The 46,299-nt window shown below is 71.8% G+C and carries 36 protein-coding genes (1 of these 36 only partly in view); 20 read left to right on the top strand and 16 right to left on the bottom strand.

Annotated features, from left to right (window positions below):
* From ACYVD5_RS22745 to ACYVD5_RS22705, 9 genes are all read left to right on the top strand, one after another.
* Nucleotides 1–6,380 (top strand): SDR family NAD(P)-dependent oxidoreductase (locus tag ACYVD5_RS22745; protein WP_461003156.1); only part of this gene is annotated, 6,380 nt, incomplete at its 5' end.
* Between the two features lie 38 nt (nucleotides 6,381–6,418).
* On the top strand, nucleotides 6,419–8,488 hold the full coding sequence (locus ACYVD5_RS22740) for a beta-ketoacyl synthase N-terminal-like domain-containing protein (protein ID WP_461003155.1): 2,070 nt from the start codon (nucleotides 6,419–6,421) through the stop codon (nucleotides 8,486–8,488).
* 215 nt (nucleotides 8,489–8,703) lie between these two features.
* Nucleotides 8,704–11,634: a GH92 family glycosyl hydrolase gene (locus ACYVD5_RS22735; protein ID WP_461003154.1), complete on the top strand. Its 2,931-nt coding sequence runs from the start codon at nucleotides 8,704–8,706 to the stop codon at nucleotides 11,632–11,634.
* Between the two features lie 144 nt (nucleotides 11,635–11,778).
* Nucleotides 11,779–12,498 carry a FadR/GntR family transcriptional regulator gene (locus ACYVD5_RS22730; protein WP_461003153.1) on the top strand — a complete coding sequence of 240 codons (720 nt, stop codon included), beginning with the start codon at nucleotides 11,779–11,781 and terminating at the stop codon, nucleotides 12,496–12,498.
* Nucleotides 12,495–13,268 carry a creatininase family protein gene (locus ACYVD5_RS22725; RefSeq protein WP_461003152.1) on the top strand — a complete coding sequence of 258 codons (774 nt, stop codon included), beginning with the start codon at nucleotides 12,495–12,497 and terminating at the stop codon, nucleotides 13,266–13,268. Before ACYVD5_RS22730 ends, ACYVD5_RS22725 begins: the two co-directional genes overlap by 4 nt.
* A gap of 227 nt (nucleotides 13,269–13,495) precedes the next feature.
* Complete coding sequence (locus ACYVD5_RS22720; protein WP_461003151.1) at nucleotides 13,496–14,509, top strand: CE1 family esterase; 1,014 nt, start codon at nucleotides 13,496–13,498, stop codon at nucleotides 14,507–14,509.
* Between the two features lie 215 nt (nucleotides 14,510–14,724).
* Nucleotides 14,725–16,209 carry an AbgT family transporter gene (locus ACYVD5_RS22715; RefSeq protein ID WP_461003159.1) on the top strand — a complete coding sequence of 495 codons (1,485 nt, stop codon included), beginning with the start codon at nucleotides 14,725–14,727 and terminating at the stop codon, nucleotides 16,207–16,209.
* A 208-nt stretch (nucleotides 16,210–16,417) separates the two neighbouring features.
* A complete protein-coding gene (locus ACYVD5_RS22710; protein ID WP_461003150.1) occupies nucleotides 16,418–17,593 on the top strand; it encodes an FAD-dependent oxidoreductase in 1,176 nt (391 codons plus the stop codon).
* Between the two features lie 91 nt (nucleotides 17,594–17,684).
* Nucleotides 17,685–18,533 (top strand): MerR family transcriptional regulator, encoded by an 849-nt coding sequence (locus tag ACYVD5_RS22705; protein WP_461003149.1) that lies wholly within the window; start codon nucleotides 17,685–17,687, stop codon nucleotides 18,531–18,533.
* Nucleotides 18,534–18,617: 84 nt separating this feature from the next.
* Here the strand turns inward: ACYVD5_RS22705 and ACYVD5_RS22700 are convergent, their stop codons facing one another.
* From ACYVD5_RS22700 to ACYVD5_RS22650, 11 genes are all read right to left on the bottom strand, one after another.
* Nucleotides 18,618–19,634 carry a methyltransferase gene (locus ACYVD5_RS22700; RefSeq protein WP_461003148.1) on the bottom strand — a complete coding sequence of 339 codons (1,017 nt, stop codon included), beginning with the start codon at nucleotides 19,632–19,634 and terminating at the stop codon, nucleotides 18,618–18,620.
* Complete coding sequence (locus ACYVD5_RS22695) at nucleotides 19,618–21,369, bottom strand: ABC transporter ATP-binding protein (protein ID WP_461003158.1); 1,752 nt, start codon at nucleotides 21,367–21,369, stop codon at nucleotides 19,618–19,620. The genes ACYVD5_RS22700 and ACYVD5_RS22695 overlap by 17 nt, the downstream gene beginning before the upstream one ends.
* A gap of 28 nt (nucleotides 21,370–21,397) precedes the next feature.
* On the bottom strand, nucleotides 21,398–21,865 hold the full coding sequence (locus ACYVD5_RS22690) for a lasso peptide biosynthesis B2 protein (RefSeq protein WP_461003147.1): 468 nt from the start codon (nucleotides 21,863–21,865) through the stop codon (nucleotides 21,398–21,400).
* The gene (locus ACYVD5_RS22685) at nucleotides 21,862–22,131 is read right to left on the bottom strand and encodes a lasso peptide biosynthesis PqqD family chaperone (protein ID WP_461003146.1); all 270 of its coding nucleotides are present in this window, start codon (nucleotides 22,129–22,131) and stop codon (nucleotides 21,862–21,864) included. Before ACYVD5_RS22685 ends, ACYVD5_RS22690 begins: the two co-directional genes overlap by 4 nt.
* Nucleotides 22,132–22,156: 25 nt before the next feature.
* Nucleotides 22,157–23,746: an asparagine synthase-related protein gene (locus ACYVD5_RS22680; protein ID WP_461003145.1), complete on the bottom strand. Its 1,590-nt coding sequence runs from the start codon at nucleotides 23,744–23,746 to the stop codon at nucleotides 22,157–22,159.
* 242 nt (nucleotides 23,747–23,988) lie between these two features.
* Nucleotides 23,989–24,105, bottom strand: a complete 117-nt coding sequence (locus tag ACYVD5_RS22675) for a keywimysin-related RiPP (RefSeq protein WP_461003144.1) — start codon at nucleotides 24,103–24,105, stop codon at nucleotides 23,989–23,991.
* A gap of 281 nt (nucleotides 24,106–24,386) precedes the next feature.
* Entirely contained in the window at nucleotides 24,387–24,659 is a 273-nt protein-coding gene (locus tag ACYVD5_RS22670) for a response regulator transcription factor (RefSeq protein ID WP_461003143.1), read from the bottom strand.
* Between the two features lie 608 nt (nucleotides 24,660–25,267).
* Complete coding sequence (locus tag ACYVD5_RS22665; RefSeq protein ID WP_461003142.1) at nucleotides 25,268–25,456, bottom strand: DUF397 domain-containing protein; 189 nt, start codon at nucleotides 25,454–25,456, stop codon at nucleotides 25,268–25,270.
* Nucleotides 25,457–25,491: 35 nt separating this feature from the next.
* Nucleotides 25,492–25,677: a DUF397 domain-containing protein gene (locus ACYVD5_RS22660; RefSeq protein WP_461003141.1), complete on the bottom strand. Its 186-nt coding sequence runs from the start codon at nucleotides 25,675–25,677 to the stop codon at nucleotides 25,492–25,494.
* Between the two features lie 152 nt (nucleotides 25,678–25,829).
* The gene (locus ACYVD5_RS22655) at nucleotides 25,830–26,018 is read right to left on the bottom strand and encodes a DUF397 domain-containing protein (RefSeq protein ID WP_461003140.1); all 189 of its coding nucleotides are present in this window, start codon (nucleotides 26,016–26,018) and stop codon (nucleotides 25,830–25,832) included.
* Nucleotides 26,011–26,826: a helix-turn-helix domain-containing protein gene (locus ACYVD5_RS22650; protein ID WP_461003139.1), complete on the bottom strand. Its 816-nt coding sequence runs from the start codon at nucleotides 26,824–26,826 to the stop codon at nucleotides 26,011–26,013. The genes ACYVD5_RS22655 and ACYVD5_RS22650 overlap by 8 nt, the downstream gene beginning before the upstream one ends.
* Nucleotides 26,827–27,212: 386 nt before the next feature.
* Between ACYVD5_RS22650 and ACYVD5_RS22645 the strand changes: the two genes are divergently transcribed.
* The 3 genes from ACYVD5_RS22645 to ACYVD5_RS22635 are packed head-to-tail and all read left to right on the top strand — an operon-like array spanning nucleotide 27,213 to nucleotide 27,975.
* Entirely contained in the window at nucleotides 27,213–27,392 is a 180-nt protein-coding gene (locus ACYVD5_RS22645; protein WP_461003138.1) for a hypothetical protein, read from the top strand.
* Entirely contained in the window at nucleotides 27,389–27,649 is a 261-nt protein-coding gene (locus ACYVD5_RS22640; RefSeq protein ID WP_461003137.1) for a hypothetical protein, read from the top strand. The genes ACYVD5_RS22645 and ACYVD5_RS22640 overlap by 4 nt, the downstream gene beginning before the upstream one ends.
* On the top strand, nucleotides 27,646–27,975 hold the full coding sequence (locus ACYVD5_RS22635; RefSeq protein WP_461003136.1) for a hypothetical protein: 330 nt from the start codon (nucleotides 27,646–27,648) through the stop codon (nucleotides 27,973–27,975). The genes ACYVD5_RS22640 and ACYVD5_RS22635 overlap by 4 nt, the downstream gene beginning before the upstream one ends.
* Before the next feature lie 164 nt (nucleotides 27,976–28,139).
* Here ACYVD5_RS22635 and ACYVD5_RS22630 read toward each other — a convergent pair whose 3' ends face one another.
* Both ACYVD5_RS22630 and ACYVD5_RS22625 read right to left on the bottom strand, forming a co-directional pair.
* Complete coding sequence (locus ACYVD5_RS22630; RefSeq protein WP_461003135.1) at nucleotides 28,140–29,879, bottom strand: sulfatase; 1,740 nt, start codon at nucleotides 29,877–29,879, stop codon at nucleotides 28,140–28,142.
* Entirely contained in the window at nucleotides 29,876–30,499 is a 624-nt protein-coding gene (locus tag ACYVD5_RS22625) for a PadR family transcriptional regulator (RefSeq protein WP_461003134.1), read from the bottom strand. The genes ACYVD5_RS22630 and ACYVD5_RS22625 overlap by 4 nt, the downstream gene beginning before the upstream one ends.
* Nucleotides 30,500–30,789: 290 nt before the next feature.
* Between ACYVD5_RS22625 and ACYVD5_RS22620 the strand changes: the two genes are divergently transcribed.
* The 7 genes from ACYVD5_RS22620 to ACYVD5_RS22590 all read left to right on the top strand — a co-directional run bounded on the left by ACYVD5_RS22620 (nucleotide 30,790) and on the right by ACYVD5_RS22590 (nucleotide 41,044).
* Nucleotides 30,790–32,190 (top strand): MFS transporter, encoded by a 1,401-nt coding sequence (locus ACYVD5_RS22620; protein ID WP_461003133.1) that lies wholly within the window; start codon nucleotides 30,790–30,792, stop codon nucleotides 32,188–32,190.
* A gap of 176 nt (nucleotides 32,191–32,366) precedes the next feature.
* On the top strand, nucleotides 32,367–32,888 hold the full coding sequence (locus tag ACYVD5_RS22615) for a DinB family protein (protein ID WP_461003132.1): 522 nt from the start codon (nucleotides 32,367–32,369) through the stop codon (nucleotides 32,886–32,888).
* A gap of 665 nt (nucleotides 32,889–33,553) precedes the next feature.
* Nucleotides 33,554–34,090 (top strand): hypothetical protein, encoded by a 537-nt coding sequence (locus ACYVD5_RS22610; protein WP_461003131.1) that lies wholly within the window; start codon nucleotides 33,554–33,556, stop codon nucleotides 34,088–34,090.
* A complete protein-coding gene (locus tag ACYVD5_RS22605; RefSeq protein ID WP_461003130.1) occupies nucleotides 34,090–35,499 on the top strand; it encodes a hypothetical protein in 1,410 nt (469 codons plus the stop codon). Before ACYVD5_RS22610 ends, ACYVD5_RS22605 begins: the two co-directional genes overlap by 1 nt.
* Nucleotides 35,496–36,971, top strand: coding sequence for a VWA domain-containing protein (locus ACYVD5_RS22600; RefSeq protein ID WP_461003129.1), 1,476 nt, complete (start codon nucleotides 35,496–35,498; stop codon nucleotides 36,969–36,971). The genes ACYVD5_RS22605 and ACYVD5_RS22600 overlap by 4 nt, the downstream gene beginning before the upstream one ends.
* A 15-nt stretch (nucleotides 36,972–36,986) precedes the next feature.
* The gene (locus ACYVD5_RS22595; protein ID WP_461003128.1) at nucleotides 36,987–38,099 is read left to right on the top strand and encodes an ATP-binding protein; all 1,113 of its coding nucleotides are present in this window, start codon (nucleotides 36,987–36,989) and stop codon (nucleotides 38,097–38,099) included.
* The gene (locus ACYVD5_RS22590) at nucleotides 38,096–41,044 is read left to right on the top strand and encodes a DUF5682 family protein (protein ID WP_461003127.1); all 2,949 of its coding nucleotides are present in this window, start codon (nucleotides 38,096–38,098) and stop codon (nucleotides 41,042–41,044) included. The genes ACYVD5_RS22595 and ACYVD5_RS22590 overlap by 4 nt, the downstream gene beginning before the upstream one ends.
* A gap of 139 nt (nucleotides 41,045–41,183) precedes the next feature.
* Here the strand turns inward: ACYVD5_RS22590 and ACYVD5_RS22585 are convergent, their stop codons facing one another.
* Together ACYVD5_RS22585 and ACYVD5_RS22580 are read right to left on the bottom strand one after the other, a co-directional pair.
* Nucleotides 41,184–42,305, bottom strand: coding sequence for a WD40 repeat domain-containing protein (locus tag ACYVD5_RS22585; protein WP_461003126.1), 1,122 nt, complete (start codon nucleotides 42,303–42,305; stop codon nucleotides 41,184–41,186).
* Entirely contained in the window at nucleotides 42,302–43,450 is a 1,149-nt protein-coding gene (locus tag ACYVD5_RS22580; protein ID WP_461003125.1) for an ArsO family NAD(P)H-dependent flavin-containing monooxygenase, read from the bottom strand. Before ACYVD5_RS22580 ends, ACYVD5_RS22585 begins: the two co-directional genes overlap by 4 nt.
* A 197-nt stretch (nucleotides 43,451–43,647) precedes the next feature.
* Here ACYVD5_RS22580 and ACYVD5_RS22575 point away from each other — a divergent pair, with 197 nt between their 5' ends.
* Nucleotides 43,648–44,607: an NAD(P)-dependent alcohol dehydrogenase gene (locus ACYVD5_RS22575; RefSeq protein ID WP_461003124.1), complete on the top strand. Its 960-nt coding sequence runs from the start codon at nucleotides 43,648–43,650 to the stop codon at nucleotides 44,605–44,607.
* 90 nt (nucleotides 44,608–44,697) lie between these two features.
* Here ACYVD5_RS22575 and ACYVD5_RS22570 read toward each other — a convergent pair whose 3' ends face one another.
* Nucleotides 44,698–46,299, bottom strand: the 3' portion of a protein-coding gene (locus ACYVD5_RS22570; protein ID WP_461003123.1) for a serine/threonine-protein kinase. 129 nt of this gene lie beyond the right edge of the window; only the last 1,602 of its 1,731 coding nucleotides appear in the window; its start codon lies beyond the right edge, outside the window — the gene reads right to left on this strand; the stop codon is at nucleotides 44,698–44,700.

The following is a 46,299-nucleotide window of genomic DNA, read 5'->3' as shown; positions in this document are numbered from 1 at the left end:
GTGCGCATGTGGCGCGGTGGGCGGCGCGCGAGGGCGCCGGCCACCTCCTGCTCATCAGCCGCGACCAGCCGTCCGTCGAGGACCGCGCCGCACTCGAATCCGACCTGCGCGACCTCGGCGCCGAGGTCACCATCGCCGCCTGCGACGCCACCGACCGCGACGCCCTTGCCGCGGCGATCGGCTCCCACGACGGCCCGCCGGTCCGGGCCGTCGTGCACGCCGACGCCCAGCGCAGGCTCGGCCCCCTGGCCGAGACCACGCCCGAGACGCTGCGGGCGGTCGCCGCCGCCAAGTCCCGGATCGCCGAACACCTCGACACCCTGTTCGCCGACGCGGACCTGGACGCGTTCGTGCTGTTCTCCTCGGTCGCCGGCGTGTGGGGCAGCGGCGACCACGCCGCCTACGCCGCCGCCAGCGCCGAAGTCGACGCGCTGGCCGAACGGCGCCGGGCGCGCGGCGCCAAGGCGACCTCGATCGCCTGGGGACTGCTGGCCGTCGACGGCGAAGGCGGACGGGACGGCAAACGCACGCACGGGATCGGCCACCTGCCGGTGGGCCCGGCCCTCGATGCGATGCAGCGGGCCGTCGAGCGCGACGACACCGCAGCCGTTGTGGCCGACGTGGACTGGGCGCGGTTCGTGCCCGCGTTCACCATGTCCCGGCCGAGCCCGCTGCTGGAGGGCATCCCCGCCGCCGCACCGGGCGGCCCGGCGTCCGCGGGGGACTCCGCCGGCACCGACACGGCCGGTTCCCCGGACGCCGCCGACTCCGAACTGCGGCGGCGCCTTTCGGCCCTGCCCGAAACCGAGCAGCACGCCGAACTGCTGGAGATCGTGCGCCAGGCGGCGGCGTTCGTGCTCGGCCACGGCACCATCGCCGATGTCCCGGCGAACCGCCCCTTCAGCGACCTCGGCTTCGACTCGCTCACCGCGATCGAATTGCGGGACCGGCTGGAGGACGAAACCGCGTTTCGGCTCCCGGCGACCGCGGTTTTCGACTACCCCACCCCGACCGCGCTCGCCGAGCACCTGCACGCCGAACTGCTCGGCGCCGCCGACGAGGCCGTTGCCGGCCCCCGGGACGGCACCGACGAACCGATCGCGATCGTGGCGATGAGCTGCCGGCTTCCCGGCGGGGTCCGCACCCCCGAGGACCTGTGGCGGCTCGTCGCCGACGGCACCGACGCGATCGCCGGGTTCCCCACCGACCGCGGTTGGGACGTCGACGACCTCTACGACCCCGAACCCGGCACGGTGGGCAAGTCCTACGTGCACGACGGCGGCTTCCTCGACGATGTCGCCGAGTTCGACCCGGCGTTCTTCGGCATCAACCCGCGCGAGGCGCTGGCCATGGACCCGCAGCAGCGGCTGCTGCTGGAGACCTCCTGGGAGGCCCTGGAACGCGCCGGCATCGACCCCGCCACACTGCGCGGCAGCGACACCGGGGTCTATGTCGGCACCAGCATCCAGGACTACGGCGAGCGCGTCATGCGCAGCACCGACGAGGCCCTCGCGGGCTACGCCGGGACCGGAAACTCCGCCGCGGTCATGTCCGGGCGGGTGTCCTACACCTTCGGGTTCGAAGGCCCCTCGCTCACCGTCGACACCGCCTGCTCCTCGTCGCTGGTGGCGATGCATTCGGCGGTGCGGGCGCTGCGCAGCGGCGAGACCGCGCTGGCCATCGCCGGAGGGGTGACCGTGATGGCGAGCCCGATCATGTTCGTCGAGTTCAGCCGGCAGCGCGCGCTCGCCGCCGACGGCCGCTCCAAGTCGTTCTCCGCGGGCGCCGACGGCACCGGGCTGTCCGAAGGTGTCGGCATGGTGGTGCTGGAGCGCCTCTCCGACGCCCGCCGCAACGGCCACCCGGTGCTCGCCGTGCTGTCCGGTACCGCGGTCAACTCCGACGGCGCCAGCAACGGGCTGACCGCCCCCAACGGACCCTCCCAGCAACGGGTCATCCGCAACGCCCTGGCCGACGCAGGTCTGGCAACCGGCGACGTGGACATCGTGGAGGCGCACGGCACCGGTACCGCGCTGGGCGACCCGATCGAGGCCGGCGCCCTGCTCGCCACCTACGGCCGGAACCGGACGGAGCACCCGCTGCGGCTGGGCTCGCTGAAGTCCAACATCGGGCACACCCAGGCCGCCGCAGGTGTCGCCGGGGTGATCAAGATGGTGCTCGCCATCCGCAACGGGGTGCTGCCGCAGTCGCTGCACTCGGCCGAACCCACCGGCCACGTCGACTGGTCCGCCGGAACGGTCGAGCTGCTGAGTGAATCGGTGCCCTGGCCCGAAACCGGCCGGCCGCGCCGGGCCGGCGTGTCGTCCTTCGGGATCAGCGGCACCAACGCCCACGTCATCCTGGAGCAGGAACCGGAGGCGACCGCTGCCGGCGGGTCCGGCAGCGGTCCGGAACCCGCCGCAGGCGCCGAGTCCCCGGAAACCGCCGGGCCCGCGGCCGTGCCGTGGCTGCTGTCGGCCAGGAGCGAGGCCGCGCTGCGCCGCCAGGCCGAACGGCTCCGCGCCTTCGCCGGCGCCGGTGCCGCCGAAGCCGGCGCGGACGCATCCGCAGCCGACATCGGCTACACGCTGGCCACCGCCCGTTCGCTGTTCGAGCACCGCGCCGTGGTGGTCGGGCACGACCGCAAGGAACTCACCGCCGGCCTGGACGCGCTGGCCGCAGGGGAGCCCGCCGAGCGCGTCGTGGCGGGAACCGCCGCCGCAGACGCCAAGGCCGTGTTCGTCTTCCCCGGGCAGGGGTCGCAGTGGGTGGCAATGGGCCGGGAACTGCTGGAGACCTCGCCGGTCTTCAGCCAACAGGCGCGGGCCTGCGCCGAGGTGTTCGGCCCCATGCTCGGCTGGTCGCTGCTGGATGTGCTCCGCGGCGCCGAGGACGCCGCCCCGCTGGACCGCATCGACGTGGTGCAGCCCGCACTGTTCACCATGATGGTGTCGCTGGCGCGGCTGTGGCGCTCCTACGGTGTCGAACCCGCCGCGGTGACCGGAACCAGCCAAGGCGAGATCGCCGCCGCCTACGTCGCAGGCGCCCTGTCACTGGAGGATGCCGCGCGCATCGTCGGCCTGCGCAGCAAGCTGCTGGCCGAGCGGCTGGTGGGCCGCGGCGCACTCGTCTCGGCCGGGCTGTCCGCCGAGGAGGCCCGCGAGCGGATCGCCCGCTGGGACGGCCGCCTCGAAGTCGGCGGTGTCAACGCCGCCCGCCTCGTCACGATCGCCGGCGAGCCCGGCGCGCTGTCCGAGCTGCAGGCGGAGCTGGAGGCCGACGGCGTGCGCGTACGGCAGGTGGCGGCCTCGGTCGCCACCCACTGCGCCCAGGTCGACGGCATCCGCGACGAGCTCATGGAGATCCTCGAACCGGTCACCCCGCGCCCCGCCGAGGTCCCGTTCCACTCCACGGTCACCGGCGGGCTGCTGGACCCCGCCGACCCGGTCGGCATGGACGCCGAGTACTGGTTCGCCAACACCCGCGAACCCGTCCTGTTCGAACAGGCCACCCGTTCGCTGCTCGAGACCGGGCACACGGTGTTCATCGAGGTCGGCCCGCACCCGGTCGTCGGCTTCGCGGTGCAGGAGACCATCGACGACCGCGGTGCCGCCGCCGCGGTCACCGGCTCCCTGCGCAGGGGCGACGGCGGAACCGACCGGTTCCTGGCCTCGCTGGCCGAGGCGCACGTGCGCGGCGTCGGCGTGCAGTGGGACGCGGCGTTCACCGGATCCGCCGCCCGCCCGGCCGAGGTGCCCACCTACGCGTTCCAGCGGCAGCGGTACTGGCTGAACGACGCCACCGCGGCGCCGGCCGACGCCGGCGCGGCCGGCCAGCGCCCGCTCGACCACCCGCTGCTGCCCGCCGGGCTGCCGCTGCCCGGCGACGCCTACCTGCTCACCGGCAGGCTGACGCGGGCGGGCCTGGGCTGGCTCCCCGAGGACGCCGACGCACTGCCCGGTGCGGCGCTCGCCGAACTGGCGGTGCGCGCCGGCGACGAGGTGGGCTGCGAACGCCTGGAAACCCTCTCCGCTGAGGACTGCGACCCCCTGGTGGTGCCCGAGTCCGGCGGCAGGGCGCTGCAGGTCTCGGTCGCCGCACCGGACGCCTCGGGCCGGCGGGCCGTCGAGGTGCACTCCCGCGCCGAAGACGCACTGGCCACCATGCCGTGGAGCCGCCACGCCACCGGGGTGCTCGCGCCCGGATCGGCACCGGCCTCGTTCGACCTCGCCGCATGGCCGCCGTCCGGTGCGGCGCCTGAGCAGGAGGTGTGGCGGCGCGGCGACGACGTGTTCGCCGAGGCCGCCCTGGAAGAGTCCGAACTCGGCGACGCCGCCCGGTTCGGCCTGCACCCCGCCCTGGTGGAACGGGCGCTGGCCGCGGCCCTGGAACCCGGCGAGCGGCCCGCCTCCTACAGCGGGGTGTCGCTGCACGCCACCGGGGCGAAAGCGCTGCGGGTGCGGGTGAGCAGGATCGGCGCGGACACCGTCTCGGTTGAGATGGCCGACCACACCGGTGCGCCGGTGGCCGCCATCGACTCCCTCACCCTGGCACCGCCGCCGTCCGGCGCGCACTCCGAGGCAACCGACGGCGCACTGTTCCGCCCCGACTGGGTACCGCTGCCCGGAGCCGCCGCGGCACCCTCCGGCCGGTGGGCGGTGCTCGGCGCCGACCCGTTGGGGCTGGCCGCGGCGCTCGGTGCGGTCGGCGGCACCGTCGAACACCACGACACCCTTGCTGCGCTGGGTGCGGCCGCGGAAACCGCCACCGCACCCCCTGACGTGGTGTTCGTCTGCTGCGAGCCCGCGCCCGCCGCGGACGCCGCGGCGGTGCACCGCGCCGCGCAGCAGGCGCTGGAGCTGGCGCGGCAGTGGCTCGCCGACGACCGCTTCACCACCGCGCGCCTCGCGTTCGCGACCCGCGGCGCGGTCGCCGCCACCGGCGACGAGGACGTCGCCGACCTGGCGCACGCCGCGGTGTGGGGCCTGATCCGGTCGGCGCAGTCGGAGAACCCGGACCGGTTCCTGCTGGTGGACCTCGACGACGCTTCCTACGGAACGCTGCCCGCGGCGGTTGCCGGCGGCGAAGCCCAACTCGTCCTGCGCGGCGGCACCGCGCTGGGGCAGCGGCTGCGCGTGGCACAGCGCCCCGGACCGGGCGCGCCGGACCGGGCGCCGGCCGCGACCGGGCGCATGGACCCCGGCGGCACCGCGCTGGTCACCGGCGCCAACGGCACCCTCGGTGGGCTGGTCGCCCGCCACCTCGTGGCCGAGCACGGCATCCGGCGGCTGCTGCTGGTCAGCCGCTCCGGCACGGGCACCGCCGATCTGGAAGCGGAGTTGGCCGAGCAGGGCGCCGCGGTCGCCACCGCCGCCTGCGACGTCGCCGACCGGGCCGCGCTGGCCGAGGTCCTCGCCGCCCACCCCGTCACCGCGGTGTTCCACACGGCCGGTGTGCTCGACGACGGCGTGCTGGCGTCGCTCACCCCCCAGCGGCTGGAGCGGGTGCTGCGGCCCAAGGTCGACGGCGCACTCAACCTGCACGAACTGTGCGGCGACGTCGACGCGTTCGTGCTGTTCTCGTCGTCCGCGGCCACGTTCGGCAGCCCCGGCCAGGCCAACTACGCCGCCGCCAACACGTTCATGGACGCACTGGCCCAGCACCGGGCGGCCCGCGGGCTGCCGGCGGTGTCGCTCGGCTGGGGCTTCTGGGCCCAGCGCAGCGGCATGATCGGCGAGTTGGACCAGGCCGAGCTGGAGCAGCGGATGGGGCGCAACGGGATGCGGCCCATCCACCCGGCCGAAGGGGTCGCGCTGCTCGACGCCGGGATGCGCGCCGGCCCGGCCGCGCTGCTGCCGCTGCACTTGGACGTGCCCGCCCTGCACGGCCTCGCGCGGGCCGGGCTGCTGCCCGCGATCCTGCGGGAGTTGATCCGCGCACCCAAGCGCCGGGAGGCCGACAGCGGCGCCGGCGGCGAGGAGTCGACGCTGCGGGACCGGCTGGCGGACCTGGACCGCGACGGCCGCCGGGCCGCCCTGCTGGAGCTGGTCGGCGGCACCGCCGCCGCGGCACTGGGCTATGAGTCGGCGCAGGAGGTGTCGCCGGACCAGGCGTTCAAGGAACTGGGGTTCGACTCGCTGACCTCCGTGGAACTGCGCAACCGGCTGAACGCGGCCACCGGCTTGAAGCTGCGCGCGACCCTCGCGTTCGACTTCCCGAGCCCGCTGGCCGTGGCCGACCACCTGGCGTCGCAGCTGTTCGGCGACGACACCGGGCCGTCCGGTGCGGACGCCGGGGGCGAAAACGAACAGGAATCGGAGGTCGACTCCATGGACCTGGAAGCACTCGTGGACCTGGCGCTGGAGAACGACGGCTCGTAGCCGCAGGAGCTGAAGCAGGAGGGGAGAGGGGAACTGCAATGGCGGTATCCACCGAAAAGCTGGAGACGGCGCTGCGGGCGTCGATGAAGGAGAACGAGCGGCTGCGCCGGGCCAACGACCGGCTCACCGAACCCATCGCGATCGTGGGGGCGGCGTGCCGCTTCCCGGGCGGGGCCGCCTCGCCCGAGGACCTGTGGCGGATCGTCGACACCGGCACCGACGCCGTCACCGGGTTCCCCGCCGACCGCGGCTGGACCGCCACCGAGGGGTTCGGCAGCAGCGGCGGCGGCTTCCTGCACGACGCGGCCGACTTCGACCCGGAACCGTTCGGCATGTCGCCGCAGGATGCCGTGGCCGCCGACCCGCAGCACCGGCTGCTGCTGGAGACCAGCTGGGAGGCGTTCGAACGGGCCGGTATCGACCCGGCCGCGGTGCGGGGCAGCCGGACCGGCGTGTTCGCCGGCCACATCTTCCACGACTACAGCTACCGTTTCCGCCGGCCGCCCGAAGAGCTCCTGGGCTACACCTACTTCGGTAGCGCGGGCAGCATCGCGGTGGGGCGGATCGCCTACCACTTCGGGTTGGAAGGCCCCGCCATGTCGCTCGACGCGGCGTGCGCCTCCTCGCTGGTGGCCCTGCACCTGGCCTGCCAGGCGCTGCGGCGCGACGACTGCACGCTGGCGCTGGCCGGCGGCGTGGCGGTGATGTCCACCCCCGAACTGCTGGAGGAGACCACGCGCCAGCAGGGCGAGATGGCCCCCGACGGCCGCTGCAAATCGTTCTCCGCAGCGGCCGACGGCATGGGGCTGTCCGAAGGCGCCTCCATGCTGCTGGTCGAGCGGCTGTCGGACGCCGAACGCAACGGCCGCCCCATCCTCGGTGTCGTCCGCGGCAGCGCCGTCAACCAGGCCGGCGCGGGCAACGGGTTCTCTGCCCCCAACGGGCCCTCGCAGGAGCGGCTGATACAGCGGGCCCTGGCCGACGCCGGGCTCGACCCGGCCGATGTGGACGCGGTCGAGGGGCACGGCACCGGTACCGCGCTCGGCGACCAGATCGAGGCCCAGTCGGTGCTGGCCGTCTACGGCCGCGACCGTCCTGCGGACCGGCCGCTGCGTTTCGGGTCGATGAAGTCCAACGTGGGCCACACCCAGGCGGCGGGAGGCGGCGGCGGGGTGATCAAGATGCTGGAGGCGATGCGGCACGGCCGGCTGCCGCGCACCCTGCACGCCGACGAGCCGATGCCCGGCGTCGACTGGGACGAGGGAGCGGTCGCGCTGCTGACCGAGCCGGTCGAGTGGCCGCGCCGCCAACAGCCGCGCCGCGCGGGGGTGTCGGCGTTCGGGGCCAACGGCACCGCCGCCCACGTGCTGCTGGAGCAGCCTCCCGAGCCCGAGCCGCGCAGTGGGACCGGCGCCGATGCCGGCGCGGGGGTGTTGCCGTGGCTCGTTTCGGCGCACGGCCCCCAGGCGCTGCGGGCCCAGGCGCAGCGGCTGCTGGCCGCCGCCGAGGCCGCTCCGGACGTGCCTGTGGGCGACGTGGCGTTCACGCTGGCGACGGGCCGCGCGGCGCTGGCGCACCGGGCGGCGGTGGTGGCCGCCGACCGGGCGGGCCTCCTGGCCGGCCTGGCCGCGCTGGCCGAGGACCGCGAGGATCCCGCTGTGCTGCGCGGTACGGCCGCCAAACCGGCCCGCGCCGCCTTCGTCTTCTCCGGTGCGCAACGCGACGGCGCAGCCGGCCGGGAGCTGTATCGGGCGTTTCCGGCCTATGCCGCGGCGTTCGACGCCGCGCCTGCGGAGGTCGCGGCCGAGGCCGGGCTGTTCGGGCTGCTGGCCGCGTGCGGGGTGCTGAGCGCGCCGCCCGCCGACAAGGTGCACGCCCTCGCCGCGGACGGCGGCCGGTGGCCCGTCGCCGACGACGCGCCCGTTGTGATCGACGCGGACACCGTCCTGGGGCGCCAGGACCCGGTCCGCGCCGCGGTCGCCGCCCTTGCCGCGGCCCATGTGCAGGGGGTGCCGGTGGACTGGCGGGAATTGTGCGCAGGTACCGATGCCCGCCACGCGGAGCTGCCCACCTACGCGTTCCAACGCCGGCGGTATTGGCTGGAGTGATCCCGCCGGCGGTACAGCGCAGCGGCGGCGCCGGCCCGGTGCCGCCGCGGGCGGCGGGCGGCGGGCGGCGGGGTTGCCCTACCACACGCGGGTGACGCACCGCGCTACCCGGAGTTGGCCGCAGCGACCGCCGGACGTCGAAGGCGGATCTTCTGCAGGGCCGAAACTGACACGGTTCCGGCCCTCGGATAGAACAGGTTGAAAAGGGGATGCTCATGCCGTCCTGGGGATTGGCACCGGTGCTGCGGCCGACCGCGCTGCTGGCCGGCGCCCTGGCGCTCACCCTCGCACTGCCGGCGGCGGCCGTCGCCGCCCCCGGGGCCGGGGGCGCCCGCCTTTCCCCCTTCGACGCCGTCGACCAGTTCATCGGCACCGAGATGGACACGTCGCAGAACAAGAGCAACGACGCCTACGGCAACACCTATCCCGGTGCGGCCGTGCCGTTCGGGATGGTGCAGCCGAGCCCGACCACCTACAAGCCGGGCAACCCGCTCGTCGGCGAAAAGGGCGGCTACGAGTACACCGCCGAGCTGATCCGCGGGTTCGGCATGACCCGTTACTCGGGCTCGGGCTGCACCGGACGCTACGGCGGCTACGAGTTCCCGACCATCCCCTACGCGGGCGAACTGGACGACGGGGTACTGCCGGCCAACCCTTCGACCGCCATCTCCGACTACTACCTGGGCTTCGACCACGGCAACGAGACGGCCGAACCCGGCTACTACTCTGTCGGGTTGGACAACGGGGTCGACGTCGGCCTTACCGCGGACCGGCGCACGGCCGTGAGCAGGTTCGACTTCCCGCGCAGCGGCGACTCCACGCTGATCCTCGACGTGTCGGGCCCCAACAACCGGACCTTCGGCAGCGAGGTCGAGATCGACCCCGGGACCCGCACGGTGAGCGGCTGGATGCACGGCGCCGACATCTGCGACAACGGCAACCACTACCGGGCGTACTTCTCGACCACCTACGACCGGGACTTCGAGTCCTACGGCGTGTGGAAGGACGGCGCGATGACCGCCGGCGAGACCCGCGCCCGCAAGAGCACCGACGACACCGGCGCCGACTACCGCCACGACACCGGCGCCTGGGTCACCTTCGCCGACGGGGCCAAGGTGACCGCCAAGACCGGCCTGAGCTTCGTCAGCGTGGCAAACGCCGCCGAGAACCGCGACACCGAAGTCGGCAAGGCCGGATTCGGCAAGGTGCGCGCCCGGGCCCGCCACCTCTGGAAGGACGCGCTCGGCACGATCGGTGTGCGCGGCGGCACCCATGAGGAACGCACGAAGTTCTACACCGCCCTCTACCACGCGCTGCTGCACCCCAACGTCCGCGACGACGCCAACGGCGAGTACCTCGGCTACGACGGCGAGGTGCACACCGTCGGGAAGGGCCGGCACTTCTACAAGAACTTCGCCGGCTCCGGCTGGGACATGTACCGCAGCCAAGCTCAACTCATCGCCCTCACGTTCCCCGGGGTCGCCGCCGACATCAACCGGTCGATCGTGGCACTGGTCGAGCAGACCGGCGGCTGGGCGCCGGGCGCCGCCCGGATGCAGGGCGACAACCTGCAGGTGATCCTGGCGACCCTCGACGACATGGGCGCCACCGACTACGACCGCAACGCGGCGCTGGAATCGATGCTGTCCACCCAGGTGCTGCCGGCGTCGTCCACGACCCGCTCCAACGGCTACCAGTACTTCGCCACCGGGATGATCGAGAACCGCAACGGCGACTTCGCGACCTCGCGGGTCCTGGAGTACTCCGTCGACGACTTCGCGATCGCGCAACTGGCGCAGCGCCTCGGCAACGCCGACGCGCACGACCTCTTCATGGCGCGCGCGCAGAACTGGATGAACGTCTTCGACCCGCAGACCCGGCACATCCGCCCGCGGGAGCGAACCGGCTTCGACCGCGGCTTCGACCTGCGGGTGCGCGACGACGGCGCGGGCCGCGGCCAGTTCAACCAGTCGACCGGGTACCAGTACGGCTGGTTCGTGCCGCACAACCTCTCGACCCTGATCGACAAGCGCGGCGGTACCGCGGAGTCGGCGGCGGCGCTCGACGTACTCATGGAGGACCTCGACGCCGGCGCCTACACCCAGACCGGCAACTACCTCTCCAACCAGCCGGCGTTCAACACGCCGTGGGTGTACAACTGGCTGCAAACGCCCGAGAAGACGACCGACGTGCTGTACCGCGCCGTCACCGGGATGTACGACACCTCGCCGTCGGGACTGCCCGGCAACGACGACCAGGGCTCGCTGAGCGCGTGGTACGTGTTCGCCAACCTCGGCGTGTACCCGGCGATCTACGGCACCGGCGACCTCGTTGTCAGCGCACCCATGTTCGAGCGGATCCACATCGACCCGGTCGGCGGCGGCGACCGGGATATCCGCATCAACGCCCCGGGCGTCGCCGACGGGAAGCGCTACACCACCGGGCTGCGCGTCAACGGGAAACCGCGGTCGGAGTCCTGGATCGACGCCCGGTTCGTCCGCTCCGGCGGCACCATCGACTTCGAGACGGCGGCGGCTCCCGGCGACTGGGGGACCGGGGCCGGCGACGTGCCGCCCTCCTACACCGATGGGGCCGACGCCCGCAACAACATCGGCACCACCCCCGAGGGGCGGGGCGGCCTGGGGTCGCTGGACTTCAGCGACTGGTCGCTTTCGCGGGCCGCCCTCGCCGGCGCCGGGGCCGAGCCGGGCGCCGAGATCCCGTTCGACGGTACGGGGATCGAGTTCACCTGGCCCGACACCGAACCCGGGCAGCCGGACAACTGGATCCCGCACGGGCAGCGGATCGGCGTCGACCGCAGCGGGGCGGGCAAGATCTCCTTCCTCGGGCTGGCGACCAACGGGCCGGCTGCGGGCACGGCGACGGTGCGCTACACCGACGGGTCGAGCCGGCAGGTCGCCGTCGAGTTCACCGACTGGGCGGCGCCGGCGGCGGGCGGCAACACCGCGCTGATCACCGTGGGCGGACGCAACAACGCCGACGGTTCGACCGGGGACGGCACCTTCAGCGTGTTCGCGACGCGACCCGTGGTGCTCGACCCGGACAAGACCGTCGAGGAGGTTGTCCTGCCCAGGGGCAGCGACCGGGGCACAATGCACATCTTCGACGTGGCGCTAGCGGAGTAGGGGCGGGCCCGAAGCGTCCCGGAGCACTCCGGAACGGATGCCGGGCCGCCAGCGCCGACCGCTGCCGACCGCCGCTGCCGAGCGCAGGCAAGGGCGGTCGGCTGTGTCTTGACGCACAAGGCGACTAACTGATTTAGTCACTATATGAACCGGACGAACCCAGCCAACCCAACCGTGCCGTCGCTGTCCGAACGGCTCGCCGACGACATCGTCGAGATCATCGGACAGCGTCAGCTGGCCCCCGGAGACCAACTGGCCTCCGCCCGCGAACTCGCCCGGCGGTTCGAGGTGACCACGCCCACCGTCCGCGAGGCGCTGCGCCGCCTGGAGGCCACCGGGATCGTGGAGTTCCGGCACGGCTCGGGTACCTACGTCGGCCAAGGGTTCGCCCGCACACTGCTGGTCAACCCGCACCTGCCCCGGGGCGGCCGCGACACCGTCCTCGAACTGGCCGAGGCGCGGCTGGTGATGGAACCGGCCATCGCCGCCACCGCGGCCCGCACCCGCGACACCGAACAGCTCGCGCAACTGGAGCGCTCCACACAGAACGCGCTGCACCCGCCGCGGTTCGACTCCGGCGCCATGGTCCACTTCCACGTCGCCCTGGCCGCCGCCAGCGGCAACGGGCTGCTGCGCGAAGCCGTGGAAGCCCTGCTGGACGTCCGCGCCCGCGAACAGGTCGAGATCCGCTACCGCTACGACGACCGGGAACGCGACCACTCCGAACACCTGGAGATCTACGCTGCGGTGCGCGACGGCGACGCCGAAGCAGCCGAGCGCCTCACCCGCGAGCACCTGACCGCCATCCGCGACGCCGTCGCGGCGGCATCCGCTGCAGGGCCGGCAGCAGAGGAGCAGCAGTGACCGCGCCGCGCACCCACCGGCTCGCCGAGATGACCACGGCAGAGGCGGGGCAGGCCGCCGCCGCGGGCACCGTCGCCATCATCCCGGCCGGCGCCTTTGAACAGCACGGTCCCGGCATGCCGCTGGCCACCGACCTGGTCCGGGCCGAGGGCGTCGCGGAGCGGGTGGCCGAACGCCTCCAGGGCCGCGCCGTGATCGGGCCGTGCCTGCCGGTCGGTGTCTCACCCCACCACCTCGCCTTCGCCGGGACCGTCAGCCTCAGCACCGCCACCTTCCGCACCCTGGTCCACGAGTACGTGGACGGTTTCCACCGCCACGGCTGGCGCAGAATCCTCGTCATCACCGGCCACGGCGGCAACAACGCGGCGCTGTCCACCGTCGCCCAGGACCTGCTGGCCGACCGGCCCGACCTGGAGTTCGCCTGGACGCCGCTGACCTCGCTCGCCGTCGGCGTCGTGGCCGGCATGCACACCAGCGAAGTCCACGGGCACAGCGGCGAGGCGGAGACCGCCCAGATGCTCCACCTCGCCCCCGAACAGGTGCACGGGAACCGGCTCGCCCCCGGCACCACCGAACTCGCCGAACTCAGCGGCCTCGCCCGCCTTGCCCGGCGCCCCGGGCAGCCCGTGGCGCAGGTGAGCTACGACCGGCTCAGCGCCAACGGCGTCCTCGGCGACCCGCGCAGGGCCACCCCCGAGGACGGCGCCGCCATCGTCACCGCGATCGTCAACCGCATCACCGACTACGTCGAGGAGTGGCTGGCGGCCTGACCGGCCACCCGCCCCTCTCCCGCCGGCCGCCGGGCGGCGCACGATCCGCCCCGGCCCGCCGCGCCCCACCGGGCCCGCCACCGCGCGGGCCCGGGGACCCATCCGCACCGACCCGCACACTCCTGACCGTTTCCGCCCCTCACGCACCCGCCGAGGGTCCATCAGCCATGCCCGGCGCGGGCCCCATTGCCCGCGCCGCCCCCTGGACACGCTGCAAGGAGAACACAGTGAGTAATCCCCGCAACCCCCGCCGGGGCCGCACACGCACCCGGCTCACCCGGACGGCACTCGCACTCGCCGGCGCCCTGCTGCTCGCGCCGACCGCCGCGGCCCCCGCTGCCGCGGACACCCCGGCCACCCCCGCGGCCAACCCGCCGTCCGCCAACCCCCGGTTCTCTGCGGGCTGCGGCACCGCCCCGCCCCAGCAGCCCGGGCAGAGCCGCCAACACGCCATCGCAAGCGGCGGGCTGGACCGCTCCTACCGGCTGCACCTGCCCGAGGACTACACCGCCGACCGCCCGCTGCCCGTGGTCCTGGCCTACCACGGCCGCGGCAACACCGGCGCGGGCACCGAGGAGTTCTCCGGCCTGTCCGAACTGCCCGCCATCGTCGCCTACCCCGAAGGCGTGGTGGGCGGCGGCGACGGCCGGCGCCAGGCCTGGCAGGGCGCCCCCTACTCCGCGCCCGGCGTGGACGACGTCGCCTTCACCCGCGACGTGCTCGACCGGCTCGAAGCCGGCCTGTGCGTCGACAAGCGGCGCGTCTACGCCACCGGCAAGTCCAACGGCGGCGGGTTCACCGGCATCCTCGCCTGCACCGCCGCCGACCGGATCGCCGCGGTCGCCCCCGTCGCCGGCGCCTTCTACCCCAACGACCTCGGCTGCGCCCCCCAGCGTGCCGTCCCGGTCATCGAGTTCCACGGCACCGACGACGCCACCATCCCCTACACGGGAAGCACCGAGCGCGGTCTGCCCGCGGTGGCCGACTGGAGCGCCGACTGGGCCGAGCGCAACGGCTGCCGCCCCACCGAGCGGGCCACCCGCACCGAACCCGACATCACCACCTACCGCTGGAGCGGCTGCAAGGGGCACGCGCAGGTGCGGCACGTCGCCGTGGACGGCGGCGGCCACACCTGGCCCGGCGCCGACTCCTACAGCGGCGGCGGCCGCACCACCCGGACCATCGAGGCCCACGAGGTGCTGTGGGACTTCGTGAGCCGCTACCGGCTGCCCCCGGCCTGATCCCGACCGCCGAGACCGGCTCCGACCGGCCGATCGGCCCTGACCACGCCGCATCCCCGCCTTCAGCACCCTGAACCCCGCGCCCCCACCAAGCCCGACCGAGCCCGACCGAGCCCGACCAAGGAGGTCGTCCCGTGTCCCCCGAGCAGTCCGCAGACCCGGGCGGCGGCCAAGCCACCGCAGACGAGGTCCCCCTGCCGCGCATCATCCGCGCGATGGCGGTCATCGAGCGGGTCGGCAACGCCCTTCCCCACCCGTTCTGGCTCTTCTGGATCCTCGCCGCGATCCTGGGCGCCGCAAGCGCCGTCATGGCCGCGCTCGGCGTCACCGTCGTATCGCCCGGCGACGGCGAAACCGTCGCGGTGCGCAACCTCCTCAGCGGCGACGGGCTCGCGATGGCCGTCTCGACCATGATCGACAACTTCGCCGGGTTCCCGCCGATGTCGACCATCGTCGCAGTGATCATGGGCGTGGCGGTCGCCGAACGCAGCGGGTTCCTCGCCGCGCTGATGCGGGCCAGCGTCTCCCGGGTCCCCACGGGCTGGGTCGTGTTCGCCGTGGCATTCGCCGGGACGATGTCGCACGTGGCCTCGGCCGCCGCCTACGTCATCCTGGTCCCGCTCGGCGGCCTGGCCTTCCGCGCGGTCGGTCGCTCGCCGATCCTGGGCGTCGTCGTGGCCTACACGGCCATCGCCTCGGGCTACGACGCCAGCCCCATCCCCACACCCAACGACGCGATCTTCGCGGGCATCACCACCGCCGCCGCGCAGATCGTCGATCCGCAGGCGTACGTGTCGCCGCTGAGCAACTGGTACTTCAACATCGCGTCGTCGCTGGTCCTGGCCACGGTGATCACTCTGATCACCAGGTTCGTGCTGGCCAAGCGGCCCGACCTGGACCCCGATCCCGACGCCGACCTGGAGGACCTGGGCACGCTGCAGCTGAGCGCCGCCGAGCGCTCGGGCCTGCGCCGCGCGCTGATCGCGCTGGCCGTCGCCCTGGCGGCGCTGGTCGCGATCACGCTGCCGGCCGCCTCACCGCTGCGCGGCGAGGACGGCGGGCTGGCGGAATCGCCGCTGCTCGCCGGTATCGGCGCCGTGGTGGCGCTGCTGTTCGGCCTCGTCGGCATCGCCTACGGCCAACGGGTCGGCACGATCGCCGAACCGGCGGACGTACCCGCGCTGATGGTGCAGGGCATCAAGCAGATGGCGCCGGTCCTGGTGCTGTTCTTCGCCATCGCCCAGTTCCTCGCCTACTTCGACTGGACCCGCATCGGCGACGTCATCGCGGTGCGCACGGCCGAAGCCCTCGAAACCAGCGGCATCCCGATCGTGGCGCTGTTCCTGTTCATCCTGGTGCTGCTGACCCTGATCAACATCATCGTGACCAGCGGCTCGGCGATGTGGTCGATCTGCGCCCCGGTGCTGGTGCCGATGCTCCTGCTGGTCGATGTCCCCGCCGAGACCGCCCAGGCCCTGTTCCGCATCGCCGACTCCGGCTCCACGGCGGTCACCCCGATGAGCCCCTACTTCGTGATGGCGCTCGGATTCCTCCAGCGCTACCGCAAGAGTGCGGGAATCGGCACCCTGGCCTCCTACACCCTCCCGCTGGCAGTGGGGATGACCACCGTCTGGACGCTGCTGTTCTTCGCCTGGTGGGCCCTCGGCATCCCCCTCGGCCCAGGCGCCCCGGTGCGCTAAGCCGCGAGCCGCCGCGGGTCCGGCGATCAGCCGGGTCCGCGGCAGGTGCGGGTAAACCCCCGGTCCGCGATACTCCATCCATCTAATACTTCAGAATTTTCTGAAAATAATGTATGTTTGTCGGTATCGCCCCGGATGCGGCGGCGATGGTGTGCCGGGAAGCCTGGTCGGCGTGACGGATGCAAACCGCTTCGAGGATGGAGCTCCCATGTCGGCTGATGGGCGTGTGTTGGTTGTCGGTGCCGGGATCGCAGGGTTGGCGGCAGCGCTGCGGCTGCGGCGCAGCGGGTGGGACGTCGTGGTGGTCGAACGCGCCTCCGGGCTGCGCGGCGGCGGGTACGTGCTCACCCTGAGCGGTGTGGGTTACGACGGCGCCGAGCGGATGGGGCTGGTTCCGGCGCTGCGGGACGCGCAGCCGGAGCCGTTCGACCTGGTCTACGTCGATCAATTCGGTCGGCAGCAGTCGCGGATGGATGCGCAGACCCAGCACGCACTGCTGGGGGACCGCCAACTCGGCCTGTTCCGCGGCGACATCGAGCGGCTGCTGTTCGAGTCCCTGGACGACGCGGTCGAGTTCCGCTTCGGCGCAACGGTCGACGCGATCGACCAGGACACCAACGGTGTGTCGGTGCGGTTGAGCGACGGCACAGCCGAGCGCGTGGCGTTCGTCGTCGGAGCGGACGGGCTGCACTCCCGGGTCCGGTCCCTGATGTTCGGCCCCGAAGAGCGGTACCGGCGCGACTTCGGCGACCTGGTCGCCATCACCCTGCTCGACAAGGTCCCCGAGGCCGTCGCGCCCGGCACGGGTGCGTCACTCAGCCTGGTGGGGCGCGGCATGAGCGTGCTCAACCCGCCCGGCAGCCAGGCCGCGGCCTTCTTCATGTTCCGCAGCGACCGGCCGGCGGCCGACCTGGCGGCCGGGGTTTCGGCGACACTGCGCAGGCGGTTCGGCGACCTCGGTTGGGTCGTTCCTGAGGTTCTGGACACGGTGGACGGTTCCGGACCGGTGTTCTTCGACCAGATCAGCCAGGTCCGGATGCCCACGTGGCGTGCCGGCAGGGTCGTCCTGCTCGGAGACTCGGCCTGGTGCGTCAGCCTCTACGCCGGATACGGCGCCTCCCTGGCCCTCGGCGGCGCCGCCCTGCTGGGCGAGGTCCTCGACGCGCGTCCGGGCAACGTCCCGGCAGCGCTGCGGCGCTGGGAGGAGCTGCTGCGCCCGGTTGCCGAACGGCGGAGCCGGCACGGCCGCCGGCTCAGGAGCCTGTTCATCTCCTCGAACCGGGTCTCGCTGGGGGCGCGCGAACGGCTCCTCCGGCTGTCCAACAACAGCGTGGCCACCGCGGTCACGCGCCGGTTCCTCGGGGTCTCCAAGGCCTCCGAGTAGAGCCGGTGACCGGCACGGCGGCGGGCGGGGACGCACCGTCGCCGTGCCGGGCACTTGACCTTGCCGTTGCTGCAAGGCTGATCATGGCGGCATGCTGTTCATAAGCGAATTCAGTGAAATGTGCCGGTTGTCGCCGCAGACGCTGCGGTTCTACCACTCCGAAGGGCTCCTGCTGCCGGCCGGCGTCGACGAGCAGACGGGCTACCGCTACTACCGCTTCGAGCAGGTCGAGCAGGCCATGCTGATCACCGTCCTGCGCCGTACGGGGATGAGCGTCAAGGCGGTCCGCAGCGCCCTCGAAGAACCGGACAACCGGCTCGCCCTGCTGGAGGAGCACCACAGGGAGGTTCAGCGGCGCCGCGACGATGAGGACGAGGCGATCGACGAGGCGCGCCGGTTCTTCGACTCCTGGCCGCAACCGCGCGTCCGCAGCGCACCCGCGATGACCGTGGTGTCGAAGCGCGTTCCGGCCCCCGAGGCGGCAAACGGCCAATTCGACTGGGCCGCCACCGGCGCGGCCGTCACCGCCGCCGTCGCGGAGGTGGTCGAGACCGTGGAGTCGTGCGGAGCCGCCGTGTCCGGCACCCCCTGGCGCGCCTGGGCCAACGAGACCCCTGAGCAGCGGACGTGGAGCCAGTCCCCGACCGGGGCGCCCTGGTTGGTGAAGGTCCCCGTCACGGCGGAGGGCCCGGCGGCCGCGGCGCTGTCGCAGAAGGCCGAGGTACAAGACTTCGCGGCCCGCGACGAACTCTCGATCTTCATCCCCGGCCGCGATTCGATGGACAAGTACGCCACCGCGCTCTCGCGCCTGACACAGCACCCGCTCGGTGCCGCCTACATCGATGTCTCCTGCATGCGCTTCATCCTGCACGACAACGGAGTGGAGTCCACCGCCGCCATCCGCTCCCTCGGCGACCCCCCGCAGACCCCGACCGGGTGAGCCGGGTGACCCGTCGTCCACGAACCGGCGACCCGCAGCGGCCCGACCGGCCCGGCAGACCCAACGGGCCCGCCCCGATCGCCGCTATTCCGCCGGGCGGAAGAACAGCAGGCGCATCCCGGTGCTGAGACCGGTGTCCCGGGCAAGCTCCAAGCCGGCGCGGGAACCGAGGTCGCGGAACTCGGCTTCCGTGCGTTCGCGCCCGCCGCACAGGAGCAGCATCCGCAGGTCCATCGCAGTCGTCATGCGTTTGTTCTCCTCGTCAATGGTGTGCTCGGCGACAAGGATTTCGGTGGTCGAGGGGCCGCTGCCGGCGGCGGCCGCGCATTTGGTGAGGATGCGCAGTGCGTCCTCGTCGTTCCAGTTGTGGAGGACGTTGATCAGGGTGTACAGGTCGGCGCCCTGCGGCAGCGGGTCGAAGAAGCTGCCGGGCGCGGTGCTGAGGCGGTCTGCCACGCTGTCGTCGGCCTCAGCCCGCCGGCGCGCGCGGTCGGCTGCCGCCGGCAGGTCGACGAGGCACCCGCGCATCGCCGGCCGGCTGCGGAGCAGCTGAAGGAGGAACTCGCCCGTCCCGCCGCCGACGTCGACCACGGCTCCCACACCGTCCCAGCCGCAGGCGGCGACGAGTTCGGGTACCAGGTTCACCGCGTGCGCTTCGCGCAGCTCGTTGAATCCCGGGTCGGCCGTCCCTGGCGCGGCGGCGTCGCCGTAGAAACCGGTTCCGTGGGCCTGGGCGTAGCCGCCGCGCCCGGTCCGCAGCAGCTCGGGCAGCGTCCGGACGGCGGCGTCCATGCGCGCGCCCATCCCGTCCAGGTCCAGCAACTCCCGCAGCCCCGAGGGGTGCCCGTCGAGCAGCAGCGCCGACAGCGGTGTCAGCTCGTACCCGCCGCCCGGGGTTTCGGCGAAGACGCCCCGGCACGCCAGGAAACGCATGAGGCGCCCCAGCTCATCGGGCGCAGCGCCGACGCTGCGCGCCAGCTCCGCTGAGCCGGTGGTGCCGCGGGTGATGTGGTCGGCGATCCGCAGGGTGGCCGCGGCGCGCAGCGCCACCACGGCCGTGCCGTCCACGGCCTCGGCGAAGTCGTCAACGGTCCATGCCATCGGGGTCCTCCTCGGAGTCTGCGGCGGATCCGCTGGCGGGTACGCCGCCGAAGATCCGGTGGTAGCGCGGGTCGGCGGCGACCAGTTCCGTGTGGGTGCCCTCGGCGATGAGCTCCCCGCCGTGCAGCACGAGCACCCAGTCGGCGGCGCGGAGCGTGGACGGCCGGTGGGTGATCATCAGCAGCGCGCAGTCGGACGGCAGCCCGCGCAGCGCGGCCAGCACGGCGTCCTCGCTCTCGGGGTCGAGGTTGGCCGTAGGTTCGTCCATGAGCAGGATCGCGGGCCGGGCCAGCAGCGCGCGGGCGATCGCCAGCCGCTGCCGTTCCCCGCCCGACAGCAGGCGCCCGTGCTCGCCGACCGGGGAGTCCAGGTCCTCGTCGAGGCGGTTGAGCAGCCCTTCCAGGTTCACCTGGCCCAACGCCTCGCGCATGCGGTCGTCGGACACGCCGGGTGCGGCGAAGGCGAGGTTCTCGCGGATGCTGCCGAAAAGGACCGGAGAGTCCTGCTCCACCAGGGCGATGCGGCCGCGGCACCGGCTGCGGGAGAGCGTCTGCGACGGTTCCCCGTAGTAGCGGATGGTGCCGCTGTCGGGGTCGTGGAACCGGCAGGCCAGCGCGAACAGTGTCGACTTCCCGGCGCCGGACTCCCCGACGAGCGCGGTGCGGGTTCCGGGCGCCAGCGAGAACGTGATGTCGCGGACCGCATCGGTGTCCTCGCCGTACCCGAAGGAGACACCGTCGAACTCCAGTACCCGGCCCGGGAGAGCGGCGGAGCTGCGCGGGGCCGGCTGCGGCGGCGGAGCGTGCTCCCCGTCGTCCTCGATGGGCAGCCGGTCGACCTCGTTGATGCGCACCAGCGCCCCCTGGGCGCGTTTGATCGTGGTGACCCCGTCCATCAGGTTGCCCAGTGGGACCAGCAGGTACATCGCGTAGAGGAGGATGGTCACCAGCGACCCGAGGGCGATATCGCCGGCGGCCACCCGCATCCCGCCGATGACCAGCACCAGCAGGAACGATCCGGTGGCCGCCACCTGCGCGGCCGGGTTCGCCAGCGCCGTGAGCAGGGCGCCGCGCACACCGGCCCGGTAGGCGTCGGCGGCTGCCCCGAGAAGGCGCCGCCCCTCCCGGTCCTCGGCGCGGCTGACCCGGATGGTGCGCACCGTCGACAGCGCCCGTTCGGCCTCGGCGGTGAAGGCCCCCACGGCGGCCTGCTGCGCCTTGCCCGCCGCCTGGATCCCCTCCAGCACTCCGGCAACACCGGCCAAGGCGCCGCCGAACACGGCCACCACCAGGACGAACAGCAGCACGTCGACGCTGAGCATCAGCACCGCAGCCGCGGCGGCCGTGGCCACACCGACGATGATGTGCACGAAGCCGCGCCCGGCGATGTCCTGCAGCACGGCGGTGTCGTTGCCCGCCCGCGATATCAGGTCGCCGATCCGGTAGCGCTCGTAGACGTCCATGCGCAGCCGCAGCAGGCGTTGCACGAGTGCGCGCCGCAGCCCCAGCACGATGCCTTCGCCGGTGCGCTGAAGGAGGAAGTAGCCGGCGGTGTCGCTTGCCACCTGCAGGACGAAGAAGACGATCAGACCCGCGACCAGCGCCGCTGCCGGCTGCTCCTGCCGTACCGCGTCGATGGTGCGTCCTGCCAGCAGGGGCTGGAGGAGACCGAACCCGGCCCCGAGCAGCGTAAGCGCCAGTGCTGCGGTGACAGCCCGGGAGTGGCCGCGCAGCAACCGCAGTAGGTCCCGGATGCTCGACCGCTCAGGCAACGGGTCCGGCTCCCGGCTGGTCGGCGCGGCCCGCGGTCCCGGCGGGCACCCGCAGGAGGGCGCGGTGGTCGCCGGCCGTTCCCGGCTCGCCGACGACCTTTCCCTCGGCCTCGACCCAGGCATGGGCGGCGTAGGGCGGCTTTGCGCGCGCGCCGGCGCACCAGTCGGGCCAGGTGCCGGACGCCCGGCACAGCAGCGCGATCGAGATCGAGCGCGGGAGGCAGCCGCGCCACCCCGCGCAGCGCGGGCTGACCGCCAGGACCTCGCGGTGGACCGCGAGGGTGCTGCCGTACCGGGCCGGCGCGGCGCCCGCCGCGATCCGGGCCAGCACGGCGCGCAGCCGTACCGGTCGCAGGCGGGCGAGCACCAGCGCGATCCCGACCGCCAGGCGGATGCCGAGCCGCCGGGAGAGCACCGGACGGCCGCCGGATCCCCGCGGCAGCGACATCGGGTAGCTCATCGGTCCTGCACCGGGACGAGCAGTCCCGCCTCCGTCAGCGATTCCACGAGTTCGGCCGTGTCCGAGAGCGCTTGTCCGGTCTCGACCTCGTACTCGGCGGCCAGGTGTTCGCTGATCGCCTGCACATCCAGGTCCTGGCACACCATGTCCACGATCGTGGTCCCGGTCTCGTTGAGCTGCCAGTACTGCCCGCTGCGAGCGTCGAGCAGTACCGATCCGTAGTCGGTCCGCGCAATCGTGACCGATTCCTTCATCCGCATTGCCATGGGGTTATCCGGCTCCTCTCCTGGGTCATTCATGGGAACGCAGCCACAGCTCGCAGCCGAGCGTCGTGTCGATCGCTCCGCCATCGAGTTCCGGGGTGTCAGGGCGGCGGCACACCCGCTCCAACCGGGCGGCATCGACGAGCCCTCTGCGTGCGAGTCGGGATTCCCGCCATATCCGGCGCAGGTCGGGTGCGTAGCGGTACAGCCCGGTCTGGCATTCTTCGGAGCCCTCGTCCTTGGTGGTCCGTTCGAACAGCACATCGGGCACCAGGCCCCGCATCGACGCGGCCAGTAGCGGCTTGTAGCTCCACGGGTCGACCCGCTGCGCGATGTCGACGGACAGCACCGCCTCGATCACGCGGTCGTCGAAAAAGGGCGCCGAAATCGCTAGGCCGGAATCCGCCGAGATGTCGATGAACCCCCGGGTAAGCTGCGCCCCCTGGATGATCAAGTCGAGTTCGGCGTGCCGGCCGCGTGTCGCGGCCAAGGGGCGGGCGTTTTCGGCCGCCGCGGCGGAGAACTCGGCTGCGATGAGCCGCCGGCCGTGCTCCGACAACCAGGGCGGTACCGCCGGCGGCGTGCCCCAGGTGAGGACGGGATACCGGTGGTCGATGCGGTGCGGGCCGTCGAGCGCCCTGGCCAGCCACGTCCGGTACGGGCTCAGGTCGCCGAGTTGCCGGAGCGTGCGCGCCAGCGGCCAGCAGAACAGCGTCCGGTAGGCGGCGATCCGGCGCAGCCCGGCCACCGGCCGGTAGCCCAGCAGGTCGCGCGCGAGCGAGGGCATGCCGGTGAAGAGGTGGTCGCCGCCGTGCCCGGTGATGTAGGCGTCCGCCCGGTGGTCCCGGCCGATGCGGGCCAGTTGGCGCAGCGCCGACCGGTGTGCCGCGGCGGCGGACGGCTCGTCCAACGGATCCCGGGCGCTGCGCAGATCAGCGTAAAACAGCGGAAGGGTGTCGGCCGGAAGTTTCCGGTGGTCCAGGCCGGGCAGCAGGGCCGCCACCTGTCCCGCCCAATGTTCGTCCGTGCCGAAGGCGCTTCTGTTGCCGTAGGTGATCGCGACCTGCTCGGGCCCGCCGCGGGCGGCCTCCCGGTGGACCAGGGCGCTCAGGGTTGTGGAGTCGTATCCCCCCGAGAGGTCGGTCAGGACGCGGGTCCGGCCGCGGACGTGGGTGCGGACCGACCTGGTCAGCGCTTCGCGTACCGCCTCGGCGCCGGCAGCGGAGGACAGCCGCGGCTCCGGCGGGCTCCACCAGCGGTGGACCCGGCCGGCGGATCCGGGCGCGAACTCCAGGCGGCTGCCGGCCGGCACCGGGCGCACGCCCCGCCAGAGTGTGCGTTCGCCGAGCGGATGGCAGAGAGGGGCGAGCATGCGGAGCGCGAGCGCGCCCTCGTCGACCTTCGCTCCGATCAGGCCGGCCAGCAGGTCCTGCCTGTTGGCCGCGGCCACTTCTCCGCCGGTTTCGCAGTAATAGACCATGCGCATACCTGAGGCGGTGCCTTGGACGGCCACCCGTCCGCCGATCACCGCGACCAGATGGTAGAGCCCTGGCAGTTCCCGGGCGGCGGCGGTGAGCGCGGACGCCGCGGAGGAGGAGGTGGCGAGAGCGCTGCCCAACCGGTCCGTTTCAGCGGCGGTCAGTTCCGCGGGTCCGATGGCCGCTGCCCTACTGCCGCCCCTACGCACATGGGTGGCATGTTGGAACGGCAGGTCGGCGATTATCCACGGCCGTTGGGAGTCAAACCTGAATATGTGTGTCGGTGCGAATTCCAGGCATCCGGCCACGATGCTTGAAGCATCACTGTCCGGCAGAACGATGATCTTCTCCACACCGCGGCCGAATGCAGTCACCGTCAGGCCTACGGAAGCAAGAGGGTGTTGGGCCACCGGTCGCGCAAGAGGATGCCGCCTCCGGCGGTGTCCTGGAAGAACGAGCCGCGCTTGATGAGAGTGGGAGCCTGGTAAACCTTCTTCATGCGATTCTCCTTTCAGCTTGGCAGGGTGCCCTGCGATGACCAGTATCAAGGAGATTCCGCTGCGGCCGATATTGTCGCCTGCGACGATTTAGGGTGACGGCGTGTTTTCCCGGGCGGGGCGGTGCGATGCGGTATGGACCGCAGAGGGCCGCCGGCCTTCGCGGGGGAGTGCCCGGGATATGCCGGGTTCCGGATACTGGCCGCACCTGCAGGCAGGAGCGGACGGCGCCATGGCGGTGGGGACGCCGGTGATCAGGTCCCGCGGCGTGCGGTAATCCCGGTCACGTAACGTCTTCGCGGCGCGCGGTGTGCACATAGGATGCCAGGCATGCCTGCAGGCGCGACTTTAGCTCTAATTTGTCCATTATGGCGGAAAGATGAGCGCGGATGGTCCGTTCGCTGACGGTGAGCTTTTCCGCCAGCTCCACGTTCGTGCTGCCCTCGCGAAGTAGCAGGAAGACCTCGTATTCCCGTGCGGTGAGCCGCTCCAGCCGGGCTAAAGAGGAATGCCAGTCGCTTTTCCGTGGCGGGGGGTCGCCGGCCCGGGCGCCCATGGACGCGCGATCCCCCTTATTCGGCGGATCCGGCCGGTTCGGCCGCTCCGGGGCATTGGGGTCCCGGGAGGGGGACCATTCAGGATCGGGGGGCGTGGACCGTCCGTCGCAACTCAATATGTACCACCTGTTGATATGTGCTCAATCACCGTCCGGGCTTACTTCCGGGAGACACCCGCCATTCGGAGAAAGAGCGGACCGCCGGACGGTGTCCACACGCGACTCAATTTTCACTCGGCTTGGGCCCTCGCCATGATCACGGATGTAGGCGGCCGTTATCGGTGGGCGGCGTACCCGGGGCGCAACTTTAACACGGAAAAGTATGCCGGTTGGCGTGGTTTGGTCGGGGGATAGGTTGGCCACGAAAAGAGCGTCCGGGAGAATCGGTGATCCGTTTTTGGGATTCCGGGGGGTTTGGAATGGCCGGCAGGCTGATTCGGATCACCGGGGCGGCGATCATGAAGAAATGCCCGAATTCGGTGTTGAATCTGGGTATTTCTTCGTGATCATCATGTCGAGGTGGGTTTGGTCCGATGCGGGGTCTTTGCCGGGAACGACGAACCCCTGCAGCCCGAAGGCGGCAGGGGTCGGAGGTGCGGAGGGATGGGCTACAGCTCGGCGGACTTCACTGCTACGAGGAACGCCGCCCACGCGTCAGACGACAGCTCAAGGTGGCCTGCTTCCCTGTTCTGGGTGTCCCGCACATCCGCACCGTTGGCATGGTCCCGGACCTCGACGCAGTTCCCCGAGCCGCTGCTATAGCTTGACTTACCCCAGTCCTCCGGGGAGTTGCTCATTTTTTCTCCTAATTTCATCGCCCAACGGAGTAGGTCTACAGCCGGCCTGCGTGGATCTCGTTCAAGAAGGCTGTCCACTCCTTCCCGTCGAAAGTGAGCTTCCCGGCCGCCCGGTTCTGCGTGTCCCGGATATCGACGGCTTCTGCTGTCTCTCGAACCTCCACGCAGTTGGTTTCGGCCCTACTATAAGACGATTTATGCCAGTTTTCATTTTTGGACATTACTTAAACTCTCCTCGTGTCCGTCCGATTGGTATGGAGTACCACGAGGAGAATAGTGGGTTCGGTCCTGGGTGTGTGGCTTACCCGGGAATAACGAAACCCCTGCAGCCCGAAGGCGGCAGGGGTCGAAGGGCGTAGAGGGGAGGGGAGCGTTAGAGCTTCGCGGACTTCACCGCCACCAGGAACGCCGTCCACTCTTCGGGCGGTAACGTGAGGTGCCCCGCTTCGCGATGCTTGGTGTCCCGCACGGCTGCCGCGCCGCCGGCCGTCGCGACCTCTACACAGTCACCGCCATGGGAGCCGCTGTAACTGGACTTTCGCCAGTTCAATGGCTTAGACATCCAACTCTCCTAGCACGTTTCGAAGCGCCTGAGCCGAGGCAGCCAGAGGCAGCGCCTCAGCCTGCAACGCGCCGAAAAGCATATGACACTCTTCCACCATGTCAGCGTCGTGGATCGGCTCTCCGCCCGTGACGTGCTCGGCGTAGGCGGCCGCAGGGCGGTCCGTGAACGCCATGATGCGAAACGGGCCGTCGAAGCCCGGCATCAGTCGGCCGTCACTCGGTATGATTTGCACCTGTACCACCTGCGATTGCGTCAACTCGACCGCATACGCCAACTGGGCAGCCATGATGGTCTCAGAGCCCACAATTCGGCGGACAACGGCCTCATCTACTACTGCCCATAGCAACGGTCTGTCCTGCTTTGTCAGGATTTCCTTGCGAGTCATGCGCGAGGCAACCAAGTTGTCCACCTTGTCTTGGGCATACCAAGGACGACCTGTCCGGACGACGGCGCGGGCGTACTCCTCCGTCTGCATCAACCCGGGAAAGACCGACGTGTGAAACATCTTGATGGATGTTGCCTCCCGTTCGAGTGCAAGGATGTCCGAAAACCAATCCGGGCCCCGAGTGGCGGCCGTCAACCCTGCCCAACACTGAGCTAGGGCGCCCTCGGTTTTCAGCACACTGTCGATACGGGCGATGTGTTCGGTTCTGGTGGATTTCTGGCCACGCTCCAGACCACTGATCATCGTCTGCGACAGCAGAGCGGCAGAAGCGAGTTCCTTCTGTGAAAAGCCTGCGTGCTTGCGGTACTGCCGCATCTCGTTGCCGAAGCGACGACGCGCAGCAAGGGGAACTAACACCATGTTAGTACTGTCTAGCACAATCCTAGTCGCTGATACCACCCATATTTGGTGATCAACCAAGATCGGTAATGCCCCTACCCAGTGGTTCCTGGTGCTGAGATGTTCGGAGTCGTAGCCCTGATTCGTCGCTAAAACAGGGCGAGCACGAAAACGGCCCTGACCAGTGATAACGCACTAGGCAGGGCCTTGATCCCCGACCTGACAGAAGCAGGTGGAGACCCATGATCAATTCTAGCGCTCCGTTTTCGAGGCAGACGCCCGATTCACCCGATTACCAACCGCGCCACGCACCGCCACCGCACCGACGTACGCGCGGGCGGCGGTCCGCCCGGCCTTTCCTGCTGGCGCAACTCAACGCCCGAACCCCCGCGGCGGCCACCGGCGCCATGCAGCCGCCCGTGCCCGCCGCGGTGGGCCGGCACCGCGGGTTCGGCCCTTGGGCCAAGCGGCCTGACGACATGGCCGAACTCGGCGCGCTTACCCGGCAACTCCTCGCCCAGCGCCCCGACCTGGCCCACCCCCACCCCCTCGGCATCGGCGCCCGGACGGGGGTGGCCCCGCGATGAGCACGACCGCACACCCGCACCCGCCCGGCGATTCCGACACGGACCGCATCGCCGCCGTGTTGGAGGAGGCCTATCCCGACTGGGCGGTCACCGCCGTCGCCGGCCGGTTCACGGCCCGGCACCGCCGTGAGGAGTACGACGCCCGGCGCGAGCAGTGGGGCATGATCGCAACGACCGTCGTCGCCGATACCGCGCAGCAGCTGCGCGACCGGCTCGACACCCAGCAGGAGTTGCGGCGGGCGGAGGCGGCGCGATGACGGGCATCCACCACGACCCGGACCGGTACCAGTACCGGCACGGCGGCGGGCCCGGCGAGATCGTGCCGCCCGGCACCGTTGTGGCCGAGTACTCCTACACCTGGCGGATCCGCTGCTTCCTGTGGTGCGGGAACGAATGGTGGACCGTCCAGCGCCACGACCCGGTCCCCGAGGAAGCCCTCGCCTACGGTGTTCGCCGCATCCTCAACACCTGGTCCAACGCCGACCGCGTCCGCGAATGGCTCGAAGCCCAAACCGCGGCCTGGCACCACTGGGAAGCGGCCCAGCACGACCCGAACGACCAGAACGGCCGGCACAACCCCTGACCCCGCGATAGGGCCGGGCCGCCCTGCAGCCCCCTTGCCAGGTGCGGCCCGGCCCGGCCGCCACACTCCCTACGCGGCCGGGAAGCGCAGCCCCGCCGGGCCATTGACACCCGGCCGCCCCCACCGCTGCCTCCGCCGATGCCCCGCCCCGTTCCGTCAGCCCGTCATCGGGCAAGCGCCGCGTCGAGCTCCAATAGCTGCGCCGCCGTCAGTACCCCTGCGCGGGCGAGGTCGTACAGGCTGAGCTTCGGCGGCACCGCCACCGGCTCGGTCCGGGCGATGTCGGGGGCGAACCGCTCCACGGCCGCCCGGCCCCCAGCGGTGGCGGTCACCTCGGTCAACGGTCCGGTGAGGATGCCGGCTGCGCGCAGCTCGGCCACCGGGGGGAGCGGCTCGGCCATCTCAGCGGCCCGCGCCGCGTGTTCGCGCACATGCAGGTGTTCGCGGGCGACCTCGCCCTCGGCGGGCAGCCCGAGCCGCTCGAACTGGCTGCGCGGCGCCTCGGTGTCGCGCATCGCGTCGACCAGCAGCCGCACCATGCGCAATTCCACCTCGTCGTCCTGGAGCGGCGCCAGCTGCTGGGGGTCCTCCTGCAGGTCGAACAGCAGCGTGCCGTGCCGCCACGGGTTCATCCAGCCGGCCGACTCCGGCATCCGCATGGTCCGCAGGCCCTTGGTGAATCCGAACGCCTCTGCGGGCTCCCACTCCTTCAATTCCTCGGGTGAGAAGCGCGCGCGCATGTGTGTGGGCATGAGCGTGTACTGCTCCAGCGGCCCGTTCGCAGGGCCGTGCCCGGCGCGCATGTACACGTAGCGCCCATCAGTGATGTTCACGTGCCCGCCGTGGATGCCGAACAGGGCGCTGGGATCGCTGCCGGCGTCCGGCAGGGCGAGGTCGCGGCCCTGCATGTCCGCGGTGGGCTCCAGTCCGAAGAACCGCAGCACCGTCGGTGCGATGTCGATCGTGCGCGCGAGGTCGCCCCGGCGCGTGTCGTGTCCGCCGGTACGCGGATCCCAGAGGAACATCGGCAGGTGCACCAGCTCGTTGAACCATGGCTGGACGGACTTCGCCCACCAGCCGTGCTCACCGAGCAGGAAACCGTGGTCGGTGTTGACGATCAGCATCGTGTCGTCCCACAGGCCGTGCTCGTCCATCGAGTCGAGGACGCGCCCTAGCGACTTGTCGCACATCGACACCAGCGCCGCGTACTCCCGGCGGGCGTGCTCGACCTGCTCCTCCGGCTCGGTGGTCTTCTGGTAGCCGGGCCAGTCGAACTCGGGGCCGTCGTAGTCGTGCGGGTAGCGGTCCTTGTACGCCTGGTGGGTGAAGAACGGCTCGTGCGGGTCGAACAGCTCTATCTGCACCAGCCAGTTGTCGGCGGCTGCATTGACGTCGACGAAGTGGAGTCCGGCGTCGACGGTCAGTGTCTGGGAGTGTTCCGCTTCGGTGGGCATGTAGCTGCGGTTGATGCGGTCCTGGCGCACCATCGGGTGCGGCTGCCCGGTGCCGCCGCCGTCGGCCACGACCCCCTTCCACGGGTCGCCTTCCTGCCCGCGGAAGCACTCCCACGTCGAGTACCGGGTGTGGTAGGTGGCGCCGCCGTCTTCCCAGTAGTGCGGGTGGTCGGAGACCAGGTGGGTGTGCACGCCGGCCTCGCGCAGCAACTGCGGCATCGAGTCGTCGAACGGCTCCAGCGGGCCCCACGAACGGTGCAGGAAGTTGTGCCGCCCGGTGTGCAGTTCGCGGCGTGCCGGCATGCACGGCATCGAACCGGCGTAGAAGCGGTCGAAGGTCACCGCCCGGTGGGCCAGCCGCGCGAAGTTCGGCGCGTCGACGAACGTGTCGGCATAGGGCGGCAGCAGGTGCCTGTTCAGGCTGTCCAGCATCAGGATGATCGCCTTCACCGCTGCTCCTCCTTGTGTGCCACCGGGTATGCGCCGTCCACGGCCGGCCGGAGCGGCTCGTGGCGCGGGGTGTTCAACAGCGAGTCCCGCAGCCGGGAGATGCGGGCGACGTGGGCGTCCTTGGCGGCCGCGCCGGTCTCGTGCATCCACTCGCTCACGTGGTCGGCCAGGTCCTCGTCGAAGGGCAGCACCGGCGTGCGCTCGCTGCGGCGGTCCCGGAACCGGAACCGCGCGATCTCGTTCGTCCGCGTCTCGATCTCCACGTCCAGCAGGGCGATCACGTCGTCGCGGGACATGAAGCCCGCGAAGGCCAGACGGGCCTGCAGGTCGGGTTCCTCGTACCGTGTCGGCGGCTGGTAGGGGCCGGTCAGCCAGTCCAGGAAGACGGTGGCGCCGGCTTCGGTGAGGCTGTAGCGCTTCGCGTTGGTCGCCCCGGGGCGCGGCTCGGTCGTGTGCTGCACCCACCCGCGCGACTCCATGCCGGCCAGCGCGCGGTAAACCTGGCTCATCTGCGTGTTCGCGCGCAGGAACCGCCCATGGACGTCCATGAACTTCTTCATGTCGTAGCCGGTGCTCGGCTTCAACGCCAGAACGCCCAGGAGGAGGTGCTCCAGCTTCATCGTGCCCCTTCCGTCCGACCGGTTCGATGCACTCACCGTGACACAAGTGTCATGGTGAGAACAAGTGGCTCCGCTGATCGGCCATTGACCAACCATGTGACTCGTGTCATCGTCTCGAAGGGACACCATGCGATTTGTGTCATGGTCCGTTGAGGGGTGCCCGCGATGGTGACAAGGCGTCCGGTCCAACCCTCCGCGGCTTCTCACCGGTCCTCACCAGGACAACCGCAGCCCATCCCCTTGCCTTGCCATCGGATCGGACGCCCGACCCCCAGGACAGGAGCAGTCTCGTGGCCACACAGCCCGCCGACCCCGGATCGCCGTCCGCGCCAACCGGGCACTCCGCGGAAGCCGCCCAGCCCCCGAAGGTCCGCCACCGTTGGCGGAACCTCGCCACGCTGACCGGCTCCACCGCGGTCGACAGCACCGAAGGCAACATCCTCGGCACGATCTTTCCCACCATCGCGCCCGCCCTCGGCCTGAACAACGGTCACCTCGGCACCATCACCGCCGCCGGAAAGATCGCCTCGGCCCCCGCAGGGCCGCTATGGACCTGGCTCGGCGCGAAGACCTCCCGCAAGTTCGTGCTCGTCACCAGCTCCCTGCTGGGCGGTGCCTTCGGCATCGCCTCGGGCTTCAGCCAGGGCTTCTGGAGCCTGCTCCTCCTCAGCATGCTGATGGCCGCGGCCCTGGTCGGGGGATCCCCGGTCGGCAACGCCCTGATCATGGACTCGTTCGCCGACAAGGAGCGGGCACGGGCCGTGTCCTACTTCTACGGCGCGGTCAACGGCATCGCTTCGTTCATGGGACCGCTGCTCGGACTGTTCACCATGAGCGCGAACGGCTGGCGGCTCGGCCTCATCGTGATGGGGTCCGTCGCCGTTCTCGCGGGCCTGGCGCAGTGGGCGCTCATCAAGGACCCCGGCATCGGGGCCTCCGAACCCCAACTCGCCGACCTCGACCGGCGCCGGCGCGGTGCCGAAAAGACCTCGCTCCGATCGATCCTCGCCCTGTTCCGGGTGCCGTCCTATTCGGTCATGATGCTTTCCCGGCTGCTGTCCGGGCACCTCCTGATCCCCGTCTACGGTGTCACCTTCCTCGTCACCGACCGCGGATTCGAGAACGCCACCGCCTCGATCGTCCTCGCGCCCTTCGGAATCGGCTACATCGTCGGCACGCTCGGCGGCGGCGCGCTCGTCAAACGCCTCGACCGCGCCGTGCCCGACCGCGGCCGCGTCTGGTACATCCAGGCCGCGCAGCTGCTGTTCGCCGCATTCGCCTTCGCGGCGACGCAGTTCGACGTATCGGGCATCTGGTTCTACGCGGCCATCTGGGCGCTCATGGGCGCCACCCAGGGCATGAACCCGCCCGTCAACCGGCCCATCGTGTCCTCCGTGATCCCGCCGCAGCTGCGCGGGCAGGCGATGGCCGTCTTCATCACCGTCTTCGAGACCATCGGCTGGGCGGTCTTCTCCTTCGGCGCCGGGCAGCTCGCCGACACCATGGGGTTGCAGGCCGTGTTCCTGTGGGTGCTGGTGGCCCTCATGGCTGTCAACGCCGCCGTGCTCGGGGTGCTGCATCGGACCTACCCGCGCGACGTCGCCCGGGTGAACGCGACGCTCGACCGCCAGCGGGAGGCGGCGCTCGGCATGGACGGCGGCGGCACGGTCGGCGGCGCAGCGGGGGAGTAGGGGAGTAGGGACTCAGGAAGTCGGGTTCGACCGCACGCACCCGTCGCCCTTGCGTCTCTGCGTCTTTGCGCAGGGCCGGGCCGACCCTCGGGCGTTGCCGGTTCGGCAAGAACATGTGCGATCGGTGGCGGCTTCGGGGCAAGGTGGCCGCCGTATCCGACGAAAGGACGGCGGCCATGCCACCGACGCACCGCTCCCGCGCGCACCACTCCGCCCCGCACCGCCATGACGCCGGGCCTCCGCAGACCGGCCCCGAGGAAAAGGATGTCCTGGTGGGCTTCCTCGATTACCTGCGCACTTCGATCATCGCCAAGACGCTCGGTGTCCCGGAGCCCCAGATCCGCACGCCCGGGGTGGCGTCGGGGACGAACCTGCTCGGCCTCGTCAAGCACCTCACCCACGTCGAACGGCACTGGATCCTCGGCGAGCCGACCACCGACTGGGCGGCCACCTTCCGCCCGGAACCCGACGAAAGCGCCGACGACATCCTCCGCGCCTACCAGGAGACCACGGCCCGCGCGAACGAGACCATCGCCGCCTGCCCCGACATCTCCGCCCCCGGCCGACCACCCGGCGCCCGACCGGGCCCGGCCCCGACCCTGCGCTGGACCCTCACCCACATGATCGAAGAAACAGCCCGCCACGCCGGCCACGCCGACATCCTGCGCGAACTAATAGACGGAGAAACCGGACGCTGATGCGGGCCCGGGCTGGGCTGCGAGCTGTCCGAAAGGATGCCGTGGGGGTGGGGGGTTTTGTCGGATTCTGCTGAAGTGAAGGAAATTGGCTTATAGGCTCAATGAAGGCCCAGGTCACTCAGTGCTCCCCGCGCCCGCGGGGATGGTCCCGAGTACCGCTTGACGTAGTGCAGCAGCGGCTCGTGCTCCCCGCGCCCGCGGGGATGGTCCCAGGCACGGGGTGATCAGCGCGATCCACGGCGTGTGCTTCCCGCGCCCGCGGGGATGGTCCCGCGTTGAAGACGCTGAGTGGGTCTGGCGGTGCCACGCAGGTGCTCCCCGCGCCCGCGGGGATGGTCCCCCGATGAGCCCTTGCATCAGCAGCCCGGCGACGTGCTCCCCGCGCCCGCGGGGGTGATTCTGGCCAGCCCGTCGCGGTCGGCCGCGCTTGGTGGGGCGGGCGTGGCGTGGCCCGCTACCCGGGCAGTGGAAGCCGGCCCTCCTGCCGCCGCATTAATGGCGCGACCCCTGCACCTTTCCTGGTTTTCTGTCTCCTGCGTCCTTTTCATGTTTTACGCCCGCCCCACCGCGCTATGCACCACGCGGCGGTTTTGTCGCCGTGCTGCGGTATACCTCTACAGGTCGATGATCATTGGCGCTTGGGCGCCCGCTCGCCGGGTGCTCCCATGCGCCGTATCCTGGAGGTTGATGCCGTGGAACCCGATACCGCCGAATTCGAGCGGCAGAGCGCCGCGCGGGTGTTGTATCCCGCTCGACCGCGCAAACTCGCGAAGGTTCCCTTTGTCGAATTGGCGGATGGACGGCTCCAGGGAGTGGTGTCGAGCGGTTCGGACATCGCGCGGGTGTACGTCTCCTCCATTGCCGCCGGCACCCACGCTCTGAGCTGCAGCACCAACAACAACCGCCCCTGCGGCGGCCTGGACGGGGAGAATGCCTGCAATCATCTGCGGGCCCTGGTGAAAGAGGCCGTGCTGCAGTACGGCCTCGACCGCGTCGCCCACTTTCTGCGCGTCGAGGTCCAGGAAGGTATGTCCTCTGGCGAGGACCTGATCGGCGGGCTCTCCGGCTCCCACGAAGGGCCCACGCCTGCGGCCACCGTGTTCAGCCGCTTCCTGCGCCACCTGTCCTACCTGGAGGTCCCCGGCACCACCGATCCCCTGCCGGAGATGCACTGGTTCGCGGCCACGGGAGCGGCCCGCTGATGCTCTCCTCCCAACTTTCCGGCCTGCTCGACTCCGCACCCGCGGAGGTTCCGGCGGCCCTGGACCTCGTCGCCGGGTTCGACCAAGCACTCGAACACGGGCTGGCCCGCCCCGATCCCGCCCGCACCCAGGCGCTGGCCGATCTCGCCGGCGCCATGGCGGCCACGCCGCTCGGTGCGTCGGCGGCCGAGGCCGTCGACAAGCTCGCCACCGGGTCCGTGGGCGACGGCCACATCGCCGCACTGGCGGGTGCGCGCACCGCACTGCTGGGCGCGGCCCACGACTCCCTGCTCACCGGGCTGGACACCGTCCAGGCCCGCACCCGCGAGCCCCTGCCCGCAGCCGAAGCAGCGGCGGCAACCGGTTCCGCCGCCGACAACGCGCTGGTCGGCAGCCGCTCCTGGCTCTCCGAACTCGCCATTACCGGATGGCGCGGAGTCGGCCACGAGATCGTAGCGGGCGCCGACCAGACCATCGACGCGCTGCTGGCCGATCCCGCCCGCCGCAGGCTCGCGGTGCTGCTCGAAGGGCTGGCCGCCGAACTCCGGGCGGAAAGCCCCGTCGCGGCGGCCGAACGCGTGCCTCTGCGCCGCTGGGCCGACCTATGGGCGCGCGCGGTGCTGCTGTCCCAGGACACCGCCCGTCCCGGCCCTCCCGCGGTCGCCGAGCAGGTGTCGGGCCGGCTGCTGGTCCTGGGCGTCGACGTCCACGAACACAGCACCGCCCTGCAGGTGCAGGTGCACGGCGTCCTCGAACCCGCCGGCGGCGCACCGGCCCGGCTGGTGCGCGCGTCCATCGCCGCAGCCAAGGTCGACTCCATCGTCGGGCCCGCGGTGTGGCGGCTGGTGGCCGACCGGTACCCGGTGCTGCTCGGTGCGCTGGCCGAACGCCGCGCCCTCGACCTCACCGACATGCCGCTGCTCGACAGCGGCGACCTGCTGTGGCACGACGACCGGGCCCGCATCGGCGATCCCGCCGACCCGTTCGCCACCGCGCGGCTGCTGCTCGCCGGCGCCGCCGCCCCGGCGGTGCCGGCCCTCGACCGCCATCCGGTGCACATCGCCGAACCCGTGTTCATCGAGGGGTACAAGATCCGCCGCTCTCCCCAACTCGCCATCGACCTCGACGGCGTCCTGATCCCCGTCAACACCGACCGGCTGCCCGCGTGCGGGCCGCTCACCGCGAAACTGGCGGCGGCTTCGTCGGCGTGCATCGGCCTGCTGCGCTGGGACGCCGGGCAGTGGTCGGTGCAGCCGCTGGCGGTCCAGGCCACGGTGAAACGCCAGTTGACGGCGGTGCACACCGGCGACTGGGCGATGGGGCCGACCGACCCCAAGGCCGCAAAGGCCGTCGGCACCGACGCGGTGACACTGCTCCAGGAGCGCGCAGGACGGTTGCTGAGGAAATGAGCGAGACGACCGAAACCGCCGCCGCGCTGTCGGCCGCCGACCAGAACCGGCGCCAGGTCCTTTACTGGCGGCTGCTGGCCCAGCTGTTCAGCGCCGACGAGCAGCCCGCGCTCGAAACCGCGAGCGTGGCCATTGTCGACGACATCGGGCTGCCGCCGGCGCTGCTCGACCCCTCGGTGTCCGTCGACACCGTCGTGCAGCGCTTCCCCGAACTCGCCACCGAATTCCGCGGCCTGATGGCACCGGGTGAGGGTGCGGGCGCGGGCGAAAGCGACGGCGCCGCCGCGGCCGACGCCGCCGACGAGGACAGCGCGGACCACACCGCCCCGGACACCCCCGCGGACACCCCCGCGGACGGCGCACCCACCCCCGGCGGCGACACCGCCGACCACACCCCCGCCCCCGTTGGCGGCGACGAAGTGCGCCGGGCCGCCCTGGTGTCGAAACTGCTGCTCAACGTGTTCGCCACCGGCAGCGGCGACGTCAGCGCCGGACAGCTCTCCGACTGGCAGGCCGACTCCGCGTGGCTGGAGCGCGGCATGGGCGCCGAGCCCGGCTGCCTGCGGTCCACCCCCGGCGGCGCCGAGTTGGCCGGGGCCATCAGCGACCTCGAAGGCGACCTCGTGCAGCGGATGCGCCTGCGCGAGGTGCTGGCCGATTCGCACTTGGCCGGGCGGCTGACGCCGAGCATGTCGCTCGTCGAGCAGCTGCTGCGCGACAAGTCCAACCTGTCGGGCGCCGCACTGGCCAACGCCAAGGCGCTGATCCGCAGGTTCGTCGACGAGGTCGCCGAGGTGCTGCGCACCCAGGTCCAGAAGGCCAGCGTGGGCGCCATCGACCGGTCGGTGCCGCCCAAGCGGGTGTTCCGCAACCTCGACCTCGACCGCACCATCTGGAAGAACCTCACCAACTGGAGCCCGGAGGAACAGAAGCTCTACGTCGACCGGCTGTACTTCCGCCAGACCGCCCGGCGGATCACACCGGCGCGGCTGGTGGTGGTCGTGGACCAGTCGGGCTCCATGGTCGACTCGATGGTCAACTGCACCATCCTGGCGTCGATCTTCGCGGGGCTGCCCAAGGTCGATGTCCACCTGGTCGCCTACGACACCCGGGCGATCGACCTCACCCCGTGGGCCCACGACCCGTTCGAAACCCTGATGCGCACCCAGCTCGGCGGCGGCACCAACGGCGAGGTCGCGCTCGAACACGTGCGGCCCAAGATCGAGGATCCGCGCAACACCGTCGTCGTGTGGATCTCCGACTTCGAGGAGTGGAACGCCCAGACCGTGTTCGAGGGCATGCAGGCCATCCACCGCTCCGGCGCGCGGTTCATCCCCGTGGGGTCGGTGAGCAGCGGCGGCCGGCAGCACGTGAACCCCTGGTTCCGCGAACGCTTCAAGGACATGGACACCCCCGTGCTGTCGGGGCACATCCGCAAACTCGTTTCCGAACTCAAGAACTTCCTTACCTAGAGAAGAGCGAACACCATGACCGACCTGCTCCGCGCCCCCGCCGAAGTCAAGTACGCCGAGGAGCTCGATTGGCTGGAGTCCGTCGACGACGCCCCCAAGCCCACGTCGTGGCGGCTCAGCCCCAAGATGGTGCGGCTGTTCGTCCTCGGCTCCGAGCGCGCCGACGGGCTCGACCGCGAGATCCCGCCGAAGTGGTTCGGCGACCGCAGCTTTGTCGAACGCAGCATCGTGACCCTGGCCTCCGACCGCGGCCTGCTGCTCATCGGCGACCCCGGCACCGGCAAGAGCTGGCTGGCCGAACTGCTCTCGGCGGCCATCAGCCGCAACTCCACCCTCGTCGTCCAGGGCACCGCCGGCACGACCGAGGACCACATCAAGTACTCGTGGAACGTCTCGATGGTGATCGCCAAGGGCCAGTCGCGCGAGTCCATGATCCCCTCGCCGATCATGACGGCCATGGAGCAGGGCACCATCGGCCGCCTGGAGGAGCTGACCCGCTCGACCAGTGACGTGCAGGACGCCCTGATCTCGATCCTGTCCGAGAAGTATGTGTCGATCCCGGAACTCGACGAGGACAACACGGTGTTCGCCAAGCCCGGGTTCTCGATCATCGCCACGGCCAACAGCCGCGACAAGGGCGTCAACGACCTCTCCTCGGCCCTGAAGCGGCGGTTCAACTTCGTCCGCGTCCCGGTGGTCACCAACAAGCGCAGCGAGACCGAGATCGTCCGGTTCCGCACCACCGAACTGCTGCGCCGGCACGAGATCGACCTGGAGGTACCGCCCACCCTGCTCGACATCCTGCTGCAGAGCTTCGCCGACCTGCGCACCGCCGCCGCCTCGGCCACCAGCGAGGACGACAAGCTGGAATCGGCGCTGTCGACGGCCGAGCAGATCGGCGTGTTGGAGGACGCGATCCTGCACAGCCACTTCTTCGGCGACCGCACCCTGCGGGCCGAGACCCTCGCCGGGTCGATGGTCGGTTCGCTGGCGCGGCGCACCCCCGAGGACCTCACCATCCTGAACAAGTTCTGGCACGGGGTCATCGAGCCCCGCAGCAAGTCCGACGGCGGTTCGTGGTCCGAGTTCCTCGAAGGCGGCAAGCAGGCGATCGAAACCCTCTCATGAGCGCCGACACCACCAACCCCATCGTTGCCCCATCCGGCCCCTTCGACTCGCTGCGCAACCAACTGCTCGGCGCCGCGGCCGAGTTCGCCGGCACGTCCGGATCGGTCGCCGAGATCCTGTCGGGCATCGTCGACGACGTCGACCGGGCGCTGCGCGAACCGGTCGAGGTCTTCCCGGTGTGCCACCACTCGCCTTCGTCGGCTCTGGCGATGGCGCGGCGGCTGCGGGCGAAACAGCCGAAGGTCGTCTACCTGGAGTTGTGCGAGGACCTCCGCCCGATATTGGGCGAATTGCGCAACTGCCGCCTGCCGGTGGCGCTCCAGGCGTTCGCCACCGATCTCGACGGTTTCCCGTCCGGTGCCGGGCCGCTGAGCGTGATCGCGCCCATCACCGAGGCGTCGGCGGAGTACCAGGCCATCGCCTACGCCCTCGATACCCCGGGCGTGGAACTGGTGCTGGTGGACCGCTCGGTCGACCACGTGTTCCAGTGGGACCCGCAGCTGTCCGCCGATCCCGCCGCCGCACCGGACGCTGATCAAGCCGACGACGCGCCCGCGGCTGCGTCCCCGGGCGCAGGCGCCGGCGCGGGCGCCGATCCCGACGGGCAGGACGACTCCGCCGGCCTGCACGGCGACGCGGTCGGCGTCGAGATCGGCGACCTGCGGCCCCGCTTCGCCGAACTGGAGGAGCACCTGCTGCACCACGGCAAGGTCCGCCACTGGTCGGAGTGGTGGGACCAGTTCGTGGAGCAGCCGCTGGTCGGCGCCGACTACGACGTCTACCGGCAGGTCATGGTGCTCATCGGCAGCCTGTTCCGGCGCCTGGCCCCGGCCGGCGGCACCCGCAGCGCCGGCGACGAGGACCGCGAACGCTACATGTGGGCCCGCATCCGCGAGCACCTGGCCGAGTCCGGTGGCGACCCCGAGCAGTGCATCTACGTGTGCGGCGCCGCCCACGCCGCCAGCGGGGTCGAGCAGTTCGGGTCGGCGGCTTCCTCGGCCGGGTTCGAGATCGGCCCGCGCACCGGCACGACCTGGCTGTACGGGCTCGTCCCGTCCAGCCACTCGGCCATCGAGGCGCAGTTCGGCCTCGCGCCGGGGTCGGTGTCGATCTCCACGGCCACCTGGGAGAAGCAGCTCGCCAACGGCGGCGCGGCCCCCTTCCAGCTCAAGGGCCAGCAGGGCACCCGCAAACGCGGGGGCCGGCAACGCAAGACCGGCACCGGTGCCGGTGCGGCCGCGCAGGGACCGGTCGCCGATCGGCTGAGCGGGTTCCTGTCCAGCCCGCCGGCCGCCAACCGCCTCGACGAGGCCGAACTCCTGGACTGGTGCGTCGACATCGTCCGGTTGGCGCGCCGCAACGGCTACCCGGCGAGCACGGCCGACGCCATCGCCGTGTACGAGACCTCGATCCTGCTGGCCGGCATGCGCAACCGGGAGCGTCCGACACCGTACGACTTCCAGGACGCGGCCATCACCTGCATCGAAAAGGAGACCGTGCCCGGCCGGCGCGACGTGCGGCGGCTGTGCGAGATCCTGCTCGGCGGCGACCGGGTCGGCCAGGTGGGCTACGACGCGATGCCGCCGCTGGCGCGCGACGTGTTCGACCGGTTGGCGCCCCTGGGGATCGACCCCAAGAAACGCACGATCCAGCGGGTGCTGATCGACCTCAACGCCGACCCGGCGCTGGAGCCGTGCTCGCGGCTGCTGTGGCAGTTGCACCACCTGCTGCCCAGCGGGATCGTGCGCTCGATCATGGGCTCGCGCAAGCTGGGGGAGCGGTCGACCCAGGAGAGCTGGGACGTGTCACTCGGCCGCGACCAGCGCGCCCTCATCGAGCTCGGCTACGAGGGTGTCACCGTCGAGCAGGTGCTGGAGCAGCGCCTGCGCTCGTCGGTGTGGGATCCCATGGCCACCGCGGCCACGGCGCTGGCGGCCGTCGAGGACTCCATCCGGTACCTCGACAGCCGGCGTGTCACCGCCGAACTCGGCGCACGCGCGGTCGAGCTCCTCGCCGCCGAACGCACGGTCGACCACGCGCCCGACGTGCTGCGCCGGTTCCGCAGCCTGCTGGCCTACTACCGGGCCGCGGAGTCCTCGCTGCCGCCCTGGTGCGAGTCGTTCGTGACCACCGGCTACGCGCATTACTGCACGCTGCTGCCGACATCGTTCACCGACGAGGACACCGGGGTGCGCCAGCTCGCGGCCATGCTCGGGTTCCTGTTCACGCTGGAGAACGTGGCGCTGTCCCTGGGGTGCGACCGCACCCAGCTCGAACTCGCGGTCAAGCAGTCGCACCCCGACGAACCGGCGAAGACCGCGCTGCTGTGGGCCGCGCAGACCCAGCTCGGCCTGCTGTCGTCGGACGACCTCCGCGCCCGGTGCGCCGCGCTGCTGGACAACCCGCTGGTCGTCCCGGCGTTCCCGCAGTACCTGAGCGGGTTCGTGCAGGCGCTCTCGCCGGCTCCGGCGCTGGCGCCGTTCGTCGTGGAGCTGATGTCGGACGCGTTCGCCCGGCTGCCCGACCCGGTCCTGCTGCCCTGGTTGCCGAGCCTGATCACGACGCTGCGGGAGAACGCGGGTGAGATGGTCCCCATCCTGATCCGCGAGGCGGGCCGCACCTTCCCGGCGGCGCTGTCGGCCCTCGACTCCTGGGTGCCGCCCTGGTCGGCGGTTCCGGCTCCGGCACAGCCCGCCGCAGTGGCGGCGCCGACAGGACCGGTGACCGACCTGCTGAACGGGCACCCCGCGGCGTGCGACGCTGTGGCCGCCCTGCTCGGCTGCGATCCGCAGTGGCCGCAACCAGCGGCGCAGGCGGGCGCGGCGGGCGGCTCGGGTCCGGCGGGCTCGCAGGTGCCGGCCGAGGTCACCGAGCTGCTCACCCGGTACCCCGCCACCGCCGAGGCTGCGGCCGACCTGCTCACCGCGGCCCCGGCCGGGGCCTGACCCCGGGTCCGGGGAGTGTCTTTGCCCGCACAACGCTGCCGCCCGCGCCGGCCCGGCGCGGGCGGCAGCGTTGGCGGCGCCCGGCGGGAGCGCAGCCGTTCAGCAGAGCAGCCGGCAAACCGGACCACCGGACCACCGGTCAGGAGACGTGGCCGCCGATGTCCCACAGCGTTGCGGTGCCGAAGAGCAACCCGCCGCCGCCGGTGGCCAGCGTGGTGCCGTCCGGGGCGAACGCCACGGAGTTGACCCGGTCGCCCTCGCCGATCAGGGTGGTGGTCTCCTCCCAGCTGCCGGTGTCCACCAGGCGCACCGAGAAGCGGTCCGCGCCGCGGGCGTAGCTGCTCGCGGCGGCGATGGTGCCGCCGTCGGGAGCGAACGCCACGGCTGCGACCCCGAAGTCGGGGCCGGAGAGGGTGCTGATCTTCCGGCCGGTGCCGGTGTCCCACACCCGGGCGGTGTCGGATTCGCTGCGCGGCCCGTGCTGGGCGCTGGTGGTGGCGAGCATCGTCCCGTCGGGACTGAACGCCACGGAGTTCACTTTTTGCGCGTCGAGGGTGGCGGCCTGCCGCCACGTGCCGGTGTCGACCACCCGCACGGTGGAATCGTCGGCACCGACATAGGCGAGCATCGCGCCGTCGGGGCTGAATGCGGCCTCAGTGCCGTCGAAGGCCCTGAGCTTTTGCCCGGTGGCGGTGTCCCACAGCTGTACGGTGTCGTGGCCTCCCGTGGCGAGCACCGTGCCGTCCGCGTTGAACGCGACCGAGAACACCACGTGGGTATCTCCGGCCACTGCCGGAGGCGGTCCCGCAGCAGCGGTGACGGTGGTGATCTCCCGGCCGGTGGCGGTGTCCCACAGGTGGGCGGTGCCGTCGCGGCCGCCCGTGGCGAGGGTCTCACCGTCGGGCGCGAACGCAACGGAGAACAGCACGTCGCCGTGTCGGAAGGCGGCGACCTCACGGCCGGAGGCGGTGTCCCACAGGTATGCCGTGCCGCTCGCACTCGCGGTTGCCAGCAGCGTGCCGTCGGGACTGAACGCCACGGAGTTCAATGTGCCGTATATCCGGGGCAGTGCGCGGCCGAGTTCGGCGCTTACCGGTTCCTTGGGCATGGTTTCACCCCCCACGACGAAGGCGGCGGTAACGGCCGCGAGGATGGTGGCCGGGGTGAGCCACTTCGCGACCCGCCGCCATCCGGTGGGGGCCTTGGCGGGTTCTCCGGCCGCGGCAGGCGGCGCGCCCGCCGGGTCGGCGGGGCCGCTCAACCCGTGTCACCCGGTGCCGCCGCCGAGTGGAGCCGGCCGCCGCCGGCCTCCTCGCGCAGCGACGCCGCGATCTCGGCGACCGCGGTCTTTGCGGTGCGGCCCGCCCCGATGAGGGTGGCCGAGGCGGCGCCGGTCCAGTCGCCGTAGCCGAGCAGGTGCAGCCGGGGTTCGGCGGTGCTGCGGGTGCCGTCGACCGCGATCCGGCCGCCGGGGCCGCGGATACCGAGCGGCCCCAGGTGGGTGAGGACCGGCCGGAAACCCGTGCACCAGATGACCGCGTCGAACGGTTCCTCGGCGCCGTCCGGCCAGCGGGCGCCATTGGGGGTCAGTGCGGCGAACATGGGCCGGGCCTGCAGCGCGCCGCGGTCGCGTGCCTCGCGCACCGGCGGCACCATCACGATGTCGCCGAGGGCGGCGACCCCGCCGCCGTCGGCGAGTCCCGCCCGGCGGGCGGCGGCGCTGCGGGTGGCCACGTCGAACAGCACGCGGCCGTCGACGCCGTCGGGCAGGAACCGCGGCGGGCGCCGTGTCACCCAGGTCGTTTCGGCCACGGCGGACACCTCGGCCAGGATCTGGGCGGCGGAGTTGCCGCCTCCGACGATCAGGACCCGGCGCCCGGCGAACTCCTCCGGGCGCCGGTACCCGGAGGTGTGCAGTTGCCGCCCGGTGAACTCCCGCTGCCCCGGATACGCGGGGACATAGGGGGCCCGCCAGGTGCCGGTGGCGCTGATCACCCGCCGCGCGCGCCATACGCCGGACCCGGATTCGACCGCGAGCCCCCCGCTGTCGCCGCGCACCGCCCGCACACGGACGGGTCGGTGGACGGGCAGGCCGTAGCGCTGCTCGTAGGCGGTCAGGTAGTCGGCGACGTGTGCGGCGGAGGGGAACTCGCGGCCGGGCTGCGGCGGCATCCACCATCCGGGCAGCGGGCTGTGCTCGGCGGGGGAGAACAGGTGCAGGGAGTCCCAGTAGTGCTGCCAGGCGCCCCCGGGCCGCTCCTCGGCGTCCAGGACCGCGAACTCCAGGCCCGCGCGGCGCAGGAAGTAGCCGGCCGCGAGCCCCGCTTGGCCGCCCCCGATGACCACGACGTCCCAGCGGGCGGCCGTTGGCTCGGGCGCCGCGGCACCCTCCGGTTCAGCCGGCATGCGCACCCGCGTCCGCTCCGGGCCGGCGGGGGCCGGCGGAGTGGGCGGCTCCTGCAGGGGCGGTGATCGGATGTATCAGCACAAATTGATAACACCACGCCCATTCGGGACGGTCAAGCCGCCGCAGACCGGACACCCGCCACCCGCCGCCAGCTAAGCTGATGCCACCCAGCTGCTGCGAGACAGGGGCCCTCCGTATGAAAGCCGTCATCCAGGAGCGCTACGGACCGGCCGGTGTCGTCACCGCCGCTGACCTCCCAAAGCCGGTTCCGGCCCCAACCGAGCTGCTGGTCCGGATCCGGGCCGCGTCGCTGAACGGATCGGACCGCGAGAACCTGGCCGGGCGGCCCTTCTACACGCGGTTGGGCGGGCTGCGGCGCCCGCGCAACCCGGTGCCCGCCTCGGACATCGCCGGCACCGTGGCGGCGGTGGGCGATTCGGTGACCGGGTTCGCGCCGGGCGACGAGGTGTTCGGGGAACTGGCCGGATACCGCGGCGGGCTCGCCGAGTACGTCGCGACCCCGCCGCGGCTGCTGGCCCGCAAACCGCCCGGGCTGTCCTTCCTGGACGCAGCCGTGCTCCCGCAGGCCGGTTGTATCGCCTTCCAGGCCACGCGCGGGTTGCGGCCGGGCGAGCGGGTGCTGGTCAACGGTGCCGGGGGAGCCGGCGGCGCCCTCGTGATCGGTCTCGCCAAGCATCTCGGTGCCGCGGTGACCGGCGTGGACCGTGCGGACAAGGCCGACTACCTGCTGCGGGTCGGCGCCGACGACTCGGTCGCCTTTGAAGACGAGGACTGGGCCGATCACCGCGGCCGCTACGACCGCGTCGTCGACCTCGTCGCGCACCGTTTGCCCTTCCGGGTGCACCAGGCGCTGCGCCCCGGCGGGGAGTACCTCGTGGTCGGCGGCCGCACCCGGGTGCTGCTCGCGACTCTCGCCGCCGGACCGCTGATCCGGTGGCGGACATCGAAGCGGGTGCGGGTGCTGGGGGTACCGCAGTCGCGCGCCGACCTCGAGGCGGTCACCGCCCTGGTCACCGGCGGCGCCACCGCCGTTCCCGAAACCGACCGGGTCTACCCCCTGGCCGATGCTCCCGCGGCGTTCGCGCGGCTCGCCGCCGGGGACAACCAGGGCAAGATCGTCATCGACATGGGGTGACTCCGGGCTGCGCCGCGCAGCCCGCCCGACCCGCTGTCCGCCGGCAGCGGCGGCCGTCGGCCCGGGAGGGGCCGCCGGATCCGCCGCCGCTCAGGTGCACTCCGCGTACTCGGTGGTGAAGAGGTCGTCGGCGGCGTCGTAGCAGATCCCGACCCAAGGAAGCGTGCCGCCGTCGGTGGTCGGGCCCTGGAAGGCCAGCAGGCCGCTTTCCGGCGCTCCGGGAATGGTGAGGGTGAATTCGTTGGACTCCTCACCCTGCGGCACCTGGGGCTCGGGGGCGTAGGCGAACTCCGTGCCGCCAGGGGGCAGCGTTTCGCCGCCTGCGACCACCTGCCATGAGTCCTGGGTGAATCGGGGTGCGGCGGCCCGAACCCCTTCGGACTGCCCGTTGATGGTGAACCGAATCCCGTCGCCGGTGGGTTCGGGGCTGTGGACGAAGATCTGCGTGGCGGCGATGCCGCCGCCCAAGTGCGCCCGGAACAGGGCGACGTTGCTCTGCGCGGAGCCGACCTCGGCAGTGGCGCTGTCGTTGTTGCTTCCGCCGGTGATCTGGTCGATGGCGGCCTCGGGCAGGCCGCCGTCCCCGCCCGCTTGGCCGTTCGCGCCGTTGCCGTTTCCGTCCCCGCCGCCCTGACCCGTTTGGCCCTCGCCGTTGCCGTTTCCGCTCGCTTGGCCGCCGCCGTTTCCGCTTCCGCCGTCCGCGCCGCCGTTACCGCCGCCGTTCTCGCCCTCCTGCTCGTTCTGCCCGGCCAGCATGTCCAGCGCTACGGGGGTGGCGAACGCCCCGCCGCCCACGAGCGCCACAGCGGCCGCGGCCGCTGTGGCGACCAGCAGGGCGCGGCGGCGCGGCTTGCGGGGCGGTTTCGGCGGCGCCGCTTCCATCCCGGTCCACTCCGCGTTGAGCAGCGCGGCGACCGCGGTGGCCGGATCCCCGGTGGGTGCGGCATGCGGGGTGCGGGTGCCGCGCCACAGCCCTTCGATGGCCGCCAGCGCCGCCCCCGCCGTCGGGCGGGCGGCAGGGTCCTTCGCCAGCGCCGCCTCCAGCAGCGGCCGGAGTTCGGCCGGCGTGCCCTCCAGATCGGGAGCGGACCGCATCACCCGGTAGGCCAGCGCGTCGGGCGCACCGGTACCGAACGGCTCGCGGCCGGTGGCGGCGAAGGCCACCAGCGCCGCCCAGGAGAAGATGTCGGACTGCTCGGTGAGCCGGCCGCTGCCGTACTGCTCCGGGCTCATCCAGCCGGCGGTGCCGACGACCCCGCCGGTACGTGTGAGCGCGGTCTCCTCGATCGCGCGGGCGATCCCGAAGTCCAGCACCTTGGGGCCCGACGGCCCCAGGATGACGTTGCCCGGTTTGAGGTCGCGGTGCACGATGCCCTGGCCGTGGATGGCGCGCAGCGCCTCCGCGAGACCGGCGGCCAGCCCCAGGAGCTTGCCGCCGGTCAGCGCGCCGTTCGTGCGGAGGTACTCCCGCAACGTGGGCCCGGGAACGTACTCGGTGGCCAGCCACGCGGTGGCGCTGTCGGTGTCGGCGCCGCAGAACGCCGGCACGCACGGGCTGTGCACCCGCTGTACCAGGTCGACCTCGCGCGCGAACCGGGTGCGGAACTCGGGATCAGTCGCGAGCTCGTCGAGTATCACCTTCACCGCGACGTAGCGGCCGCCCTGGTCCTGCCGGTCGCGCTGGCCGTTCCG

It is taken from the genome of Streptomonospora sediminis (assembly GCF_054778995.1).
This window is presented reverse-complemented; position numbering and strand designations above follow the sequence as displayed.

Coding starts and splice junctions, on each gene's coding strand:
- ACYVD5_RS22740 (WP_461003155.1), top strand. CDS start 6,419: ATGGCGGTATCCACCGAAAAGCTGGAGACGGCGCTGCGGGCGTCGATG.
- ACYVD5_RS22735 (WP_461003154.1), top strand. CDS start 8,704: ATGCCGTCCTGGGGATTGGCACCGGTGCTGCGGCCGACCGCGCTGCTG.
- ACYVD5_RS22730 (WP_461003153.1), top strand. CDS start 11,779: ATGAACCGGACGAACCCAGCCAACCCAACCGTGCCGTCGCTGTCCGAA.
- ACYVD5_RS22715 (WP_461003159.1), top strand. CDS start 14,725: ATGGCGGTCATCGAGCGGGTCGGCAACGCCCTTCCCCACCCGTTCTGG.
- ACYVD5_RS22710 (WP_461003150.1), top strand. CDS start 16,418: ATGTCGGCTGATGGGCGTGTGTTGGTTGTCGGTGCCGGGATCGCAGGG.
- ACYVD5_RS22705 (WP_461003149.1), top strand. CDS start 17,685: ATGCTGTTCATAAGCGAATTCAGTGAAATGTGCCGGTTGTCGCCGCAG.
- ACYVD5_RS22700 (WP_461003148.1), bottom strand. CDS start 19,634: ATGGCATGGACCGTTGACGACTTCGCCGAGGCCGTGGACGGCACGGCC.
- ACYVD5_RS22690 (WP_461003147.1), bottom strand. CDS start 21,865: ATGAGCTACCCGATGTCGCTGCCGCGGGGATCCGGCGGCCGTCCGGTG.
- ACYVD5_RS22685 (WP_461003146.1), bottom strand. CDS start 22,131: ATGGCAATGCGGATGAAGGAATCGGTCACGATTGCGCGGACCGACTAC.
- ACYVD5_RS22675 (WP_461003144.1), bottom strand. CDS start 24,105: ATGAAGAAGGTTTACCAGGCTCCCACTCTCATCAAGCGCGGCTCGTTC.
- ACYVD5_RS22670 (WP_461003143.1), bottom strand. CDS start 24,659: ATGGGCGCCCGGGCCGGCGACCCCCCGCCACGGAAAAGCGACTGGCAT.
- ACYVD5_RS22665 (WP_461003142.1), bottom strand. CDS start 25,456: ATGAGCAACTCCCCGGAGGACTGGGGTAAGTCAAGCTATAGCAGCGGC.
- ACYVD5_RS22660 (WP_461003141.1), bottom strand. CDS start 25,677: ATGTCCAAAAATGAAAACTGGCATAAATCGTCTTATAGTAGGGCCGAA.
- ACYVD5_RS22655 (WP_461003140.1), bottom strand. CDS start 26,018: ATGTCTAAGCCATTGAACTGGCGAAAGTCCAGTTACAGCGGCTCCCAT.
- ACYVD5_RS22650 (WP_461003139.1), bottom strand. CDS start 26,826: ATGGTGTTAGTTCCCCTTGCTGCGCGTCGTCGCTTCGGCAACGAGATG.
- ACYVD5_RS22645 (WP_461003138.1), top strand. CDS start 27,213: ATGCAGCCGCCCGTGCCCGCCGCGGTGGGCCGGCACCGCGGGTTCGGC.
- ACYVD5_RS22640 (WP_461003137.1), top strand. CDS start 27,389: ATGAGCACGACCGCACACCCGCACCCGCCCGGCGATTCCGACACGGAC.
- ACYVD5_RS22635 (WP_461003136.1), top strand. CDS start 27,646: ATGACGGGCATCCACCACGACCCGGACCGGTACCAGTACCGGCACGGC.
- ACYVD5_RS22625 (WP_461003134.1), bottom strand. CDS start 30,499: ATGAAGCTGGAGCACCTCCTCCTGGGCGTTCTGGCGTTGAAGCCGAGC.
- ACYVD5_RS22615 (WP_461003132.1), top strand. CDS start 32,367: ATGCCACCGACGCACCGCTCCCGCGCGCACCACTCCGCCCCGCACCGC.
- ACYVD5_RS22610 (WP_461003131.1), top strand. CDS start 33,554: ATGCGCCGTATCCTGGAGGTTGATGCCGTGGAACCCGATACCGCCGAA.
- ACYVD5_RS22605 (WP_461003130.1), top strand. CDS start 34,090: ATGCTCTCCTCCCAACTTTCCGGCCTGCTCGACTCCGCACCCGCGGAG.
- ACYVD5_RS22600 (WP_461003129.1), top strand. CDS start 35,496: ATGAGCGAGACGACCGAAACCGCCGCCGCGCTGTCGGCCGCCGACCAG.
- ACYVD5_RS22595 (WP_461003128.1), top strand. CDS start 36,987: ATGACCGACCTGCTCCGCGCCCCCGCCGAAGTCAAGTACGCCGAGGAG.
- ACYVD5_RS22590 (WP_461003127.1), top strand. CDS start 38,096: ATGAGCGCCGACACCACCAACCCCATCGTTGCCCCATCCGGCCCCTTC.
- ACYVD5_RS22580 (WP_461003125.1), bottom strand. CDS start 43,450: ATGCCGGCTGAACCGGAGGGTGCCGCGGCGCCCGAGCCAACGGCCGCC.
- ACYVD5_RS22575 (WP_461003124.1), top strand. CDS start 43,648: ATGAAAGCCGTCATCCAGGAGCGCTACGGACCGGCCGGTGTCGTCACC.